50 protein-coding genes (2 of these 50 running past the window's edge) are annotated in these 57,671 nt (G+C 65.2%); 28 read left to right on the forward strand and 22 right to left on the reverse strand.

What is annotated here, in order from left to right:
• On the reverse strand, positions 1–416 hold the 5' portion of the coding sequence (locus BLR29_RS22860) for a 2Fe-2S iron-sulfur cluster-binding protein (protein ID WP_092139878.1). It extends 223 nt beyond the left edge of the window; the window shows 416 of its 639 coding nt (coding positions 1–416); it begins with the start codon at positions 414–416; the stop codon falls past the left edge of the window.
• Between the two features lie 109 nt (positions 417–525).
• On the opposite strand from BLR29_RS22860, the gene BLR29_RS22865 reads away from it, so the two are divergent.
• The gene (locus BLR29_RS22865) at positions 526–1,428 is read left to right on the forward strand and encodes a DUF2950 domain-containing protein (RefSeq protein ID WP_092139880.1); all 903 of its coding nucleotides are present in this window, start codon (positions 526–528) and stop codon (positions 1,426–1,428) included.
• A complete protein-coding gene (locus BLR29_RS22870; RefSeq protein WP_092139882.1) occupies positions 1,425–2,573 on the forward strand; it encodes a DUF3300 domain-containing protein in 1,149 nt (382 codons plus the stop codon). The genes BLR29_RS22865 and BLR29_RS22870 overlap by 4 nt, the downstream gene beginning before the upstream one ends.
• A 130-nt stretch (positions 2,574–2,703) precedes the next feature.
• On the opposite strand, the gene BLR29_RS22875 is transcribed toward BLR29_RS22870, so the two are convergent.
• The 3 genes from BLR29_RS22875 to BLR29_RS22885 all read right to left on the reverse strand — a co-directional run bounded on the left by BLR29_RS22875 (position 2,704) and on the right by BLR29_RS22885 (position 6,442).
• Positions 2,704–3,723: a hypothetical protein gene (locus BLR29_RS22875; RefSeq protein WP_176861037.1), complete on the reverse strand. Its 1,020-nt coding sequence runs from the start codon at positions 3,721–3,723 to the stop codon at positions 2,704–2,706.
• A gap of 67 nt (positions 3,724–3,790) precedes the next feature.
• Complete coding sequence (locus BLR29_RS22880; RefSeq protein ID WP_092139886.1) at positions 3,791–4,378, reverse strand: hypothetical protein; 588 nt, start codon at positions 4,376–4,378, stop codon at positions 3,791–3,793.
• Positions 4,379–4,516: 138 nt separating this feature from the next.
• Complete coding sequence (locus tag BLR29_RS22885) at positions 4,517–6,442, reverse strand: putative Ig domain-containing protein (protein ID WP_092139888.1); 1,926 nt, start codon at positions 6,440–6,442, stop codon at positions 4,517–4,519.
• Between the two features lie 249 nt (positions 6,443–6,691).
• On the opposite strand from BLR29_RS22885, the gene BLR29_RS22890 reads away from it, so the two are divergent.
• Positions 6,692–7,024: an ElaB/YgaM/YqjD family protein gene (locus BLR29_RS22890; RefSeq protein ID WP_092139891.1), complete on the forward strand. Its 333-nt coding sequence runs from the start codon at positions 6,692–6,694 to the stop codon at positions 7,022–7,024.
• Positions 7,025–7,062: 38 nt separating this feature from the next.
• Here the strand turns inward: BLR29_RS22890 and BLR29_RS32540 are convergent, their stop codons facing one another.
• Positions 7,063–7,317, reverse strand: coding sequence for a hypothetical protein (locus BLR29_RS32540; protein WP_092139893.1), 255 nt, complete (start codon positions 7,315–7,317; stop codon positions 7,063–7,065).
• Between the two features lie 101 nt (positions 7,318–7,418).
• Between BLR29_RS32540 and BLR29_RS22900 the strand changes: the two genes are divergently transcribed.
• Entirely contained in the window at positions 7,419–7,685 is a 267-nt protein-coding gene (locus BLR29_RS22900; RefSeq protein WP_092139895.1) for a hypothetical protein, read from the forward strand.
• Between the two features lie 170 nt (positions 7,686–7,855).
• Here BLR29_RS22900 and BLR29_RS22905 read toward each other — a convergent pair whose 3' ends face one another.
• Complete coding sequence (locus BLR29_RS22905) at positions 7,856–9,043, reverse strand: zinc-binding metallopeptidase family protein (RefSeq protein WP_092139897.1); 1,188 nt, start codon at positions 9,041–9,043, stop codon at positions 7,856–7,858.
• A 260-nt stretch (positions 9,044–9,303) separates the two neighbouring features.
• On the opposite strand from BLR29_RS22905, the gene BLR29_RS22910 reads away from it, so the two are divergent.
• The 4 genes from BLR29_RS22910 to BLR29_RS22925 all read left to right on the forward strand — a co-directional run bounded on the left by BLR29_RS22910 (position 9,304) and on the right by BLR29_RS22925 (position 12,022).
• A complete protein-coding gene (locus BLR29_RS22910; protein WP_092139899.1) occupies positions 9,304–9,981 on the forward strand; it encodes a hypothetical protein in 678 nt (225 codons plus the stop codon).
• 1 nt (position 9,982) lies between these two features.
• The gene (locus tag BLR29_RS22915) at positions 9,983–10,627 is read left to right on the forward strand and encodes a hypothetical protein (RefSeq protein ID WP_092139901.1); all 645 of its coding nucleotides are present in this window, start codon (positions 9,983–9,985) and stop codon (positions 10,625–10,627) included.
• Between the two features lie 35 nt (positions 10,628–10,662).
• Positions 10,663–11,595, forward strand: a complete 933-nt coding sequence (locus tag BLR29_RS22920) for a transporter (protein WP_255371376.1) — start codon at positions 10,663–10,665, stop codon at positions 11,593–11,595.
• Between the two features lie 241 nt (positions 11,596–11,836).
• Positions 11,837–12,022 (forward strand): hypothetical protein, encoded by a 186-nt coding sequence (locus BLR29_RS22925; RefSeq protein WP_092139903.1) that lies wholly within the window; start codon positions 11,837–11,839, stop codon positions 12,020–12,022.
• Positions 12,023–12,087: 65 nt separating this feature from the next.
• Here BLR29_RS22925 and BLR29_RS22930 read toward each other — a convergent pair whose 3' ends face one another.
• Positions 12,088–12,675 carry an HD domain-containing protein gene (locus BLR29_RS22930; RefSeq protein WP_092139905.1) on the reverse strand — a complete coding sequence of 196 codons (588 nt, stop codon included), beginning with the start codon at positions 12,673–12,675 and terminating at the stop codon, positions 12,088–12,090.
• Positions 12,676–12,975: 300 nt separating this feature from the next.
• On the opposite strand from BLR29_RS22930, the gene BLR29_RS22940 reads away from it, so the two are divergent.
• The 4 genes from BLR29_RS22940 to BLR29_RS22955 are packed head-to-tail and all read left to right on the forward strand — an operon-like array spanning position 12,976 to position 17,724.
• Positions 12,976–13,716 (forward strand): DUF3348 domain-containing protein, encoded by a 741-nt coding sequence (locus tag BLR29_RS22940; RefSeq protein WP_092139909.1) that lies wholly within the window; start codon positions 12,976–12,978, stop codon positions 13,714–13,716.
• Between the two features lie 9 nt (positions 13,717–13,725).
• Entirely contained in the window at positions 13,726–16,350 is a 2,625-nt protein-coding gene (locus tag BLR29_RS22945; protein WP_092139911.1) for a DUF802 domain-containing protein, read from the forward strand.
• On the forward strand, positions 16,347–17,012 hold the full coding sequence (locus BLR29_RS22950; protein ID WP_092139913.1) for an OmpA family protein: 666 nt from the start codon (positions 16,347–16,349) through the stop codon (positions 17,010–17,012). Before BLR29_RS22945 ends, BLR29_RS22950 begins: the two co-directional genes overlap by 4 nt.
• Positions 17,005–17,724 (forward strand): DUF2894 domain-containing protein, encoded by a 720-nt coding sequence (locus tag BLR29_RS22955; protein WP_092139915.1) that lies wholly within the window; start codon positions 17,005–17,007, stop codon positions 17,722–17,724. Before BLR29_RS22950 ends, BLR29_RS22955 begins: the two co-directional genes overlap by 8 nt.
• A gap of 33 nt (positions 17,725–17,757) precedes the next feature.
• Here the strand turns inward: BLR29_RS22955 and BLR29_RS22960 are convergent, their stop codons facing one another.
• Positions 17,758–18,663 carry an adenylate/guanylate cyclase domain-containing protein gene (locus BLR29_RS22960; RefSeq protein WP_092139917.1) on the reverse strand — a complete coding sequence of 302 codons (906 nt, stop codon included), beginning with the start codon at positions 18,661–18,663 and terminating at the stop codon, positions 17,758–17,760.
• Positions 18,664–18,855: 192 nt separating this feature from the next.
• Here BLR29_RS22960 and BLR29_RS22965 point away from each other — a divergent pair, with 192 nt between their 5' ends.
• Both BLR29_RS22965 and BLR29_RS22970 read left to right on the forward strand, forming a co-directional pair.
• Positions 18,856–22,266, forward strand: a complete 3,411-nt coding sequence (locus tag BLR29_RS22965; protein WP_092139919.1) for an adenylate/guanylate cyclase domain-containing protein — start codon at positions 18,856–18,858, stop codon at positions 22,264–22,266.
• A 64-nt stretch (positions 22,267–22,330) separates the two neighbouring features.
• Positions 22,331–22,966 carry an HD domain-containing protein gene (locus BLR29_RS22970; protein ID WP_092139921.1) on the forward strand — a complete coding sequence of 212 codons (636 nt, stop codon included), beginning with the start codon at positions 22,331–22,333 and terminating at the stop codon, positions 22,964–22,966.
• Here BLR29_RS22970 and BLR29_RS22975 read toward each other — a convergent pair.
• Entirely contained in the window at positions 22,947–23,972 is a 1,026-nt protein-coding gene (locus BLR29_RS22975; RefSeq protein ID WP_092139923.1) for a patatin-like phospholipase family protein, read from the reverse strand. The genes BLR29_RS22970 and BLR29_RS22975 overlap by 20 nt on opposite strands.
• A gap of 187 nt (positions 23,973–24,159) precedes the next feature.
• On the reverse strand, positions 24,160–24,366 hold the full coding sequence (locus BLR29_RS22980; protein WP_092139925.1) for a DUF6494 family protein: 207 nt from the start codon (positions 24,364–24,366) through the stop codon (positions 24,160–24,162).
• Positions 24,367–24,591: 225 nt separating this feature from the next.
• Here BLR29_RS22980 and BLR29_RS22985 point away from each other — a divergent pair, with 225 nt between their 5' ends.
• A complete protein-coding gene (locus BLR29_RS22985; protein WP_092139927.1) occupies positions 24,592–25,698 on the forward strand; it encodes a CapA family protein in 1,107 nt (368 codons plus the stop codon).
• A gap of 107 nt (positions 25,699–25,805) precedes the next feature.
• Positions 25,806–26,822, forward strand: a complete 1,017-nt coding sequence (locus BLR29_RS22990; RefSeq protein WP_092139929.1) for a cysteine synthase A — start codon at positions 25,806–25,808, stop codon at positions 26,820–26,822.
• Positions 26,823–26,901: 79 nt separating this feature from the next.
• Here BLR29_RS22990 and BLR29_RS22995 read toward each other — a convergent pair whose 3' ends face one another.
• Complete coding sequence (locus BLR29_RS22995) at positions 26,902–27,540, reverse strand: hypothetical protein (RefSeq protein ID WP_255371377.1); 639 nt, start codon at positions 27,538–27,540, stop codon at positions 26,902–26,904.
• 266 nt (positions 27,541–27,806) lie between these two features.
• On the reverse strand, positions 27,807–28,238 hold the full coding sequence (locus BLR29_RS23000) for a phasin family protein (RefSeq protein WP_092139931.1): 432 nt from the start codon (positions 28,236–28,238) through the stop codon (positions 27,807–27,809).
• Positions 28,239–28,558: 320 nt separating this feature from the next.
• On the opposite strand from BLR29_RS23000, the gene BLR29_RS23005 reads away from it, so the two are divergent.
• The 8 genes from BLR29_RS23005 to BLR29_RS23040 all read left to right on the forward strand — a co-directional run bounded on the left by BLR29_RS23005 (position 28,559) and on the right by BLR29_RS23040 (position 40,640).
• Positions 28,559–31,819 (forward strand): ATP-binding protein, encoded by a 3,261-nt coding sequence (locus BLR29_RS23005; RefSeq protein ID WP_092139933.1) that lies wholly within the window; start codon positions 28,559–28,561, stop codon positions 31,817–31,819.
• 121 nt (positions 31,820–31,940) lie between these two features.
• Positions 31,941–33,326 (forward strand): FAD-binding oxidoreductase, encoded by a 1,386-nt coding sequence (locus BLR29_RS23010; protein WP_092139935.1) that lies wholly within the window; start codon positions 31,941–31,943, stop codon positions 33,324–33,326.
• 104 nt (positions 33,327–33,430) lie between these two features.
• The gene (locus BLR29_RS23015; protein ID WP_092139937.1) at positions 33,431–33,667 is read left to right on the forward strand and encodes a hypothetical protein; all 237 of its coding nucleotides are present in this window, start codon (positions 33,431–33,433) and stop codon (positions 33,665–33,667) included.
• A 41-nt stretch (positions 33,668–33,708) separates the two neighbouring features.
• Complete coding sequence (locus tag BLR29_RS23020) at positions 33,709–34,932, forward strand: polysaccharide pyruvyl transferase family protein (RefSeq protein WP_255371378.1); 1,224 nt, start codon at positions 33,709–33,711, stop codon at positions 34,930–34,932.
• Between the two features lie 246 nt (positions 34,933–35,178).
• The gene (locus BLR29_RS23025; RefSeq protein ID WP_092139941.1) at positions 35,179–36,192 is read left to right on the forward strand and encodes a LysR family transcriptional regulator; all 1,014 of its coding nucleotides are present in this window, start codon (positions 35,179–35,181) and stop codon (positions 36,190–36,192) included.
• 167 nt (positions 36,193–36,359) lie between these two features.
• On the forward strand, positions 36,360–37,916 hold the full coding sequence (locus BLR29_RS23030) for an efflux transporter outer membrane subunit (RefSeq protein WP_092140060.1): 1,557 nt from the start codon (positions 36,360–36,362) through the stop codon (positions 37,914–37,916).
• Positions 37,913–39,091, forward strand: a complete 1,179-nt coding sequence (locus BLR29_RS23035) for an HlyD/EmrA/EmrK family protein (protein WP_092139943.1) — start codon at positions 37,913–37,915, stop codon at positions 39,089–39,091. The genes BLR29_RS23030 and BLR29_RS23035 overlap by 4 nt, the downstream gene beginning before the upstream one ends.
• 25 nt (positions 39,092–39,116) lie before the next feature.
• Positions 39,117–40,640 (forward strand): MFS transporter, encoded by a 1,524-nt coding sequence (locus BLR29_RS23040; protein WP_092139945.1) that lies wholly within the window; start codon positions 39,117–39,119, stop codon positions 40,638–40,640.
• A gap of 35 nt (positions 40,641–40,675) precedes the next feature.
• On the opposite strand, the gene BLR29_RS23045 is transcribed toward BLR29_RS23040, so the two are convergent.
• Complete coding sequence (locus tag BLR29_RS23045) at positions 40,676–42,199, reverse strand: CoA-acylating methylmalonate-semialdehyde dehydrogenase (protein WP_092139947.1); 1,524 nt, start codon at positions 42,197–42,199, stop codon at positions 40,676–40,678.
• Between the two features lie 401 nt (positions 42,200–42,600).
• Here BLR29_RS23045 and BLR29_RS23050 point away from each other — a divergent pair, with 401 nt between their 5' ends.
• The 3 genes from BLR29_RS23050 to lpdA all read left to right on the forward strand — a co-directional run bounded on the left by BLR29_RS23050 (position 42,601) and on the right by lpdA (position 45,931).
• Positions 42,601–42,990, forward strand: coding sequence for a hypothetical protein (locus BLR29_RS23050; RefSeq protein ID WP_092139949.1), 390 nt, complete (start codon positions 42,601–42,603; stop codon positions 42,988–42,990).
• A 109-nt stretch (positions 42,991–43,099) separates the two neighbouring features.
• Positions 43,100–43,942 (forward strand): cytochrome c, encoded by an 843-nt coding sequence (locus tag BLR29_RS23055; protein WP_092139950.1) that lies wholly within the window; start codon positions 43,100–43,102, stop codon positions 43,940–43,942.
• A gap of 150 nt (positions 43,943–44,092) precedes the next feature.
• Positions 44,093–45,931: a dihydrolipoyl dehydrogenase gene (gene lpdA, locus BLR29_RS23060; RefSeq protein WP_092139952.1), complete on the forward strand. Its 1,839-nt coding sequence runs from the start codon at positions 44,093–44,095 to the stop codon at positions 45,929–45,931.
• Positions 45,932–45,998: 67 nt separating this feature from the next.
• Here the strand turns inward: lpdA and BLR29_RS23065 are convergent, their stop codons facing one another.
• Positions 45,999–46,982: a GlxA family transcriptional regulator gene (locus BLR29_RS23065; RefSeq protein WP_092139954.1), complete on the reverse strand. Its 984-nt coding sequence runs from the start codon at positions 46,980–46,982 to the stop codon at positions 45,999–46,001.
• A 131-nt stretch (positions 46,983–47,113) separates the two neighbouring features.
• Between BLR29_RS23065 and BLR29_RS23070 the strand changes: the two genes are divergently transcribed.
• Positions 47,114–47,755: an HD domain-containing protein gene (locus BLR29_RS23070; protein ID WP_092139957.1), complete on the forward strand. Its 642-nt coding sequence runs from the start codon at positions 47,114–47,116 to the stop codon at positions 47,753–47,755.
• Here the strand turns inward: BLR29_RS23070 and BLR29_RS23075 are convergent, their stop codons facing one another.
• The 8 genes from BLR29_RS23075 to BLR29_RS23110 all read right to left on the reverse strand — a co-directional run.
• A complete protein-coding gene (locus BLR29_RS23075; protein ID WP_255371379.1) occupies positions 47,756–48,193 on the reverse strand; it encodes a response regulator in 438 nt (145 codons plus the stop codon).
• Positions 48,194–48,381: 188 nt separating this feature from the next.
• On the reverse strand, positions 48,382–49,611 hold the full coding sequence (locus tag BLR29_RS23080) for a CAP domain-containing protein (protein WP_255371380.1): 1,230 nt from the start codon (positions 49,609–49,611) through the stop codon (positions 48,382–48,384).
• Between the two features lie 474 nt (positions 49,612–50,085).
• A complete protein-coding gene (locus BLR29_RS23085; protein WP_092139962.1) occupies positions 50,086–50,622 on the reverse strand; it encodes a hypothetical protein in 537 nt (178 codons plus the stop codon).
• Between the two features lie 3 nt (positions 50,623–50,625).
• A complete protein-coding gene (locus tag BLR29_RS23090) occupies positions 50,626–53,358 on the reverse strand; it encodes a DUF6531 domain-containing protein (protein WP_092139964.1) in 2,733 nt (910 codons plus the stop codon).
• 513 nt (positions 53,359–53,871) lie between these two features.
• Positions 53,872–54,888, reverse strand: a complete 1,017-nt coding sequence (locus BLR29_RS23095) for a D-2-hydroxyacid dehydrogenase (RefSeq protein ID WP_092139967.1) — start codon at positions 54,886–54,888, stop codon at positions 53,872–53,874.
• A 9-nt stretch (positions 54,889–54,897) separates the two neighbouring features.
• Entirely contained in the window at positions 54,898–55,851 is a 954-nt protein-coding gene (locus BLR29_RS23100) for a Bug family tripartite tricarboxylate transporter substrate binding protein (RefSeq protein WP_092140064.1), read from the reverse strand.
• A gap of 109 nt (positions 55,852–55,960) precedes the next feature.
• Positions 55,961–56,857 (reverse strand): amidohydrolase family protein, encoded by an 897-nt coding sequence (locus BLR29_RS23105; protein ID WP_092139970.1) that lies wholly within the window; start codon positions 56,855–56,857, stop codon positions 55,961–55,963.
• Between the two features lie 19 nt (positions 56,858–56,876).
• On the reverse strand, positions 56,877–57,671 hold the 3' portion of the coding sequence (locus BLR29_RS23110; protein ID WP_255371381.1) for a Bug family tripartite tricarboxylate transporter substrate binding protein. Its footprint extends 189 nt past the window's final position; only the last 795 of its 984 coding nucleotides appear in the window; the start codon falls outside the window, past its right edge — the gene reads right to left on this strand; it ends in the stop codon at positions 56,877–56,879.

Raw genomic sequence — 57,671 nt, forward strand, 5'->3', positions numbered from 1 at the left:
TTGCCCTCCACCGCGAGCTTCACGCCCTCCTGGACATCGAGCCCCTTTGGGCAGGCGCGATCGCATCCGCTGCAATGACGGCAATGGGCCGCCTCCGGGAAAATGTCCGAGATCGTCTGCAACGCGTCCCAGCTGTCGCCGATCTCCTCGATGCGATAGACGTGCCGCTCCGACGCCGTGAAGTAATCCAGAAAGGCGACCTGCATGCCGTCTTCCACCAGCGTTTCGCATGCGAGCGCGGTCTTCACATCCTGTTCGCCGCTGCGCCGCACCATGACGCGGCACGACCCGCATACGCCCTGGCCCATGCAGCCGACGCCTTCGACAAGCGTTTCCCCCGCGTGCAGGAACGCCTGCAGGATGGAACAGTTTTCCGGTGCTTCGAGCTGCCGTCCTTCGATGCTCAAACGTACCATTTCACACCCTGTCGTGTCGGCGGCGCCAACAGCACACTGCACTGGCGCACTGTCCCAAAAGGTCATATAAACCATAGCACAGGGAAGGTCATTGCTCAGGGGCGGGAACATGACAGGACTGCAGAGATTCTTGCGAGGGGCGGCCGCCGCCGCACTGGGCTGCCTCTGCCTGCTTGGTCCCGGTGCGACGCACGCCTTCGCGCGCCAGGTGTTCGACTCGCCGGATGCCGCGATGGCGGCCTTTGGCCAGGCGGTCCTCAATGACGACGAGACGGCCATGCGAGCCATGCTTGGCCCCAATTTCCGCGACATCATCCCCCCGGTCGGCGCCGACGTGCGGAACAGGTTCAACCAGGCCTGGGCGCAATCGCGTCGCGTGGAGCGATCGGGCACGCAAGCGCTCATCGTCGTCGGCGACGACGGATGGACCCTGCCCGTGCCGCTGCTCAAATCGGCCAATGGCTGGCAGTTCGACACCGCGGCCGCCGCCCGGGAAATGCGCGTGCGCCGTATCGGGCGGAACGAACTCGCGGTAATCCAGACCATGCAGGCCATCTGCGACGCACAGACCGAATACGCCCAGACGACCCACGATGCCGAAAAGCGGCTCGTCTATGCCGGCAGGCTGTCCAGCTCCCCGGGCAAGCGCGACGGGCTTTACTGGCCGACAGGACCCAATGAGCCACCCAGCCCGCTCGGGCCGGCTTTCCAGGATGCCGGCACGCGCAATGCAAGCAAGGAGGGCTACTACGGCTACCACTACAAGCTGCTCACTTCGCAAGGGACGCATGCAGATGGCGGCACGTTGAGCTATGTCATCGATGGCAAGCTGTTCGGCGGCTTCGCGGTCATGGCCTGGCCGGTACGCTACGGTGACACCGGCGTGATGAGCTTCATCGTCAGCCACAAGGGCCAGGTCTATGAGCGCGACCTCGGGACCAACAGCACCGCCAGGGCAGCGGCAACCACTTCGTATGATCCGGCTCCCGGCTGGCGCAAGGTGTCGCCATGAACCCGCGCGCCCTGACCACCGCTTGCTGTGCCCTGCTTGTGCTGGGCGGCTGCGAAAGCGCCGGTCCGCCGGCCGTGGGTACGGCCACGCCGGCGATGTCCGGGGAGGGTGCGGTGCAGGCCCAGAAGGAACCCGCGCCGTACAAGGCGGAAGAAATCGAGGCGCTGGTCGCGCCGATCGCGCTCTATCCCGATCCGCTGCTCTCACAGGTCTTGATGGCTTCCACCTACCCGCTGGAAGTCGCGCTTGCCGCGCGCTGGAGCAAGGCGCATCCAAACCTCAAGGGCAACGACGCAGTCAAGGCGGTGCAGAACGAGTCGTGGGACGTCAGCGTGAAATCGATGGTGGCGTTTCCGCAGATCCTTGAGCCAATGGGCGACAAGCTGGACTGGACCCAGAAACTGGGGGATGCATTCCTGGCGCAGCAAAAGGAGGTGTTCAATGCCGTGCAACGCCTGCGTGTGCGCGCCCAGCAAGCCGGCCACCTCAAGTCGGGCCCGCAGCAGACCGTGACCGTGGAAAACGCAACCTCCAGCGAAGCCGCGCAGCAGACCATCGTGCGCATCGAGCCGGCGAATCCCGAGGTGATCTATGTACCGGTGTACGACCCGGCGATCGTCTACGGCGGTTGGGGCTATGCAGGCTACCCGTACTACTACTGGCCGCCCTACGGGCCCTACTACCCCGGCGATGCCTTCCTGGGAGGCATCGCATGGGGCATCGGACTGGCCGGGGCCATCGCCATATTCGGCAACTGCGACTGGAACAATGGCGGGGTACATGTGGAACACCACAAGGCCCGGAACATCGACCGCAACTTCGATGCCAGCAAGTTCGAGGGAGGCCGCTGGCAGCACGATGCCCGGCACCGCCAGGGCGTTGCCTATCGCGACAATGCCACGCGCGAGAAATTCGGCAGGAGCACGGCCGATGCGGCGGGGCGCAACAACTTCCGCGGGCGCGACGCGACCGGGGGCCGGGACAATGGGTTCCAGGGTGTCGGCAGCGGAGGGAGCGCGGTACAGCGTGACGCCAATCGGGGGAACACGAGCCTGCAGTCAGGCTCGGGCCGATCCGGCGGCTTCGGCGGTGGCGCGCGCGGCGGCGGCTTTGGCGGCGGGCGAGGTGGCGGTGGGCGACGTTAGGGAATCAACGTCTGTTGGGCGTGGTGCAGGCCGGGTTCCTCTCCCGATATATCGACCAAACCTGCGGCAACGGGCCCCAACTGCGTAGTGGTCACCGGCCGGGCCACGCCTGCCCGGCAACGCCTCGCTTTCACAGCAGGCGCTCTGCCTCCTCGAGCAGGACGGTGGGCGACAACATGTCGCCGCGCGCGAAGCGCACCAGCGCGATGGATCGTACCAGCGGCGGATCGCCCGGGACGTGGGCCGTGAGCAGATCGATCTCGTGTGCCGGCCCCGCGTTGTCCGCGTCGACAAGCACATTCATGGCACTCAGCCGCAAGCGTCGCTGCTCGATCGAAAAACAGGCGCCTGCATCCGCGAGGACCTCCGCCAGGCATTCCAGCTGACGGTCGAGCGCCCCTTCTTCCGGCCCGAGTTGCGCAAGCTCCCGCTCGTTCGCGGCAATCTGCTCGCTCAGGCCCGCTTGCTCGTCGGGAGTCGCATCGCCATCGCCGCCGAGCATCGAACGCATGCCGGTGCCTTGCTGCCGGAGCAGGCGCAGACGCGACACCAGCAGCGTCTGTTCGCGCGTGAGTACGTCGCGGCGTGATTTGCCGGCAGCGAAACGGGCGAGGCCCTCCATGCCGAACTGGTCGAACATCCGCCGCACGATCTCTTCGCGCAGCTCTGCCTCGGTGCGCGCGATGATCCTCGCCTTGTGATCGCCGAAACTGATCGTGGTTTGCGGCACTTCCGTGCGCATGACCTCCCCTTCCAGCGCGACGCCGAGCGTGCGCCGCTCGATCATCTCCATCCCCAACACCGCAACGGCCTGCTCCGCATCGGGCGACTGGTTGAAGAACTCCCGCAGTTCGGGTGAGCGGCTGAAGGCTAGCTGCACGTCCTGCGGCGTGCCGAAGAAGGCTTGGATATAGGGGTCATCGCCCCATGCCTGGATGCTGGCGTCACGAGGCGCGGGAAGACCCCCGACAAGCTCGCGCACATAATCCTGCGCATGCTCCAGCGCAGGCCGGAGCCGCTGCTGATAGCGTGACACCAGCCGCAGGCGCGGATAGAGCCGGGTCACGCGCTCGGCCAGTTCGGCAATCTCTCGCTTGCGGTGCCCAGGGGCCGACGCCTTGCGCCGGCGCACCCAACCCAGAAAACCCATCTGCATGCTCCTGCCCGGCCTCTGCCTGCCCGGTTCGCTGCCTGGTCAAACTCCTGGCGCACCCCACTCAGCGGGCGGTCTTGGGCGTGACAGAAACGGCAAGCGCTTCAGTGTAGACGGCCTGCACCTGGTCACCACGGCGAACGGCCTTCAGCTGCTGCGGATCCTCGACATGCACGTCCACCGTCTTGCCTCTTGGCCCCTTGAGCGTCACCAGGCCGGTCTTGGCGTTGACCGCCACGACATCGGCCGTGACTGTCACCTCGCGCCCGACCATGCCGCCGGGCTTCGCGCCAGGAGCGGCCCTGTCCGAGATCTCGCGTTCGGTGCTGGAGCGCATGCCGCTCTGTCTGGCGAGGTTCACTGACAAGGCCTGCGTGTACTCGACGGTGACCGTGTCGCCCGCGCGAAGCTGTTCGAAGTTGCGCACGTCCTCCCCGACCTGCACATCGGAGACCTTGCCCTGCTTGTTCCTGAGCGAAATGGTGCGCGTGGCGGCATCGATGGCCGTCACCGTGCCAGTGGCCTTGACCGTTCTGGTTGTCTTGGTAGCCCCCACGCCCGACACCGTGTCCACCTTGGTCTCGGGCTGTGCCATCACGGGAAGGATTGCCGCGCCAAGCACGGCCGCCACGATCAGCTTGCTGAGATTCATGACGAACTCCTTGAGCCCGATCTGGCCCCATACCGTCGTTCGGTGGCGCCAGCACGACGCTGGCGCTTCTGCCGAAGAGGTCTATCAACCATAGCAGATGGACAGTTGATCGCCTGCCCTCGCGTGTCTCACTCCAAGCTAGTGAAACAATTCCGTGTAGGACAAGACCCCGCGTCCAGTTCCACCCGCTACGAGGACCCTGCCGTCTGCCAGCAACGTCGCCGTGTGTTGCTCGCGCATTTGCTCAAGACTGCCGACCTGGGACCAGCTTCCAGTCGCGGGGTCGTACAGCTCGCTGACGAACAAATCCCTGCCGTCGATGCCGCCGGCCACCAGCACACGCCCGCTGGTCAAGCGCGTGGCGGTATGAAAGTCACGTGCCTGGCGCAGGCTGCCTGTCATTGACCACGTGCCCGTCGCCGGATCGTAGAGTTCAGCGGTTGCGAGCGCTTTTTTGCCATCGCTTCCCCCGACTACGAGCACCCTGCCGTCGGCGAGCTGCGCGGCGGCATAGGCGTTGCGGGCCTGACTCATGCTGCCGGTTGGAGACCAGGTTCCCGTGACGGGGTCATAGAGTTCGGCCGAGGACAGTGCGTCGCCGCCGATACCTTCGCCGCCGGCTACCAGAACCCTGCCATCCGGCAGAAGGTTGGCAGTGTGCTGCTCGCGCGCCTGGCCGAGGCTGCCGGTCGGCGACCAGGTGCCCGTAGCCGGATCGTAGAGTTCGGCGGAAGACAGTGCGCCTTTACTGCTGCCCTGGCCCTCGCCGCCTGCCACCAGTACGCGGCCATCGCGCAACAGCGTGGCGGTGTGACTGTCACGCTGCTGGCCGAGGCTGCCGGTCTGCGACCAGTTGCCCCCGACAGGGTCAAACAGTTCCGCCGAGGAAAGCGGGTTGCGCCCAGCATCGCCGAAGCCCCCCGCCACCAGAATCCGGCCGTCAGGCAGAAGATTGGCCGAGTGCGCTTGCCTGCTTAGCCCAAGACTGCCGGTCTGTGTCCAACTGTTCGTGGACGGGTCATATAACTCGGCGGAGGACAGCGCCCGCTTCCTGTTCCCTGCCGCCACCAGGACTCGCCCGTCGGGCAATAGCGTGGCCGTATGCCGGAAGCGCCCTTGATTCATGGCATCGGCGGGCAGCCACTCACCGACCTGGGCTGCAGCCACCGTCATAGTGAACTGCGTGGTGACGCTGCCGGCACTATTGCTGGCGGTAACAAGAAACGTCGTCTGGGCCAGTTCAACAGTCGGCGTGCCGCTGATTTCCCCGGTCTGCGTGTTGAGGCTCAATCCCGCCGGCAACGCAGGGGATATCGAAAACTGGGTCGCTTCGCCACCGGAGTACACGGGCTCGTTGTACACGATCGACACGCCGACAATGTACTCGGGTAGCGGATCCACATAGACGAAGCCGGTTGGCGGCACCGCCAGCGCAGCCACTTCGATCGTCAACTGGGCCTCGACGCTGTCCACGCTGTTGGCGCCCGTCACCGTATAGACCGCCGGTGCCGTGACTGCCGTGGGGATGCCAGAAATAATGCCGGTCTGCGGGTCAATGGCGAGGCCCGCCGGCAGCGCCGGCGACACGCTGTACTGCGTGATCTCGCCCCCTGTGCTGATCGGCGTGTTGGGCGTGATCGGCGCATTGGTCGGGTAAATGACCGACCGGTCCAGATAGTCCAGGCCATCTGGCGCGACGGGAACGTCCTTGACCTCGATTTCGACCCGGGTGGAGGCACTGCCTGCGGCGTTGCCGCCGGTGATCGTGTAGACCGTGGCATGACTGACTCCGGTTGGCGTGCCGCTGATCGTGCAGTTCTGCGGATCGAGGCTCAGACCTGGGGGCAGTGGCGGAGACACCGTGCATTGCGAGATGGCGCCACCGCTGTTGCTCGTCGTTTCCGGCACGATTGGGACGCCTGCTGCGTAGATCGGTGATTCGTCACGCTCGACCAGACCGGCCGGAGGCGCCAGCGTAGTATCGCCGCCGTCGCTATTGCCGCATCCCGTCACCGCAATCGCCAAAGGCATGAGCAGAATCGCCAGCCAGCGCAGATTCGCCATTTCGGACTCCCGCCGGTTCCTTGATGTGATTAGCATAGGTCGCTGCACTGCGACGGAGTGGCGGAAATCAGTGAGCCTGGGAGCGCTGGCACGGTCGCGGACAGCCGGGCGTCGCATCTATTCCGCTGTCCTTTTGCCATCTTCCGGACCGCTTTTTTCATGGCGGGCTGTCAACGCGAGCCTATATTGGACGCAGTGCCAGTCGTGCTGCGCGACGCACTGCGATGATTTCGCAAACAGGAGGGCAAAATGAACGACATCCAACCCAATTTCTCCATGCACAAGGACACATTGGCCCGCGACGTCGATGCGCTGGTGGCGGACGTGCAGGCGCTTCTTCGAGATGTCAAAGCCGAAACCGGTGTCGGGGCAGGCCTCGAGCGCCACGCGCTCAAAGCCCGGCAGCGCGCGCTGCAGGACCGTCTTGCTGCGCTGCGCGAAGACAGTCATGCCAGAGTTTCCGAGTGGGCGAAAACAACCGATCGCTACGTCCATGAGCATCCGTGGCAAAGCATGGGTACCGTGGCCGCCATCGCGGCAACCACAGGCGCTATCGTCGCGCTGGCCACCAGCCACCGTTAGGTCAGGCATTCGTCACTACGGCGTCAGCATGGCAATGGCTACGTGATAGTTGTGCATGGGCCACGTGGCATCTGCTGCGCCGTCAGTGATCGGCAGGCAAAGCACTGACCGAATCTGCAATGCAGAAACTGCGCCAGCAGAGTGCGATTGATCAGGCGCGCAATGGCAGCGATCTGCATGCCTGCCTGCATTGCGATCAGCAGGATGTTATTCAGGAGTCCAGCCACGGATGGGCTGGCAGAAGAGGAATTGGCGACGTTGTCGGTACAAATCGACGCCGAGGCATCGCGCATCCGTGTCGTCGCAAGAACCGCCGAACTGTAGGACCTTGGTCCAATTGAAGGCCAGCATTGATCGGACTAACGTGTCTTGGAGCCAACTGAGGAGCAAGAACATGAAGCACGTAGCCATCCTCGCCGCTGCCATATTTGCGGTGTCCGCTTTGCCCGCCATCGGGCAAACAGCGAGCGGAACGAAGTCCCAACCACCTAGCGACGAGATTGTCCACATGCGCCAGGAGATCGCCGCTGCGCGAAAGACATACGACACCAAGGTTGGTGAGGCAAAGAAGGTCTACGACGAGGCGAAGGCGGCCGCAGCGAAAGAACGCGATGCAGCGATCTCTGCCGCACGCGCGAACGCGCACCAGAAGAAGTCGTAACCGATCCTCATCCTGCGTCGCGCGCCTGAATTCAGAAGGCGCTCGACAAAATGGAAAGGCGGGCGAGATAGCCCAGTCACCCCAACCTATCTCGCCCGCGTACTAACACGTCGTTGCGGCTTGCGCTCTGCCCGCACGTCCCTATTCCGAATCCCATTCCTGTGTCGGCCTCAGGCCAGCACCTTTCCCTCATCAGCCGTCTTTTCGATCGCACCCTGGTTTTGCGCGTCGAAGATGATCATGTGCACGAGTTGCAGTTTGGCCACCACAGGCCTGGACATGATGAACGGATAGAAGTCCGGTTGCCCCATGCTGCGCGCCAGCTCGTTGAGGACCATGATCACCTCGATCCACGAGTTAAGCAGCGTCAGGAAGCTCGACGCCCCGGGATCATCCGGCGCGTACAGGTCTTCGCTCGCAAACGGGGTCACCCTGCCATCGATATCCTCGGCTTCCAGCCCGAAGCCAAGCGCCGTGCCCATGGTGTCGACCACGTGCAGATAATGCGCCCAAGTCTCGGCCCAGTCTTCCCAGGGATGCATCGTGGCGTAAGAGGAAATGTACGAATTGGCCCAGCCTGCTGGTGGCCCCGATTCGTAGTTGCGCTTCAGCGCCTCGGCATAGCTGGCGCGTTCATCTCCGAAGAGTTGCCGGAAGGGCTCCAGCCACTTCGTGTCGCGCACTAGCAGATCCCAGTAGTAGTGGCCGATCTCGTGCCGGAAGTGCCCGAGCAGCGTGCGATAGGGCTCGCGCAGGTCGTGCTTGATCTTCTCGCGCTTGACGTCGTCGGCTTCCTCGACATTCATGGTGATAAGGCCGTTCGCATGGCCGGTCATCACAGCCGGTGCTCCCGGCGGCGAGCGCAGGAAATCGAACATCACGCCTCGTTCGGGGTCCGCCTCTACCTTCGACCTCACCGGAAGCCCGAGCGCGAGCAATTGCGCCACAAGGCGCCGCTTGGCCACTTCGATTGCAGCCCAATAGTGCGCGTTGTCAACGTCATTGAGATCCGGGATCGTGCGGTTGAGGCGGCAGGCAATACAAAGCGAAGCGGGATCACTCGCATCCAGCATCCAGTTGCACAGCGCCGGCGTCTCGCGATTGCCGCAGTATTTATAGAAGCGCTCGTCCCCATCGACGCGCAGCGTGCCGGGCTCGGGGCCAGGGTCGAGCGCGACCAGCGACAGGGATTCCGGCAGATAACCCAACTGAGACTCGCAATTCAGGCACTGGGTGTTGCGGAAGAAGATGGCTGAGTCGCAACGGCAGTGGTAGGCGCGGGAGAGCTTCTCGTCTCTCTTGCGAAGTTTCCAATCCGTGATCAGTCGATTGGTGAGCGATTCGAACAATTCCAGCATGTGGCGCCCCCAGTGCAGATGCGATGGGTTTTCCAGGCAGACCTTGCAGCCCAGTATAGAAAACCCTCGGCGGCGGGTTTCACCACCGGCTCCGAAGCCTGAGCACTATCGTCTTCCCGACATCCGCCACGCCGATTTTCTGCAGAAAGCGCTACCCACTGAACCGGGGTTGACTATGATTCACCTAGATCAGTAGCTGAAGCATCTTTTGGACCCGCTGTTCTTGATATGCAACCTCCTGTTCCTGGAGAGGAATCTGCATGCCAGCTCTCAATCCGTCGCACCGCGATCGCGCTCAAGAACGGAAGCCGGTCCTTGACGTCGTGGACCGCGTCTCCGAGATGTGTTTCGGCCTTTACATGGCGCTGACGTTCGTTGGCGCGGTCTCTGCCACCACCGCGGGGCCGGATGCGCCACAGACCATGTTCCGCGCGGCCATCGGCTGCAACCTCGCATGGGGACTTGTCGACGCGATCATGTTCCTGGTGCGCACGCTCGCGGGACGCGGGATGCTCCAGAAGCTTGCGTTGACAATCAAGCAGGAGGACCGAACCTCAGGCGTTGCGGCAATCCGCGACGCGTTGCCGCCCGCCATGAATCCGCATATTGCCGACGATGACCTCGAGCCGATCCGTTTGCGCCTTGTTTCCGGAGCGGATGTCCCAGAGCGGCCGACCCTGCGACTTGCCGACTTTCTTGGCGCGATCCGCATCTTCTGCATCGTCGTGTTGTCGACGTTTCCCGTTGCGCTGCCTTTCGTCCTGCTACACGACGTGGCCACGGCCCTCGTCGTCTCCAGGGTTCTGACGCTCGCCATGCTGTTCGGTGGTGGCATGGCGTTGGGGCACTACGCGGGGATCAGCCCGTGGCGAGCGGGCCTCGGCATGATGGCGCTCGGCGTGGCCGTGACCATCGCCGTCATTGCGCTGGGCGGATGACATGCGGGTGCGCCTGCTGACAGTTGCGATATGGCTGGCGTCGAACTGCGTGTACGCCCAGGAAATCGCCACCACCCCGGAGCGCACGACAGCGGATGCGCCGCCGCCCGCGTGGAGCTTCCTGGCGACTGGCTTCTGGAACATGCCGCGTCAGGAAGGCAGCTATGGGTCTGGCATCTTTGCGGCCGATCATGGCCAACTCCACCTGGAAGCACGCGTCAACTACGAGGCGATACATGCCCAGTCGGGCTTTGTCGGCTGGTCGTTTTCCGGCGGCGAAACCTTCCAGTACAAGGTCACGCCGATCGTTGGCTTTGTTGCCGGCAGCGCGCACGGGCCGATTGCCGGCATGGAGGCCAGCCTTGCCGTGGGCAAGTTCGACTACTACATCGAAGCCGAATACCTGCCGGGAACGGGCACGACAACGCCCTATACCTATGCCTGGAACGAACTGGCCTATCGTCCTGTTCCATGGCTCAGGTTCGGTTTCGTTGCCCAACGTACGCGGATCTACGGCGGCGAGCGTGAGTTTCAGCGCGGTGGGTTGCTGCAACTCACCTTTGGCAAGGTCACAGGCAGCGTCTATTGGTTCAATCCAAAGTCGCAAGAGCAGGTAGTGATCGCTGCGCTGACCGTCGCGTTCTAGCGGGATCGAGGCGGAATCGCCAGGAGGAGACATAGATGCCAGGGTGGGACAGGCCCGCCGTGCTCGCCCTGTGGCTCCGACGGCTTTTGCCCTGCCTGGGCGCGCTCGTCAACGGCTGCATGGCCCAGGAGCTTGAGCCGCGCGCCTATTCGGCGGCGCCGATTGGCACGCATTTCCTGCTGGCAACGTACGCAAGGCTCGGTGGCGATGTACTGACCGACCCTTCCCTGCCAATTACGGACGTCAACGCGAAGATCGACATTTTTGCGTTGGGCTATCTGCAGGTGTTCGACCTGCTTGGCCGCACGGCTTCCGTTGGCGTCGTGCTGCCCTACTCGCGCGCCAACGTCACGGGGAACGTGTTCGACGCGCCGAACAGCGTCTATCGTGCCGGCGTCGGCGACGCCTATCTGCGTCTTGCGGTGAATCTGCTGGGCGGCGCCGCAAAGACACCCGCCGAGTTCGCGAGGCATCCGCCAGTCTCCACGCTGGGGGCAAGCCTCACGGTGGTCGCGCCGAGCGGGCAATACCACGCGGACAGACTCATCAACATCGGCGCAAACCGTTGGGCCTTCAAGCCGGAACTTGGCGTTTCGGTGCCGTTTGGTAACAACTGGTTCGCCGAAAGTTCGTTTGGCGTGTGGTTTTTTACCGCCAACGACGAATTCCTGGGCAGCAGGCAACGTCAGCAGAGCCCGATAGCGGTGGTGCAACTGCATGGTGGATACCAGTTCCGGCCCGGCCTGTGGCTCGCCGCCGACGCAGGCTTCTACAGCGGAGGCAATACCACGGTGGACGGCGTCCGCAACGACGATCGCCGCACCAATACGCGGTATGGGCTGACGTTATCGGTACCCCTCGTGGCGAACTGGTCCGGCAAGATCGGGGTATCCAAAGGCTGGATCACGCGCGCCGGCGGCGACTACAAGGCGATCACGCTAACGGTGCAGTATCGCTGGAATGACTGACCGCCAATCCTGGTCGCTTCGCGCACATGGCGTTCTGCCAATATCGGCACTGGCAAGTTCCGTGATCGCGCAGTCCCTTTTGGCTGTGTCTGGGCAAGGTGAAGTGCGCCTGTGCGAGTCAACCGCGGTTGGCGCTTTCCCCTAGTGTCCCGGAATGCAAAGAATCTGTCCCACCAGGTCAAATCATTTGGCAACAAGCTCCCATACTGGAAAGCACGTTTACCCGTGTCGAGGCGTTGCCATGATTGCTGTTGGTGTGTGGATTGTTTGCTCCTTTCTGGTCGGCCTGATGGCTCATACGCTGGGGCGCTTCGGTACCGGCTGGGTGATCTTCTCGATGATGTTTTCCCCATCCCTCGGCCTGCTTCTGGTGGCCATTCTCGACAAGAAAACGCCGAGACTGCGCACGGCCTCCGCGCTGCACTGAATCGGCGGGAAATGCCGGGCGGCCTTGGCCGCCGAGCTGACACCCACTCTTCGAAGACCAGCCTTCTAGGCCGGTGGATCGCTGAAGTGTTGTTGCACGAGCCTGGCGGCCGCCTGCCAGAGGGCTGGTGCGCCACGCTGTATGGTCGGCCCGTAACGTGCAAAGACCTGCTCCTCATTGACCGCATGCGCGGTCCAGGTACCACCGTCCGTTGCGACGTTATGGAGTAGTGGCTGGAAGCGGTCCAACGCTTTGGCGAACTTCGCGTCGTCGCTCTCCGCCGCCTCGAATTCAGACCAAAGATCGCGAAACTCGGTGGCCTGCGCATCCGGCAGCAAGGAAAAGATCCGCTCCGCCGCCAGTTGCTCCCGCTCCGCCTGGCCGGCATGCATCGACGGATCATGGAACGGCGTATCGCCGGCATCGATCTCCACGATATCGTGGAGAAGAAGCATCTTCACCACACGGACTACATCGATCGGCGCTGCCGCATGCTCTGACAGTACGAGCGCATACATGGCGAGATGCCAGGAATGTTCGGCACTATTTTCTCGACGCGACCGATCGATAAGCGGCGACATTCGTACGACGCTCTTTAGCCGATCAATCTCTCGAAGGAAGGTGAGCTGGCGCTCCAGGTGGGAAAGGTTCACGGTGAAAACAATAAATTCGGGATCACCGGAAGAAGTCTAGCAGCGCACCATGCGCCAAGTACCAAGTCCCCATGGGCGTCGATTTCCTGCATGGTTCGCGCCTCGCTCGCAGCGAGCGCCGAGGTAACTTCGCCGGGGTGATCGCCGGCAATGAACCCGACCAGCACTCCGCTTACCCCCGGGTCTCTATCGACAATGCCTTGCCGGACCTTGAGCCAGCAAGATTGCATTGCCAGTACTAACGCCAGTTCCGTCACGGCCGCGACCGTGTAAACTCCACTTTTTTTTCATCCTGGCGACATGACGCAAGTGCCACAGCGCACGGGTTTCAGCGGCCCGAAACTGCTACGCCTGCTGGCCAGCCTGACCGACGCCGGGGCCTCCGGCGCCGCGCCACCGCTTTCCGCCGTGATGAGCCGGTGGCTTGGCTGGACCGACGCCATCGCGCTATCGGCCGCGCTCAACGGCAGTCCGCCGGAAGTGCCGTCCGGGGCACCGGCGCGTGCGGGTAGCAGCGGGAATGTTGGCGGGGGGATTGGCGCGAGTATTGGCGCGGGTATTGGCGCGAGTATTGGTGATTCGGCCGGCACCCACGTGCGCGCCATGCTGACCGCCGCGATCACCGGGCAAGGCACGTCATCCGACAGCCGCCGCCGCATGCCGGCGCGCCCGGCCACGCCCGATGCGGCCGAGACCGACTTCGCCGTCCATCGCCAGCGCTACATCGCGCTGCAGCAGCAGATGGAGCGCGAGATCGCCGGCCTGCGCGGGCGGCTGCGGACGGCACTGGCGTCGCGCACGCCGCAGGCGGCCCGGCTGGCCATGCTGGATACCGTCATGGAGCAGGTGCTCGGCACGCGCGAACAGGCCGTGCTTGCCGCGGTGCCGGGGATGCTGGAGCCGCATTTCACACGGCTGCGCGATGCAGAGGGCGCGTGGCTCAACGTATTTCGCAGGGACATGCAGAGCGTGCTGCTGGCCGAACTGGAGATCCGGTTCCAGCCGGTGGACGCCCTGCTCGCCGCCCTGCGCGAAAGCTGACCGATCGACATGAACAAACACCTCACACCACTCGTTGTATTCCTCGCGGGCCTCGCCGTCGTCGGCTGGGTCGGCGCCGGCTACGCGGGCACGAATGCGCTGGCGCTGGCCGTCACGCTGCTCATCGGCGGCTTCTACGTGGGCGGCGCGTTCGAACTGCACCGCTATCGGGAGGCCACCCCCACGCTGACCGCCGCGGTTGCCGACCTTACCGCGCCGCCGACAAGCCTCGGCGCGTGGCTCGACCGTCTGCACCCCAGCCTGCGCACCGCCGTGCGCCTGCGCGTGGAAGGCGAGCGCGTGGCGCTGCCCGGCCCGGCGATGACGCCGTACCTGGTCGGCCTGCTGGTGCTGCTGGGCATGCTCGGCACCTTCCTCGGCATGGTGGGCACACTGCGCACCACCGGCGTGGCGCTGGAAAGTGCCGCCGACCTGCAAGCCATCCGCGCGTCGCTGGCCGCGCCGGTCAAGGGCCTTGGCTTCGCGTTCGGCACGTCGGTGGCGGGCGTGGCCACCTCGGCCATGCTTGGGCTGCTCTCGACGCTCGCCCGCCGCGAGCGCGTGCAGGCGGCGCAGTTGCTGGACGAGCGCATCGCCACCACGCTGCGCCCGCATTCCCGCCATCACCAACACGACACGGTGTTCGCGTTGCTGCAACGGCAGACCGAACTGATGCCCACGCTGGTGGATCGACTGGAAACCATGGCCGCGGCGATGGCCCGCCAGAGCGAAGCGCTCGGCGAGCGCCTGTCGGCCAGCCAGGACGCCTTTCACGCGCGCACCGACGTCGCCTACGCGCGGCTGGCCGATACCGTCGGACAGTCGCTGAAGGCGGGCATCGCCGACAGCGCCCGCGCCGCCAGCGCGGCGATCCAGCCCGCCGTGGACACCACGATGGCCGGCCTCGCCCACGAAGCGGCCAGCATGCGCGAGACCGTCACGCAGACCGTGCAGCAGCATCTGGACGGCCTCTCCACCCGCTTTGACGCCACCACCGCCGCCGTGGCCGACACCTGGCGCCATGCGCTCGCCGAACACCAGCAGGCGAACGCCGCCCTCACGTCGGACCTGCGCGCATCGCTCGACGGTTTCGGCGAAACCTTCGCGCAACGCTCGGTGGCGCTGGTCGACGGCATCGGCACCCGTCTCGACACGGCGGCCACCGGCGCGGCCCGGACGTGGGACGCCGCGCTGTCGCGCCTCGAACACACGGGCGAATCGCTCGCCAGCGCCAACCGCCAGGCGATGACCGACGCCTCGGCCGCCTTCGCGCAGCACGCCGCTGCCCATGCGGAGCACGCCACCACCTTCGCCGGCACGGTCAGCCAATCGCACGCCGACCTGCAATCGCAACTGGCCGCGCAGGAGACGGCCCGCCAGACGGCACTCGCCGCGCGCGATGAGACGCGCCTCGCTGCCTGGCGTGACACGCTGGCAGCCATGGCCGCCACGATGCGCGACGAATGGCAACAGGCAAGCGCGCAAGCCGCTGCGCACCAGCAGGATGTCCGCGACGCACTGTCGCAAAGCGCGCGCGATATCGCCACGCACGCGCAAGCCCACGCCACCGGCACGCTTGCCGAGATCGACCGCCTGCTGCAGGCCGCGACCACGCTGCAAGCGGAACTCGCCTCGCGCGACGAACAGCGCCTGACTGCCTGGCGCGACACGCTGGCCAACCTGGCCGCCACGATGCGCGACGAATGGCAGCAGGCGAGCGCGCAGTCGGCCGCCCACCAGCAGGATGTCCGCGACGCCCTGTCGCAAAGCGCGCGCGATATCGCCACGCACGCGCAAGCCCACGCCACCGGCACGCTTGCCGAGATCGACCGCCTGCTGCAGGCCGCGACCACGCTGCAAGCGGAACTCGCTTCGCGCGACGAGCAACGCCTCGCCGCCTGGCGCGACACGCTGGCCAAGATGGCCGCCACGATGCGCGACGAATGGCAACAGGCGAGCACGCAGTCCGCCGACCACCAGCGGGAGATCCGCGACGCCCTCTCCCGGACCGCCCGCGACATCGCCACGCACACGCAGGAGCAGGCCAGCGGCACCATCGCCGAGGTCGCCCGCCTCGCCCAGATCGCGACCGAGGCGCCCAAGGCCGCCGCCGACGTCATCGCCGAGCTGCGCCAGAAGCTCACCGACGGCATGGCGCGCGACAACGCGATGCTGGAGGAGCGCGGCCGCCTACTGGAGACCCTTGGCACCCTGCTTGATGCCGTGAACCACGCCTCCACCGAGCAGCGCACGGCGGTGGACGGGCTCGTCACGACCACGGCGGACCTGCTGGAGCGCGTCGGCACGCGCTTCACCGAGCAAGTGGCGCAGGAGACGGGCAAGCTGGACGGCATCGCGGCGCAAGTCACGGGCGGCGCCGTCGAGGTGGCAAGCCTGGGCGAAGCATTCGGCATGGCAGTGCAGATGTTCAGCGCGTCGAACGACAAGCTGGCGGAGCACCTCGCCCGCATCGAGGCCGCGCTCGACAAGTCGATGGCGCGCAGCGACGAGCAGTTGGCCTACTACGTGGCGCAGGCCCGCGAGGTGGTCGACCTGAGCATGCTGTCGCAGAAGCAGATCCTGGAGAACCTGCAGCAGTTTTCCGCGCAGCAAGCTGGCGCCGAGGCGGCATGACGGACGATTTCGACGCCGGCGTGGAGCCGACCGTCCCGGCCTGGGCGGTGTTCGGCGACCTGATGTCGGTCATGCTGGGGGCCTTCGTGCTGGTGCTGCTGGGCGTGATCGGCGTGCAGATGGAACTGTCGGCCCGGCTGGAGAACGAGGTCAAGCAGCGGCAGGAGGAACTGAAGCGGCGCCAGACGCTGGAGCAGGCGCTGGCCGGGCCGCTGGCGGCCGGCCGGGTCACGCTCAAGGACGGGCGCATCGGCATCAGCGGCAACGTGCTGTTCGCCCTGAACTCCGACCAGTTGCAGCCGGAGGGCCGCGCACTGCTCAAGAGCCTTGCCGCGCCGCTATCAGCGTATCTCGGGGCGCGCGACGAGATCCTGATGGTGAGCGGCTTCACCGACGACCAGCAGGTCAAGGAGGGCAACCGGCGGTTTGCCGACAACCTGGAACTGTCGGCCCAGCGCGCGCTGACCGTGACCCGCACGCTGATCGACTCGGGCGTACCCCCTTCTTCGGTCTTCTCGGCAGCGTTCGGCTCGCAGCAGCCGGTGGCGCCGAATGCGACGGAGGAAAGCCGGGCGAAGAACCGGCGCGTGGAAATCGCGCCAGTGCCGAGAGTGTCGGCCGGGGCCGGGTCCGCAGTCGGGGCCACCAAACCCAATGCATAGCGACGGCCCGCGCGATCCCCGCGCCTTGCTCGACGGCTGGCGTGACAGCGGCGCCGACCGCGCGGACCCGGTCCGCTTTCGCTTCATCGAAGCGCTGGCGCGGCGCGCCTCCGGCTATCAAGGCGAGGCGGGACGGCTGCTGGAGAAGCGGGTGGCCGGACTGGTCGCGGAGTATGGCGAAGTGCTGGCACGCGCCTCGGGCGAGGTGGAACTATCCGGGGAGGTGCCCGAGACACCGCCCCGGATACCGCCGCAATGGCCCGGCGCCCTCGCCGACCTTGCCGCACTCAGGGAACGCCTCGGCCGGCGCGCGCACCCGTCCGCCGTCCCCTCGACCCGAGCACCCACCGTGCCTGCCGCGCTCGCCGCCCCCACCCCGCACCGTGCCCACCACGCCGAACCAGAACTCGCCGACTACTTCCGCGACACCTGGGCGCGCGTCAGCGTCGACCGGCAGTTGCGCCAATCGCAGGCCGGCGTGCCGGAAAACGCCGGGCCGCTGAACACGAACCATCTGGTGCATCGCTCACTGTCGCTGATGCGCGAGGTGTCGCCCGGCTACCTGGAGCAGTTCCTGTCGTATGTCGATGCGCTGTCGTGGCTGGAGGGCATGCACGCCATTTCGCTGGTGCCCGACCGCGAAGCACCCCGCGCACAGCCGCCGCGCAAGGCGCGCGCCAAACCCGGCAAGACGGGAGGCGGCACCCTGTGAAAAGCCGGCGTTCGGGGCACTGCCTGCCTGCGGTCACCTGTCCGCTTGCAGGAAGAACTCGACGCACTCGTCACTGGCGCCCACGGCTTCGCCGAATGTGAGCCAGCCGTGGCTCCTGAGCGTGATTTCGTCGCGACGCAGGATAAACGCCTCTTCACCGTCGATGCGGACATGGGTGCCGTTCGAGCTTCTGTCGATCAGCACATACCGCCCCGCACGCGGTTCCACCACCGCCTGGAAGCGCGATGCCCGCCGGTCTGATACGACGATGGTCATGCTGCCGTCGCGCCCCACGGTCACCGGCGCCGACTCCGCGCTCATTTCCAGTAGCGTGTCGCGATAGCGGAGCGTAAGGAACGACGCAACGAGTTGCGAGTTCACTTCGGCGACCAGCGTCAGGTCGGTGCCCTCCTGCCATATCGCTTCAAACAGTTCCACAGGCTGATCCCGTCCGCGTACCTTGATCGGGTAGAGACAGCGCGTCCTCTGCCGCAGACTGGCGGACAGGCGCTCCACCGTATCCTTGCTGGTGATGATCTGCCCCCGCGACGCCAGTGCCGTGAGGCGGGCAGCGAGGTTCACGGTATCGCCGAACACATCGCCGGATGTGTCCAACAGGACCGGGCCGTGGTGGATGCCGATATGGACCGACATGGGCACGCCCGATACCGGCGCCAGTTCCGACACGGCAAGCTGCATGTCGAGCGCGGCCAGCATCGCCGTTTCGGCCGACGGAAACAGCACCATGATCTCGTCGCCGATGGTCTTGACGATCCGGCCATGCGAAGCGGCGGCACAGGACGTCATCGCACGGATACATCGCCCGATGGCCGCCAGGGCCGCCTCATTGCCTGCCATCTCGTACAGGCGCGTGCTGCCGCTGACATCCGCGAACATCACCGCCCCACCCGACGCGTCGTTTAGCGATTCCCGGTCCATATGCCTCGCAATCCACGCGGCCACGCTGCGCCCTGGCCGATCGGATCGTCGCCCCAATCCATGCGCTCTCTCAGGGAATTCTGGCACCGCCACCCACGTTGCTCAACCAGAAAGCGTTCTGTCTTCCCTGTCTTGCTAGCCGCCCCGATCACGCGTCTAATGATCCGATGCGGGAAGCGGGTGGGAGGCGACATGCGTTGCGCCGAATGTGACTTCGAGAACCTCGCTGGCGCCAATTTTTGCGAGGCATGCGGAGCCAGACTTGGTCGAAAGTGCCCGCGCTGTGGCGAGGAAGCCAGCCCCACCGCAAAGTTCTGCCGGGGTTGTGGCGCCCCGCTGACCGATGGCGGTTCGGAGCCGGCCATGCCCGCCAGTTCCGCGGATCTGGCCCCCGTCCACTACACGCCGCCCCATCTGGCGGAGCGCATCCTGGCCGAGCAGGCCGCCATGGAGGCCAGGGGTGGAACCGGCGGCGAACGCAAAACCATCACCGCCCTCTTTGCCGACATGGCTGGCTCCACGGCGCTGATCCAGGACCTCGATCCCGAAGAGGCGCGCCGCCTGATCGATCCCGTGGTGACGCTGATGATGGAAGCCGTGCACCACTACGAAGGCTATGTGGCCAAGTTCCTCGGTGACGGCATCCTGGCGTTGTTCGGTGCGCCGATCGCCCACGAGGACCACGCCCTGCGGGCCCTGTACGCGGCACTGCGCATGCAGGAGGCGATGCGCCGCCACAGCGATCGGGTGCGGCTCGACCAGGGCGTTCCGCTGCAGATTCGCGTCGGGATTCACACGGGCGAGGTGGTGGTGCGCTCGATCCGCAAGGACAACCTGCATACCGACTATGACCCCGTGGGGCATACGATTCACATTGCGTCGCGGATGGAAGGTGTCGCCACGCCGGCTTCGATCCTGGTCAGTCCCACCACGTACAAGCTCGCGGAGGGGTATTTCGAGTTCAAGGCGCTGGGAACCACGCAGGTCAAGGGTGTGCGCGATCCGCTTGGGGTCTATGAAGTGCAGGGTCTCGGGGCCTTGCGCACGCGGCTGCAGGTTGCGGCACACCGTGGCCTGGCGCGGTTCGTGGGTCGTCAGGACGAGATGCAGCAACTGCACGACGCCCTGGCGCTGGCCAAGTCGGGGCGTGGGCAGATCGTCGGCGTGCGCGGCGAGGCCGGGGTTGGCAAATCGCGTCTGTTCCACGAGTTCAAGGCCCGGTCGCAGCGAGGCTGCCATGTGCTGGAGACCTTCTCGGTCTCGCACGGCAAGGCGTTCGCCTATCTTCCCCTGATCGAGCTCCTGAAGAACTACTTCCAGATCACCGCGCAGGATGGCGAGCGGAACTGCCGCGAGAAGGTAACCGGCAGGCTGCTCACGCTGGAGCGCTCGCTGGAAGAGCATCTGCCCTACCTGCTCTATCTGCTCGGCGTGAGCGATCCGGGTTCCGCGCTGCCCACCATGGACGCGGCGATCCGACGCCAGCGCACCTTCGAAGCCATTGCGCGCCTGCTGGTCAGGGAAAGCGTCGACGAGCCGCTCCAGCTGCTGTTCGAAGACTTGCAGTGGCTGGACACCGAAACCGAGGCCTTCCTCAATCTCCTCATCGACCACGTGCCGGACGCGAGGATTGTCCTTCTGGTCAATTACCGCCCCGAGTACTCGCATGACTGGAACGCCAGGCCCTGCTACACCCAGTTGCATCTGGAGCCGCTGGGCCCGGCGGAAGCCCAGGGCTTGCTCACCGCGTTGCTCGGGGATGACCGCAGTCTTGAGCCGCTGAAGCGGCTTGTCCTCGACAAGACCGAAGGCAACCCGTTCTTCATGGAGGAAGTGGTCCAGACCCTGGTCGAGGAAGGCGCCCTGCTCGGCCAGCCCGGTTGTTATCACATGGAGCAGACGCCCGCGCTGCTGCACATTCCAACCACGGTGCAGGGCGTGCTCGCGGCCCGTATCGACCGGCTCCCCCTCGCGCAGAAGGAGCTGCTGCAAACGCTGGCCATCATCGGCAAGGAATTTCCGCTGAGTCTTATCCGGCTTGTCAGTGGGTTCGACGAAGCCAGGCTGCGCCCGCTCCTGGCCGACTTGCAGACTGCGGATTTCATTTTCGAGCGCCCCGCCTTCCCGGAAGTGGAGTACGCGTTCAAGCATGCCCTCACGCAGGAAGTTGCCGGCAATTCGCTGCTGACCGACCGGCGCAGCGCGCTGCACGAGAGCACGGCCCAGGCCATCGAGACCCTGTTTCCCGGGCGATTGAAAGACTACTGCGGCGAACTCGCCCACCACTACAGTCTTAGCGGCAATATCCCGAAGGCTGTCGAATACCTGCATTGTGCCGGCCAGCAGGCGCTGCAACGCTCCGCCCAGCTTGAGGCCATCCGCCATCTCGGCACGGCCCTCGACTTGCTCAAGCGCCTGCCCGAGACGCCGGAGCGAGCCCGTCAGGAACTCACGCTGCTGCTGACGCTCGGTCCCATCCTGATGGCAACGCGCGGCCAGGCCTCCCCGGAGGTCGAGGCCACCTACCGGCGTGCGCTCTCGCTCTCCGAACAGGGCGAGCAGAACTCGTACTTCTTCTCGGCGCAACTCGGACTGTGGGCGTTCTATCAACTGCAGGCGCAATACAAGGTGTCAGCGCCGCTGGCCAAACGACTGGTGGGCATGGCGATGCGTTCGCAGAAGCCCAAGGAGCTTGCGGAAGGCCATCGCGTCGTCGGCGCCACCACGTTCCGCCTGGGCCAGTTCGAAGTGGCGCGCTCCCACATGGAACAGGTGCTTGCATTGCAGCGCCCGGACACGCCGTTATATGACTTCCTGATGGGATATGGACGAGACCCTGCCGTCCACGCGATGAGCACACTGGGCTGGATCCTGTGGTATCTGGGCCTGCCGGATCTGGCGCGCACGCGCTCCCACGAGGCGCTCGTCATGGCGCGGCAGCGCCCCGACTCGGTCAATCTCGCGCTCTGCCTGGTCTTTGCCGCTGAAGTCCATCGGTGCCGCCGTGAGCCACAGCAAACCCGCGAGTACGCCGAAGCAGCCATCGCGGTCTCGTGCGAACAGGGATTTCCGATCTATCTGGCATGGGGAACCGTGCTGCAGGGATGGGAGATGGCCGAACAGGGGGACCCCCTGAACGGAATTGCCCGGATTCATCAGGGCTTGTCGGCCTATTCCGCAACCGGCGCGTCGCTGGGCCGGCCGAATCTGCTGGCCATGCTCGCCGAAGCCCGCGGAAGAGCGCGGCAAATCGAGGCAGGTCTGGATTCGCTGGCCGAGGCCCTGGCTTTTGCGGAAGACAAGGGAGAGCGACTCGATGAATCCACGTTGCACCGCCTGAAGGGGGACCTGATGCTCCAGTTGTCCGGCAAGGAGGACGATGCCGAAGCCTGTTTTCAGAAGGCCATCGCGGTGGCGCGCCATCAAGGCGCCCGGTCACTGGAGCTGCAAGCTGCGCTGAGCCTGGCTCAACTGTGGCGGCAACAGGGCAAGCCGGACGCTGCGCGCGAGATCCTGGTGCCGATCCACGGCACCTTCACCGAGGGCTTCGACCTGGCCGACTGGAAGCAGGCCAAAGCCGAACTCGATTTACTGCAGTCATAGCAACATGCCACAGTCCCCCGGCCCGGCGTTGGCGAACCCGACAGCGAACCCGACAGCGAACGCGATGCGCGCCCGCTTCCTGGCGCTGTGGTCGCGTTGCGGCGGTCATCGCGCCGAGGAGATCTACGCCGCCCTCGCCAGCCACTACGGCGAGCCAGCGCGGCACTATCACACGTTGCAGCATGTCCGCCGCTGCTTGCGCGATCTGGACTGGGCGCGCGACGTCATCCCCGACGCCGACGTCGTGGAGCTCGCGCTGTGGTGTCACGACGTCATCTACGTCCCCGGTGCCAGCGACAACGAACGATGCAGCGCCGAGTGGTTCCGGCATTGGGCCAACGGGATCGCGGCCATGGAACGCGTCGCCGGGTTGATCCTGGACACGTCGCATACCCGCCCGCCAGCCGATGCCACCGGTTGCTTTGCCGTCGACATCGACCTTGCGGTGCTGGGATATCCGCGCACATGGTTCTGCCGTGACGCCGTGCACCTGCGTGCGGAGCGCCCAGACCTCGACGCGATGACCTACGACAGCGCCGAACGCGCTTTCCTCGGCACCCTTCTGGCGCGCCCGCGCATCTATCTCACCGAACCGTTCCACACCCGCTACGAAGCCCGCGCACGCCGCAACCTGGCGTGGCGGCTCGCACTGCCGTCCCCACCGGACGCGTCAACACCACTCAAAGAAACTCCCCCTTGATATCGACACTCGATCTCTGGCCGACATCCTCATAGGTCCGCACGAGCCACGCTTCGGCCTGCGTCCTGCCCAGATCGCGCAGATGGCAAAGGAACGACCAGTCGGCGTTGTACTTGCTCGATACATCCAGCGCGGCCATGGTCTCGTCGGAGCGGATCGAGTGAATCAGCATTTCCTTCATGTCTTCCCGATCCACCTTGCCCTGCTGAATCAGCGAGGTCACGAAGGCAATCGCGCGCATCTCGCGCATCAGGGACGAATTGAAGCTGACCTCATTGAGGCGATTAAGAATGTCCGCCGCGGTCGTCGGCACACCCCGGCGTACGATCGGATTGATATGCACGATCACGACGTCACGCGTACTGCATTCATAGATCAGCGGGAAGATGGCGGGATTGCCCACATAGCCGCCGTCCCAGTAGTACTGACCGTCGATCGTCACCGCCTGGAAGAGCGTCGGCAGACATGCTGAAGCGAGCACCGCCTCGACGCACAGGTCCGCGCCGGAGAAGATGCGAATCCTGCCGGTCTCGACATTCGTCGCGCACAGAAACAGGCGGATCGGGCACTGCTTGCGCAATGCCTCGAAATCGACCAGCCCCTCCAGCACGTCCCGCAGCGGATTCATGTTGTAGGGATTGAACTGGTAGGGCGACAGCACGCGCAGGGCCATATCGGCCATCGCGTACAAGGGCGAATGATTCAGGCCGAAGCTATGCGTCCCCTTCAGCCAGGGGACCCAACGAAAAGGGCTGTATCGCTCCGCCGACTGCGCGATGGCAAGCCAGAACTCGTGCAACGCCTGACGTGCGGCATTCTGGCCGCCTTGCCGCAGGCCATTGGCCAGCACGACGGCATTCATGGCCCCCGCGCTCGTGGCACTGACGCCCTCGATGGCAAGCCTGCCGTCTTCCAGCAGACGGTCGATGACACCCCAGGTGAAGGCGCCATGCATGCCGCCTCCCTGCAATGCCAGGGCCACAGGCTTTGCTTGCTTGCCGTTCATCGCTACGCTCCCGCTGTCGCGCTGCGTTTTGCATCGTGTACCGCACTTACGGAATCCGTCCCGATCATGCGATGGACACGCAAACTGCGCGTTATGGAAGGAGTGTAGTGAAGAAGTGACACGCGAGCGAAGTGTGCAGCGCGTCATTCACCGCCAGACGCGCGCGCACTCGCCGTCTCGCGCGGCCTCACTCAAGCCGGATCTCTCCGTCGAACTGGACATTGAGTTGCAAGGCGTCCAGCTTCAGGGTGACGGCAACCGGAAAGCTCTCCGTGCCGGAGATGGTGCCGGCCGCCATCGCCTTCGCCACCGCCTGCTCGATTTCCCGCTGCGAATTCACGCCGACGACCTTGAGGAACTTGCGGATGCTGATATTGAAGGTCTCTTCATTCATCGCGCTCTCCTGGAGCTACAACTAGGGGGCAAGGGGGGCAAGGGCCGGGCTGCACGTATCATGGCGCGCCAGTATGCGAATGCCTTGCAGGTCATTCTAGCGCTCACCTCCAGGGCATGTACGACGGCCCCTGGCGGCGCTACGCTACAGGCATCCAGCAACGTTTTCGCTGCGTCGCTGCGCGTTGTCGATGTGCTATGTCGCTATGTTCCGCGGATTGATGCCATGCAACATGTGCGCCTTTTCCTTTGCGGCGATGTCATGACCGGCCGAGGCATCGACCAGATCCTGCCGCATCCGTGCGCCCCGCAGCTCCATGAACGCTACTGCCGCTCGGCCCATGACTATGTCAGCCTGGCCGAACAGGCGAACGGACCATTGCCACCGCATGCCGATGCCACCTACCCGTGGGGCGACGCGCTCGCGGTGCTCGATAGCCGCCAGCCGCACGCCCGCATCATCAATCTCGAGACCGCCGTCACGACGAGTGACGACCACTGCGCCGGGAAGGAAGTCCTCTACCGCATGCATCCCGACAACGTCGGATGCATCGCAAGCGCACGGATCGATTGCTGCGTGCTGGCAAACAACCACGTGCTGGACTGGGGTCGCGCAGGGCTTCGGGAAACGCTCGCCACGCTTCATCGCGCCGGCATTCGGACCAGCGGCGCCGGTGCGGACGAAACCGACGCCGCCGCGCCGGCAACGCTCGGGCTGGCCGACAACCGCACGCTGCGGATCTACGCCTACGCGGCCGAAAGCAGTGGCGTGCCGCTATCGTGGGCCGCCACGCCACATCAAGGCGGTCTCAACTTCCTGCCCGATATCTCGATGAAGCACGCTGACGAAATCGGGCAGCGCATGGCGGCGGAACGATGCGCCGGCGATATCGTCGTGATCTCGCTGCACTGGGGATCAAACTGGGGCTTCGAGGTTGGCGACGACGAGCGCGCGTTCGCCCATCGGCTGATCGATTCAGGCGGGGCCGATCTGGTGTACGGCCATTCCTCCCATCACGTCAGAGGGATGGAGGTCCATCGCGGCCGGCTCGTTCTCTATGGTTGCGGCGATTTCCTGAATGACTATGAAGGAATTCGCGGCCACGAGCGCTTTCGCCCGGACCTGGCGCTGATGTACTTTCCGGTCGTCGATGCCGATACCGGTGTGTTGCTGGAAATGTCAGCGGTGCCGATGCAGATCCACCATCTGCGCCTGCGTCACGCGCCGGCCGAGGGCGCGTCGTGGCTTCGCACCACCCTGGCCCACGAGAACGGCAAGTTCGGTGGTCAGGTAATCCAGGACGACACCGGCGCCCTGCTTCTGCAATGGTGACGGCACCGCGCCAATGTGCAGCTTTCTGCGCGCCGCTTGTTATTCCTTCGTCATCGAACTATCACTCTGGGTGACACCCCGCTCAGCCGGGGCACCGGGAGTGGCTTATGGACGTCAGGGAAGGTTTCATCGGCACGGTTGGCCGCACGCCACTTATCCGGCTGGCCGGACTCAGTGCCGAGACTGGTTGCGAGATCCTCGGCAAGGCCGAGTTCCTCAACCCCGGCGGCTCTGTCAAGGACAGGACCGCGCTTTACATCGTCCGCGATGCCGAACGACGCCACCTGCTCAACCCGGGCGGCACGGTGGTGGAAGGCACCGCTGGCAACACCGGCATTGGCCTGGCCCATATCTGTGCGGCGCGCGATTATCGCTGCATCGTGGTGATTCCCGACACGCAGTCGCCAGAAAAAATGGAGCGCCTGCGGTTGCTCGGTGCCGAAGTGCGTCCGGTGCCGGCGGCCCCCTATGCAGATCCAAACAACTATCAGAAGGTGGCCGGGCGTCTTGCCCAGGAGATCCCCAACGCCATCTGGGCCAACCAGTTCGACAACCTGGCCAACCGCCAGGCACACTATGAAACCACCGGCCCGGAAATCTGGCACGACACGGCGGGCAAGATCGATGCCTTTGTTTGCGCCACCGGCACCGGCGGCACGCTGGCCGGGGTGTCTCGCTACCTGAAGGAACGGGAACGCAATCCGCCCGTGCGCATCGTGCTGGCGGACCCGATGGGCAGCGGGCTGTACCACTTCGTCAAGCATCGAGTGGTCAAGGCCGAGGGCAATTCCATCACCGAAGGCATCGGCTCCAGCCGCGTCACCGCCAATCTGGCCGACACGTTGATCGACGATGCCGTCCAGATTGACGACCAGACTTGCGTCGACATGGTCTACAGGCTGTTGCGCGAGGAAGGCCTTTGGCTCGGCGGCTCATCGGGCATCAACGTCGCGGCCGCCGCCTGGCTCGCCCGCGAGATGGGCCCGGGCCACACCATCGTCACCCTGCTCTGCGACCGCGGAGACCTGTATGCCGCGCGACTGTTCAACGCGGAGTGGCTGGCGGGAAAAGGGTTGACGCCGAAGTTGCCAACTGCCCGTCACCACGGCGGTACGCCGGTGTGATGTCTTTCCGCTGGAACTTGATCGAGGCGCGCCACACCGAAACGGATAGCGCGCCGCCCCGCCCGGCAGCGGTCGGGGATTACTCGGCCGTCGCGTCCGCAGGCTCGGCGGCCGGCTCGGAAGCTGGTGATTCGGACGCTGGCGGTTCGGACGCCGTAGCCTCCTTCGGTGGGCCCTCATCCTTCACCACGTAGGACGGATCCTTGATCCACCGGGCCATATCCTTGGAAATGAAGATCGCGCTGCGATCCAGGATCGAGCAGGTCCCCTTGAAAGCCCCCCAGAAGCCACCCACAGACCAGCGGTTCACCTTGGTCTGCCGAGTAATCTTGCCGTCCTCCAGCAACTCGGCGACCACCGTAATGGCCTTCGGGCCCGTCCAGGCACCACCGCCGATGCCGAGCACATGAGTGATTTTCAGCCGCAGAACTTGCGCCCCATTGGGATTGGCGTCCGCCTCAATCGTTGCCGCACCACCCTTATTGCGCTTTCGCAGGACTTCTCCGACGCGATTCGCCAGGATGTCTTCGATGTGGCATTCGGTCTTGACCTGCTCGACCACTCCCGCGCCGGCCGCATAGGTAACAGGGGTTTCCAGCACGACTTGCGACGCAGCAAGCGCGGATGCGCTCGACAGGCAGAGGCCAATAAAGAGAAAAGACTTCACGATGATGATGTAAGCAAGAAACTGCGCGCAACGGCTGCCGCTATCTTGCAAGACAGTGAGGGGAGGCGCGCAGGATAGATCACGACAGAAGGGGCTCACACCCCTCTTTTGTCGTATTCAGATCCTGGACTGGACGTCGAATTGTCGGGCTCGAAATGGCGGATGCCCCGCCAGCCCGCGCTGGATAAGGAAAGCGTGAACTGCTGCGATTCCGCAACACTACGATCGTTGCGATTGTCGCAGCCGCTCAATCAGCCCGCCTGGAACATGGGAGGTTTCAGGCGAGCCCGGTGTCCACGGTCGACACCGTTCATCGACTACGTTGACTTGCCCGTTCCCTTCATCAGGTTCTTCGCCTCTTCGATGTTCTGCTCCGCGCGCTTGGTGATGACGGCCAGCGCCTCGGCCTGCGATTTCTGCGCCATCTCCGCCAGTTCGCGCATATTGTTGAACGCCGTCTGCAGGCCTTGCTGCACGAACTCGCCCTGCTTGGCCATGGCCTCGGCCGGATTGCCGCCCGAGGTCATCTGCTGCGCAGCGGACTGGATCTCCTGCATGACCTTGCTCAGGATCTCCGTCTGCTTCTGCACGAGTGCCTGCATGCCTTCGTAGGCGACCTTGTTGGCCTCCGTGATGGCCTCGATATCCTTGCGCCGCGCTTCAATCACCGAGGCCATGTCTACGCCGGGGAGCTTGTACTGTTCTAGCAACTTGGTGAAATCGGTGAACGGATTGGGCGATGTAGCCATGACGCATCTCCTTGCTGGGGGTAAGGGAAGCCGAGAAATGGGGCCGCGCCGGACGACGGATGGTGTTGCCCGATTGCCGCGCGGTAGCCTGAGTGTAGCGCCTGCCGCACGGCACTTGGGAACTGCGTGTGCACTGAGATGCTCAGCGCACTTTCCGGCCCTGAAACCATCGAACGGATTCTCTTTCGCCCCCCCCGCGACGCGCTTCGGCGGCACGCGCAGTTCGCACTAGACTGAAGATCACAGAACTGCCCTCCGGATTATCCGAACCATGCTCAAACTCGAAGGCGTGGCCAGCTTCGTTGCCGTCGATAAGCAGCATGGCGCCTGAAGCTCGCTACTCTGTCCGCCTGCTCGGCGACTTCCATCTCGACGGCGCCGACGCGCCGATGCCTGACGCGAATTCTCCGCGCCTGCAGGCGCTGCTGGCCTATCTGATTCTGCATCGGGACGCGCCGCAGACGCGCCAGCAACTCGCCTTCTTGTTCTGGCCCGATTCCTCCCAGGCGCAGGCGCGCAATGCATTGCGTCAGCTCCTGTTTCATCTGCGCAAGGCGTGGCCGCACGCCGCCAGCTTCGTCCACGCCGATGCGCAAATGGTGCGATGGCTGCCCGATTCCGCGTTCGATGTCGATGTCGCGCAGTTTCAGGCGGCCCTGGCCACCGCGGCGCGGGCCGCAAGCCACAACGACACGGCCACCGAGGAAGAGCTCCTGACGCATGCCGCGGAGTTGTATCGAGGCGACCTGCTGGCGAGTTGCTTCGATGAATGGATCGCCCCGCAGCGCGATCAGTTGCGCGAAGCGTGCATCGCGGCGCTCGTGCGGGCGAGCCAGTTGAGCGAGGACAGACGCGACTACGCCAAGGCGTTGAAACACGCGCAGCAGTTGCAGCGGCTCGATCCATTGCGCGAACCGACCTATATGGCGCTGATGCGCCTGCATGCACTGAATCACGATCACGCATCCGCGTTGCGCGCCTATCGCAGCTGCGTTGAAACCTTCACGCGCGAGCTGGGCGTCGCGCCCGGTGAAGCCTTGCGCGAGGCCTACGCGCGCCTTGCCGCTCAAGCCGCGCCCACGCAGCGTCGACGCACTCGGGACCCCATGCTGTCGATGATCGGACGCCACGAAGAATGGCGACGGCTTCTCGAAGTGTGGCAACGCAGCCAGCTTGGCGACAAGCAGTTCGCCCTGATCTCGGGAGAAGCCGGCATCGGCAAATCGCGTCTGGCGGAGGAATTGCTCGTGCACCTTGCCGGACAAGGCTTCACCACGACGCACTCGCGCGCGTACGCGGCCGAGGGCCAGGTCGCGTTTGCGCCGGTCACCGGCTGGCTGCGCAGCCCTGCCTTGTACGAAGCGATGAGTGGACTCGACAGACTGTGGCTGACCGAAGTGGCGCGCCTGTTGCCGGAACTGCTGACGCAGCAACCGGGCCTGCCGCCGCCCTCCCCGCTCACCGAATACTGGCAGCGCCAGCGGTTCTTCGAAGCGCTGGCGCGCGCCGTGCTTGCGAAAGACGGGCCGTTGCTGCTGTTGCTCGATGATTTGCAATGGTGCGACGCAGAGACCCTCGAATGGCTGCGCTTTCTGATGCGCTTCGACGTCAACGTGAAGCTCCTCGTGGTGGCGACGGCGCGGCATGAAGACATCACGCCATTGCACGCGGTCACCCGGCTGCTCGACGCCTTGCGGCGCGACGACCAGCTCACCGAGATGCTGCTGGGCGCACTGGATGCCGCCGAAACCGCGAAGATCGGGGCCCAGATCATCCATCGGCCGCTGGGCGATGCGGAGGCAACCCGGCTGTTCGAGGAAAGCGAAGGCAATCCCCTGTTCACGGTCGAGATGATGCGCGCCCGGTCGGACACCGCAACGTCGGGCGGCACGCCGCAGGGCACGGTCCCCAAGTTGCCGCCCAAGGTGTACACGGTGATCTCGAACCGGCTGGCGCAACTGTCGCCTGCCGCGCGCGATATCGTCGGCGTCGCGGCGATCATCGGGCGAGCATTCACCGCCGGTGTGCTGGCCCAGGCGAGCGACGTGCGCGAGGACGCCCTGACCGGGGCGCTGGACGAACTCTGGCAACGAGGCATCGTGCGCCAGCCAGACAGCGGGGGCGTCGCCTTTGACTTCAGCCACGACAAGATCCGGGACGTGGCGTATGCCGAGGTCAGCCCGCTGCAACGCCGCCGCCTGCATCAACGCGTGGCGCGCGCCCTCGAACAGGCGTCGGGCGACGATGTCGACGCGGCAAGCGCGCAGATTGCCGCGCACTACGAGCAGGCGGGCCTGCCGACCGAGTCTGCCGCTTTCTATCGGCGCGCGGCCGGTGTTGCGCAGAGTGTGTACGCCTATGACGAAGCCATCGCGCTGTTGCAGCGCGGGCTGGCACAAGCCGATCAGATCGTCGATCCACAGGAGCGCGCGCGGCAGTCGCTGGCATTGCAACTCGACCTTGCCCCGCCAATCCGGATTTCCCGTGGCTGGGCGGCGCCCGAGCTCGATACGCCGCTGCGGCGCGCCGTGGAGCTCAGCAAGCAGGCGGGCGACTTCGGTCAGCAGGCGCGCGCGCAGGTCAGCCTTGCCTTCTTTCTGGTCGTCAGCGCGGAGCTTGCCCAGGCGCGGAGCCTGAGCGAGGAAGTCATCGCGGGATTGGGCACTGCGGGGCCGGGTACCTACACGTCGATGGCATGGACCAACATCATGGGCAGCCTGGTCCAGCAGGGCGACTGGGTGGCGGCAGAGCCAGCGTATCAACGCGCGCTCGGCGCCTACGACGAAAGCCAGCACGCCGAGCATGTATCGCTGATGGGCGGCAACTTCGGCGTACTGGCCGCCGCGTGGTCGGCCCATGCCTTCTGGTTCACCGGGCTCGCCGATCAGGCCTTGCGGCGCGGGCGCGACGCGCTCGAGGTGGCAAACCGGCTGGCGCACCCGTTCTCCCAGGCGCTGGCGCTCTCTTACCTTGCAACGCAGCACGCCCTGCGACGGGAGCACGGTCTCACGATTCACTACGCCCGGCAGGCGCGTGAGATCGCCGATCAGTACCACGTCGGCTACTACCTCGCCTGGGCTGACGTGCTGCTCACCTGGGCCAACGCGAAGCAGTCGCCCAGCGCCGGCGCCGTGGCGGCAATGCAGGCGGCGATCGACGGCTTTCATGCCACCGGGGCGCGCCTGCGGCTGCCGCTGTATCTCGGCATGCTGGCGGAATGTCTGGGTGACGTCGGCGAGACCGAGTCCGCGCTTGCGGCGCTGGATCAGGCGCTCGACCATGCGGAGCACACCGGCGAGCACTGGCTGGACGCGGAGCTCTATCGCCTGCGCGGCGAGCTGCTGTTGCACCGCAGCGCCAATCTGGCCGAAGCCGAATCGTCGCTGGTCAAGGCCATCGAGATCGCCACCGCCCAAGGGGCTCGGCCTTTCGAGTTGCGCGCCGCGCTGTCTCTGGCGTCGTTGCGCGAGCCACGGGATGGCATCGGCGCGCGTCGGGTGGTCGAGTCGCCGCTCGCCCGATTCACCGAAGGCTTCGACCAGCCCGACGTCGTCCGCGCGCGCGCGTTACTCACACGTTAGTCATGGTTGAGCCGCCCGGCGCCGACGGCGTCGGAGATTGACGCAAATAACGGTGCGCCTAACGCTTTCCAAACGCCGAGGTTGATAAAACTCCTGCATACCAACCGGACAGGAGGCAACCATGGAAGGTGCTCTGAGTGAAACCGTCGCTACCGCGCTCAAGGCGCATTTTCGCGGGCAACTGATTCAGCCTGGCGATGCGGCCTATGACCAGGCTCGCGCGGTGTACAACGGCATGATCGACAAGCGCCCGGCACTGATCGCGCGCTGCACGGATGTCGCGGACGTCATTGCGGCGGTGAACGCCGCGCGAGACAGCGGAATGCTGCTGGCGGTACGTGGCGGTGCGCACAATGGCGCCGGGCTCGGCACCTGTGATGGCGGACTGGTGGTCGATCTGTCGCCGATGAAAGGCGTGTTTGTCGATCCGAAGCGCAACACCATTCGCGTCGGTGGCGGCTGCACCTGGGGCGATGTGGACCATGCCGCCAGCGCCTACGGGATGGCAACGCCCAGCGGGTTCATCTCGACCACGGGTGTGGGCGGGCTGACGCTTGGCGGGGGCATTGGCTACCTGAGCCGCGCCTGCGGCCTGACGATCGATAACCTGCTCGGCGCCGAGGTCGTCCTGGCCGACGGGCGACTGGTCAATGCCAGCAGCGACGAGAACGCGGACCTGTTCTGGGCGTTGCGCGGCGGTGGCGGCAACTTCGGCGTGGTCACCTCGTTCGAGTTCAAGGCCCATGCCGTCGGCACGGTCTACGGCGGCCCGATGCTGTGGCCGATGGATCAGGCGCGCGAGTTGATGAAGTGGTGGCGCGATTTCATCCTGACCGCGCCGGAGGACATCAACGGCTGGTTCGGCTTTGTGACGGTGCCGCCCGGGCCGCCGTTCCCCGAGTCCGTCCACCTGCAGAAGATGTGCGCCGTGGTGTGGTGTTACACGGGTCCGCTCGATCAGGCCGAAGCGCGCTTCAAGCCGATTCGCGATGCCATGCCGCCAGCGGTGGACTTTGCCGGCCCCATTCCATGGCCGGTCTTGCAGAGCCTGTTCGACGCGCTGTATCCGCCCGGCCTGCAGTGGTACTGGAAAGCCGACTTCGTGACCGACCTGAGCGACAAGGCCATCGACCTGCACATCAAGTACGGGCACCAGTTGCCGTCCATGCATTCGACCATGCACCTGTATCCCATCAACGGCGCGGCGCATCGCGCGGGCCCCAATGACACCGCGTTCAGCTACCGCGATGCGAACTTCGCCAGCGTGATCGTCGGCGTCGATCCGGACCCGACCAACAACGACCGCATTGTGCAATGGGCCAAGGACTACTGGCTGGCGTTGCATCCGCATTCGGCTGGCGGCGGCTACATCAACATGATGATGGACGAAGGCAATGACAACGTGAAGGCCGCCTATCGCGACAACTACGCGCAACTGGCGGAAATCAAGCGCAAGTACGACCCGGCGAATCTGTTCCGCGTGAATCAGAACATCCGGCCCGCCTGAGCGTGGACCGAAGGTTGCACCTGCCGACGTCACCGTGGGACTCGCCGCCCTGATTCCCGGCGATGCCCACTCCCCTTGCCTGCTGGAATCGCGAGGAGATGTTCATGAGCAAGCTGGTTTGCGCGGGGCTCGCTGCCCTGGTGCTGCTCGCTGCCTGCGCTGACGCAGAAAGCGGCGTGGACTGTGCCGGCGGCATATCGATGGGTGGCTTAGGTGCAACGGGTGCGACGGGTGCAATGGGTGCAATGGGTGCAATGGGTGCAATGGAAGCGCTGGGGGAATTGGCTGGCGCAGCCTTCCCGACGAACGGCGGGCAGTTTTCGCTTTATCTATTGCGATAGTTGCGTTAGGCCAGGCCCTGCGGGAGGCCTATAAAGAAGGCGTGTCGACCACCGATTACGCCTCGATGCATCCCGACTGTCCCGCCATCCTGTTCGGCGCCTTCGACCGCCATAATTTCGGCGACCTCCTGCTGGCGCAAGTCATGGGGCGCCTGCTGGCCGACCGTCGCCTGTTGTACGCCGGCCTTGCCGACCGCGACCTGAGGGGTCATGGTGGCCATCGCGTGCACGCGATCACGCGTCTGGCCGCCGCTGTGGGCGACGCCGCTGTCGACATCATCCACGTGGGCGGCGAGATCCTGACCTGTCATGCGTGGGAAGCGGCCGTCATGCTCCTTGGCACAGAGCCAGCCCGGTCAATCATCGCCCAGCTCGATTCCCGCGCGCCAGAGCGCACGGCGTGGGCGCGCGACCTGCTTGGGCTGCCGGACCTCGCGCCTTACCTGCTGCCGGCCGGATTGTTCCCAAATACAAGGCGCGTGATCTATCACGCCGCAGGCGGCATCGAATTCGATCGCCTTGACCGGGCCATGCAAGACGAAGTGGTCGCCAAGCTCGGATCCGCAGCCCATGTCAGCGTCAGGGACCGGCAGACCCGCGCGATGCTGGCCGCGCATGGGGTGCGCAGTCATCTGGAGCCCGACCCGGCCGTCATGGTCCGTGAGTTGTTCGGCACGCGCATTGACAGCCGATGCCACCGCGGCGAACTGGCGGCCCTGCTGGCGGCCTTTCCGCGCGGTTACCTCGCGATGCAGTTCGCCGCCGAATTTGGCGATGACCAGACGCTCGCGCTGCTTGCCGGGCAACTCCAACGCATCGCGCGGTCCACGGGTCTCGGCGTCGTGCTGTTCCGTGCCGGCGCGGCGCCGTGGCATGACGACCTGTCCTGCTATCGGAGGCTTGCGGCGCGGCTGGACGATATGTCCGTCGCACTCCTTGAGTCACTCAACCTGTGGGATATCTGCGCGCTGATTTCGCGTAGCCGCTGTTATGCAGGCAGCAGCCTGCACGGCGGCATCGTCGCCAATGCCTTCGGCCTGCCGTGGCTTGGCCTGCTGCGTCCCGGACAAGACCCTGATACCAGCAAGCAGGCTGCCTTCTGGTCCACCTGGGGCACGGCTGGTGCCCCTGCAGCAGTACAGGTCGAGGCGATGGCCGACGGGGTGAATCAGGCCATGGCAAGCGACCCCGTTCAGCGCACGCGACTGGCCAGCGAACTCGTCAGTGCGTGCCGCGCGAGCTTGCAGTCGGCACATGGTGACTGAGCCGGCACCTGCCGACGCAGAGGAACGCTGAACCCCACCGCTGCATTCCCACACGCAATGGCAGCGGTGCCAAAAGCACAACACACCATTGCATTTGCCCGTGTGGGACGGATGGTGCATCTGAAGCCATGAATGTGACGTCCGTCCCCATTTACGACGGATGCATGCGTCGTTAGTATCTGACCAGTCAGTTATTTGATGAGCGTGCGCAGAGAACCTGGACGCGCATCGAACATCCCACGCAACATGAACGATTCGGAAGTATTGGAGCGCAGCCCTCACCAGAGCCTGCCAAATCGCGCTGACGCGTTGTCAGCAAGCTTTGCCACGAGCTACGCGGGCATCATGGCGTTTATGGCCGTGGCCAGCGCGGGGAGCTTCGCCAAGGCGAGCGAACGCCTGGGCATCGGGCGTTCCGCTGTCAGTCGCAGTGTCCAGAAACTGGAGGCGCAACTCAGCACGCAACTGTTCCTTCGCACCACGCGCACCACGACACTTACACGCGAAGGCCGGCGCTTCTTCGAGAACTGTCATCGGGGAGTGACGCACATGGTGGATGCCATGGACGACCTGTTCGAGCAGCGCATGGGCCCGCCGCGTGGTCTGGTCCGCATCAGCGCTTCGGTCGGATTCGGAAGAAAGGTCGTGGCGCCGTTGGTGGACAAGTTCGCGAAGGCCTACCCTGACATCACCATCGACCTTCTACTCGACGACCGGCTCACCGACTTTGCCTCGGACCGCGTCGATGTCGCGTTCCGTAGTGGGCATCTCGAAGATTCCAGCCTCATCGCCAAGCAGCTGATACCGATGCAAATGGCACTGGTGGCCGCGCCTTCCTACGTGGAAACACACGGGCTTCCGGATTCGCCGGACGATCTGCCTGACCACACGTGCATCAACTTCCGTCTCTGGAATGGTCGCTTGCTCGAATGGGATTTCAAGGTCGATGGGCTGTCGCGGAAATACCTGCCCGCAGCCCGTCTCACCTTCAACAATTTCGATCTGGTATTGCAGGCGGCTTTGCAGGGACGGGGTCTGGCGCTGCTGCCGGGCTACCAGGTCCGCCAGCACATCGCGTCGAAGAACCTCGTCGTGGCACTGCCCTGCCACACGCACTGCGATCGGGGGCACTACGTTTGCTATCCGAGCCGGCAACACTTGCCAACGCGCACTCGCGTCTTCATCGACTTCATGACCACGGAAATCCGCGCACTCGATCTGGATTGCCTTGGCCAATCCAACGTCGATTCGGCGCTGTGACGCTTCAAGCTGACCACGCGATTGGTGTCACGGCGACAACACACTGCGCACTGTGACGGCACTACCGGCCTCCCACGCCGAAGCCTAGGATTCTCCCCAAGCCGTCCATTCGGAAAATGTTCGATGCAGGTTCGGTGAAACCATTCCCGCCACCACCCGCAGCGATCATGACGCAACCCCTCAGCGACTTTCGGCAGTCTCCGGAAGCATCCTCCTGCACCGTTCCGGCGTTGCGGCACCTTGGTGCACCGGGCGTGCCGAGCGCACTGAGCGCACTGAGCGTGTTCGGTGCAGCGATGTTCCTGGCGGGCTGCGCCAGCATGACGGGGCTGGAGACGCAGGCCACGGTCGATGATGCGAACCACCTTGCTGCCACCGCATCGCTCGGCGCCACGCCCGTGTCGCCGGCAGCATGGCCGAAGCGTGCATGGTGGCAGGACTTTGGCGACCCGCAGCTCGATGCGCTGGTCGAGGCGGCGCTGGCCGGGCAGCCGACGCTGCGCGTCGCCGCGGCGCGCGTGCGCCAGGCCTATGCATTGGCGGGCGGTGCCAAATCCGCGCTGTTTCCGCAAGTCAACCTGGACGCCACAAGCACGCGCCAGCGCTTCAGCGAGAACAGCCTGGCGCCGCCACCGCTCGCAGGCAGCTGGAAGTGGTCCAGCGACGTGCAGCTTGGCCTCGGCTACGAGCTGGACTTCTGGGGCAAGAACAAGGCGACGTTCGACGCCGCGCTCGACCGCGCCCGCGCAGCGGAAGTCGATTACCACGCGGCGCGACTGATGCTGACGACGTCCGTGGTGCAGACCTACCTGAGGCTCGACGCCGCCTATGCGCAACGCGCGCTGACCGAACAGACGTATCGCCAGCGCCAGAACACGCTGGACCTGACGCGCCGGCGCGTCGATGCGCAACTCGATTCGCGGCTCGACATGAAGCAGGCCGAAGCGGCACTGCCGGCCACCCGCGAGCGGCTGGCCGCGATCAACGAGATCATTGCGCTGACCCAGAACCAGCTGGCCGCGCTGGCAGGCAACGGCCCGGATGCCGGCGCCGATATCCACCGCCCGCAGCTTGGCGATGGCTACGCGGCAGCGGTGCCGGCCTCCCTGCCGGCAGAGCTGATCGGGCGCCGGCCGGACGTGGTCGCGCAGCGCTGGCGGGTCGAGGCGGCCAGTCACGAGATCAAGGCAGCCAAGGCGCAGTTCTACCCCAACATCAGCCTGACCGCATTTGCCGGCCTGCAGAGCCTGAGCCTGTCCGACCTGCTGACGGCGGGCAGCCGCACCTTCGGCATCGGCCCGGCGATCTCGCTCCCCATCTTCGACGGTGGCCGCTTGCGTTCCAACCTCGGCGTCACGCAGGCGGAATACGATGCCGCCGCCGAACAGTACAACGCCACGCTGATTACCGCGCTGCACGACGTCGTCAACCAGCTGGTGTCCCTGCGCTGGCTGGCCGAGCGCGCCGGCGAGCAACACCAGGCGCTGCAGCTGACCCAGGAAGCCTACGACCTGGCCGTGTCGCGTTATCGCAGCGGCGTCGGCAACTACCTGCAGGTGTTGTCGGCCGAAGGCCAGGTGCTGCAGCAGAAGCAACTGCTGATCGATATCCAAACCCAGGAGCGCACGCTGCACCTGGAACTGATCCGCGCCCTCGGCGGCGGATACGAAGTGGCTGCCACGCCCGCCGACGGCACGGGCGCGGCGACAAGGAGCGCGTCATGAACCCCGCCAGCCAACCCAAGTCAGCCATCGACGTACCGGCGGAACCGGTCGGCGTCCAGTCGGCACGGCGCTGGCGCATCGCCGCCGCGGCCGCCGTCGTCATCGCTCTCGCCGCCGCAGCCGGCTACTGGCTGCAATACAGCCGCCATTGGGTATCGACGGAAGACGCCTATGTCGAAGGCAATGTGGTGCAGGTGACGCCGCAGGTAGGCGGCGTGGTCACCGCGATCCTCGCCGACAACACCGACCTGGTCGAATCCGGCAAGACACTGGTCGAACTCAACGGCGTCGATGCGCAGCTCGCCCTTGCCACGGCGCAGGCCCAGCTTGCCCGCACGGTGCGCCAGGTGCGCGGCCAGTTCGCCACCGCGGGCCAGGACCGGGCCAACGTCGAACTGCGCTCGCTCGATCTGGCGCGGGCCCGGGAAGACATGGCGCGCCGCTCGGCGCTGGTCGCAAGTGGTGCGATCTCGGGCGAGGAACTGGTCCACGCCACGCACGCCGTGCAAGCCGCCCGTGCGTCGCTGTCCATGGCCACCGAGCAGCTCAAGCGCAACCAGGCGCTGGTCGAGCGCACCTCCGTGGACTCCCACCCCGATGTGCAAGCGGCTGCCGCACAGGTGCGCAATGCCAGCATCGCGCTGTCGCGCACGCGCATTCCGGCGCCAGTGGGTGGCGTGGTCACCAAGCGATCCGTGCAAGTCGGGCAGCGCGTCAGCGCCGGCGTGCCGATGATGTCGGTGGTGCCACTGGATCACCTGTGGGTCACGGCCAATCTGAAGGAGTCGCAGCTGCGCGATATCCGCCTGGGCCAGCCGGTGACGCTGACCACCGACCTGTACGGCGACGGCGTGGTGTACCACGGCCGCATCATCGGGCAGGACGCCGGCACCGGTAGTGCCTTTGCGCTGCTGCCGGCGCAGAACGCCACCGGCAACTGGATCAAGGTGGTCCAGCGCGTGCCGGTGCGCATCGCGCTGACTCCGGCCGAAGTGGCAGCCCACCCGCTGCAGATCGGCTTGTCGATGAAGGTCTCCGTCGATACGCGCTCCCGCGACGGCAAGCGGCTGGTCGCCCTCGACGCGTCTGGCCAGAACTACCGCACCACGGTGTTCGCCGATGAAATGGCACGCGCGGACGAATTCGTGCGCCACATCGTCGAACAGAACCTGTAAGCGGCAACGCAACGGAGGAGAGAGCATGAGCCCTGCCAAACCCCCGCGCCTGCTGCTGTTGACGATTGGCGCGCTGACGGCGATCGACTTCCTGCAGAACGGCATGGTGGCCTTTGCCGCCGCCCCCATCATGGGCGAGATCGGCGCGAGCCCCGAGGAGTACAGCGCCATCGCGGCGGCCTACGCCAGCGTGGCCGTGGTCGTGATCGCGCTGCAGCGCTGGATGGTGGAGCGCGTGGGATGGCGCCGCTATGTGCAGGCCGCGCTCTGCGTGGCTGCGTTCGGTGCGGTCTTGTGTGCGAATGCCGACAGCTATCCGGGCCTTCTGGTCGGCCGCATGGTCATGGCGCTGGGCTGCGCAGGCATGGTGACCTCATCGCGGCTGGCGGTGAACCTGATTCCGCCCAGCCCTGCGCGCTTCACCGGCATCAAGGCACTGGTCACGGGTGTGTGCGGCAGCATGGCGCTTGCGCCCTGGCTGGCCTCGGCCATTGTCACCGGGGACCGCTGGCCGCTGATCTTCTGGCTGGTGGCCACCGCTGCCGTGGCGCTGCTTCCCGCCACCAGCATCCTGCCCGATGACACGACGGCGCCGGCGCAACGCTCGGACGCGCATCCGCTGCGGCTTGCCGCATTGGCGGCAGGCAGTTTCCTGGTCTTGTTCGTGCTGCAGCGGTCCTACTATGATTTCTACGCCAACCGCCTCTGGCTCGTGGTTGGCGCGATAGCTGGCGCCAGCGCCCTGCTGGCCTTCATCTGGACGGAATCCAGGAGCGACCGGCCGCTGCTGCGACTGCGCAGCCTGGTCGAGCCGCGCTACCTGAGCGGCCTGACGCTCTTTACGTTCTGCTATGTCGCGCTCGGCTCGAACGGGTACCTGCTGCCCATTGTTCTCCAGCGCTCGCTGGGGCACTCATGGTCCACCACCGGGCAGTTCTACGCGCTAGGTCTGGCCGCCGCCGTGGCGACCTGGTGGGTGATGTCGCGCCTGCTGCCGCGCTGGCCGGGCCCGCGCAAATACTTCGTCGCGGGCTTCCTGGCGCTGGCGGCCTCTTCCTGGCTGATGAGCCGGCTCCCGCCCGCCCCCGACCTGTGGCGCCATGTGCTGCCCGCACTCGCGCTCTATGGGGTCTTCATCATGACGCTGGTTCCTGTCACGGCCATGCAGACCTTCAACGGCGTCACGCAGGACGAGTCGGTGTTTTCGAACGCGCAGCAGACCAAGAACATGCTGGGGCAGATGGGTCAGGCGCTGGGCGTGACGATTGCCACCGTCGGGCAGCAGTGGCTGACGGCGATTCACTACAGCACGCTGCATGGCGCCGTCAATCCTGGCAGTCCGCAGTTTCACGAGGCTCACGCGCGCTACACGGCCGCGCTCTCCGCCTCGATGGACCCGATTCGCGCCGCGGAACTCGCCACGGCGCAGATCGCGCAGGTGATGGTGCAGCAGTCCGCGCTGCTGGCCAACCTCGACCACTTCCGCGCGCTGGCGGCGGTGGCGCTGGTGGCCATCGCGGTGAGCCTGGTCCAGAAGGTGATTCGATAAGCGCCCACCCGCAGGGCAAGCGGGCGCTTTCCCGCCTATTTGGCCACGGGCATCGCGAACTCCGCGCCTTTGGCGATGCTGTCGGGCCAGCGCTGCATGACGCTCTTGTAGCGCGTGTAGAAGCGCACGGCTTCCTCGCCGTATGCGTGGTGATCCCCGAACAGCGATCGCTTCCAGCCGCCGAACGAATGCCATGCCGGCGGCACCGGACTCGGGATATTGATGCCCACCATGCCGATCTGAATCTGCCGGGCAAATGCGCGCGCCGTGGCGCCGTCGGATGTGAAAAGCGAGACGCAGTTGCCCAGTTCGTGCGCGTTGACGAGTGCAATCGCACTCGCGAGATCCGGCACGCGGACCACCGACAGGACCGGCCCGAAGATCTCCTCCCGATAGATGCTCATATCGGGCTTCACGTCGTCGAAGAGCGATCCGCCGAGGAAGAAGCCCTCTTCGTGGCCGGGCACGGTATGGCCGCGACCGTCGACGACGAGCCTGGCACCTGCCGCGACGCCCGCATCGATATAGCCCAGTACCTTGGTGCGATGCGCGGCGCTGATAAGCGGCCCCATGTCCAGATCGGGTTCCATGCCGCCGCCGATCCTGAGCGAGCGCACGCGCGGCGCGAGACGCTCGACCAGCTCATCGCCAACACGCCCTACCGCCACCACGACGGAGGTCGCCATGCAGCGCTCGCCGGCCGAGCCATACGCCGACGCGATCAGCGCATCAACCGCTTGATCCAGATTGGCGTCCGGCATGACGACCAGATGGTTCTTCGCGCTGCCCAACGCCTGCACGCGCTTGCCGCGCTTTGCGCTCTCGGTGTAGATGTACTCGGCGACCGGCGTCGAGGCGACCGCGGAGATCGCGGCCACATCGGGATGCTCGATCAGCGCATCGACAACGGCCTTGCTGCCATGCACGACGTTGAAGACGCCTTTGGGAAAGCCCGCCTCGATGAACAACTCGGCAAGCCGGATCGATGCCGACGGCGTGCGCTCCGATGGCTTGAGGATGAACGTGTTGCCGGTGGCGGCCGCCATCACGAACATCCAGCACGGCACCACCACAGGGAAATTGAACGGCGTAACGCCCGCGGCCACGCCGACCGGCTGACGCAGATTCCAGTTGTCGATGCCGCCGCTGATCTGATCGGTGAATTCGGTCTTGAGCAGGTTCGGAATGCCGCACGCGAATTCGACGATTTCGATACCGCGCATCACCTCGCCCCTGGCATCCTCGAACAGCTTGCCGTGGTCGCGCGTAATGAGCTCGGCGAGCTCGTCCTGATGCGCCTCAAGCAGTTCCTTGAACCTGAACATCAAACGCGCGCGCTTCAGCGGCGCGGTTTCGCTCCAGGCCGGAAACGCGGCTTTCGCAGCGGCGACGGCGGCGTTGACTTCCGCTACGCTCGCGACCGGCACGCGGGCTGTCACCCGGCCCTGCGCGGGATCGAATACCTCGGCGAACCGCCCGCTCGTGCCTGCGGCGCGTTGACCATCGATGAAATGACCCAGCTCGCGCACGCGTGCGGCGCTGTGATTTGCTTCGCTCATACGTCCTTCCTACACGTTAGATGGGCGATTCACGCTTGAACAACCGGCGCGCCCCTCGCCCGCACTGCGCCACACGCGGTCCGTGCGGCCATGCAGTGCCATCCTGCCCACGTCAGCTTGTGCAACACACACTGATTCCTGCCACCAGGTCCGTGTGACCATCGGGATCAGGCGTCTGCTGACGACTCGTTGAAGCAGTGTATGTTTTGCGGGCTTTCGCCGAGGCCCTGACTGTGGCGGCCTGGGGCCATTTGATGCTTATTTCTGGCCATCGCGCCGGAATCTGCAGGATCTCGCATCTCTGACCTCGCGCGGGCATGGACTGGTCAGCTTTGACCGAACGCCCGGCGCATGGCAGCATCGCGTAACCTTGAACTTCCAGACCACAAACAGGAGCCTCAATGATCGGGAATCGGCTTTTGCTGATCGCGGCCGTCGCCACACCGCTGCTGGCGGGCTGCGCCAGCGGCACGAGTACGGAATACCTCGAATCGCAGGACGGCAAGCAGCTTCACTCGGATGCCAGCGTGGGCGATCTGGTGCTGTGCCTGAAGCAGAAACTCGGGGACGATGCCAATGTGCTGGCCTATCCCGAACCCGGCAAGGTCGATGTGCGCGTCGGCTACGGCCATCGCGCCGATGCGGGGTACTCCTACCTGATCAGCCTGCGCGCCGCCGCGCGGGGTACCGATGTCGAGATCCGCAGCGCAGGCGATTGGCGCCCGATGCTGAGCCAGGGCCGTGTCACCGGATACGTGAAGGATTGCAAGCCGGGGACAGCGGTGCGGTGAAGTTGGGGCATGCGGGCGGCCGCCCCCCCACGGCTTCGCGCCCCCGCCATCGCATACACTGAGTTCAAGCCGCACATCCCCCACGTCCCCCGGTTCTGGAGAGAGACCCATGAAGGTCTGGATTGCAAAGGCAGTTGGTGCGCTTGGTTGCGCCATGGCGTTCCTGGCAAGTTCGGCGAGCGCCGAGCCCGTGACGCTGGTCATTTCGGCCGATACGCAACAGCGTAGCTGGACGGTCGATGCACTGCTCAAGGACCGTCGCCTCACTAACGTGACGGTGGAAGACGAGAACCTGAAACGCCGCCTGACGTTCAGGGCGATCCCGGTGGCCGCGCTACTGCGCGGCATGCCGGTGGCGGCCGATGCAACCGCGACCACTGCGGCCAGCGACGGCTATGTCTCCCACCTGCCGATGCGCCTGTTGCTGGCCGATAGCGCCGACGCGCCGCGCGCCTGGCTGGCGGTCGAAAACCCCGCCAGGCCGTGGCCCAGGCTGAAGGGCCAGAGCATCGGGCCGTTTCGACTGATCTGGACGCTACCGTCGGGCCACGCCGCTTCCGTGGTCAACGAGAGTCTGTGGACCTACAACATCGTGCGCATCAACATCACCGCATCGCCTGCGGAGCGCTTTGCGGCCATCCGGCCCGCCGCCGACCAGCCCGCCGACGGCCCCGTCATGCGCGGCTTCACCACCTTCCAGCGCGTTTGCTTCTCTTGCCACTCGATGAACAAGGTTGGCGATGCTCACCTTGGCCCGGACCTGAACGTGCCATACAGCCCGGTGGAGTATCTGGGCGACGACAAGCTGGTCAAGCTGATCCGTGACCCGCAGTCGTTGCGCTGGTGGCCTGACGCACGCATGTCGGCCATCGACGAAAAGACGCTCTCCGAAGCGGATCTGAAGGACCTGCTGCTGTATCTGCATCACATGGCCGGACGCAAGGGACCCTGACGCTCGCCCCTGCCGAGGGCGACAGCAAACGGCGCCGCAAATGGCCCCAGATACCTAGGGTAAATACCTAGCACCGGCCACCGTGGCGGCATCCGTGAAATCCTAGACTGGTAGTTTTCGCTACACGACAACCAGAAAAAGGAAGCCAAGATGGCCGCGATCGAAGTGAAGGTGCCTCAGTTGTCGGAATCGGTCTCCGAGGCCACGCTGATCCAGTGGAAGAAGAAGGCGGGAGACGCCGTTGTGCGCGACGAGATACTCGTCGAGCTGGAAACCGACAAGGTGACCCTCGAGGTGCCAGCACCCGAGAGCGGCGTGCTGGCGACAATCGTCCAGCCGGACGGCGCCACGGTGCATGCCGACGAGGTCATCGCGACGATCGACACCGAAGGCAAAGCCACGGCCGCCGCTGCCGCCCCTGCCGCAGTACCCGCCGCCGCTCCGGCCGCGGCCCCGGCGTCTTTCTCCGCGCCGCCGCCCGCTGCAGCTACCGCTCCCGCCCCGGCATCCAGGGCAGCGCCGGTTGGCGCAGGCGCCGACGCATCGGCCGCCGCCGATTTCGACGTGATCGTGATCGGCTCGGGGCCAGGCGGCTACATCGCGGCGATCCGCGCCGCCCAGCTTGGCAAGACCGTGGCCTGCATCGAGGAATGGCTGGACCCCGCAGGCAAGCCACGGCTCGGCGGTACGTGCCTGAACGTTGGCTGCATCCCTTCCAAGGCGTTGCTCGCCTCGTCCGAGAATTTCGAACAGGCGCGGCACGGGCTGGCCGAGCACGGCGTCCAGGTCAAGGGCGTGACGCTCGACCTGGCGGTGATGATCCAGCGCAAGGCTGCCATCGTCGACAAGTTCACGGGCGGCGTGGAGTTCCTGTTCCGCAAGAACAAGGTGACCTGGATCAAGGGCCACGGCAAGTTCCAGGGACGTGCGGCCAACGGCGTCGTTACGGTCGAGGCGAGCGAGGGAGGCAAAGGCGGCGGCGTGAAGTCATACACGGCCCGCAACGTGATCATCGCCACGGGTTCGAAGGCGCGCCATCTGCCCAATGTGCCGGTCGACAACAAGATCGTGTCCGACAACGAGGGCGCCCTCTCCTTCGATTCCGTGCCGAAGCGGCTGGCCGTGATCGGCGCCGGCGTCATCGGGCTGGAACTCGGCTCCGTCTGGCGCCGGCTGGGCGCCGAAGTGACGATCCTCGAAGCCCTGCCGACCTTCCTCGGCACGCTGGACGAGGCGGTGGCGAAGGAAGCCGGCAAGCTGTTCAAGAAGCAGGGCCTGACGATTCACCTCGGCGTGACGATTGGCGACATCAAGAGCACCGCCAAGGGCGTCAGCATCCAGTACAAGGACAAGGATGGCGCCGCGCAGAAGCTCGATGCCGACCGGCTGATCGTCTCCATCGGCCGCGTGCCCAACACCGACAACCTCGGGCTCGACGCCGTCGGCCTGGCGGCCGATCCGCGTGGCTTCATTCCCGTGGACGAGCACTGCAAGACGTCCGTGCCGGGCATCTACGCGATCGGCGACGTCGTGCGCGGCCCGATGCTCGCCCACAAGGCGGAGGACGAAGGCGTGATGGTGGCCGAGGTCATCGACGGCCAGAAGCCGCATATCGACTACAACTGCATCCCGTGGGTGATCTACACCGAGCCCGAGATCGCGTGGGTCGGCAAGTCGGAAGCGCAACTCAAGGCCGAGGGCCGCGAGGTCCGCAGCGGCCAGTTCCCGATGATGGCCAACGGGCGGGCGATGGGACTGGGACGTCCCGATGGCTTTATCAAGATGATCGCCGACGCGAAGACCGACGAGATCCTGGGCGTCCACATCATCTCGGCCAATGCGTCGGATCTGATCGCGGAAGGCGTGGTGGCAATGGAGTTCAAGGCCGCGTCCGAAGACCTCGGCATGATCAGCCATCCGCATCCGTCGTTGTCCGAAGTCATGCGCGAGGCCGCACTGGCCGTGCAGAAGCGCGCGCTGAACATGTAGCGTTGCCGGGTCGGCGGCGCCTGCCGTCGACCACGCTGATGGGCCGGACGGGCTGCGTCAGTCCGCGTCAGTCCGCGCCCATCGCATGCCGCTTGCGATAGTCGGCAGGCGTCACTCCCACCACGCGCAGGAAGGCGCGGCGCAGCGTATCGACGCTGGAGAACCCGCATTCGGCGGCCACCTGCTTAGGCGCCAGGTCGCCCGCCTCCAGCAGTTGCCGCGCCACGCCAACGCGTGCGGCTTCCACCCAGCTGGCCGGCGTCACGCCCACTTCGTCGTGAAACAGCCGCGTCAGGTGCCGCGCGCTGATGCCCATCCTCGCCGCCAGGGCCGGCACATCGTGCGGCTCGGCCGGATGCGCGGCCACCCATCGCTGGAGCTCCTGCAACGCCGACCGATTGGCCGCCGCTGGCGCGGCGCGGCTGAACTGCGCCTGCCCGCCGGGGCGCTTGAAGAACATGACAAGCTGGCTGGCCACCTTGAGCGCCACCTCGCGCCCGAGATCCTCCTCGACCAGCGACAGCGCCAGATCCAGTCCCGCCGTGACGCCCGCCGACGTCCGCACCTTGCCATCGCGCACGTGAATCGCGTCGGCATCCACGCGGATCTCCGGATAGCGGGCCGCCAGCGTATCGGCGGCGGCCCAGTGCGTCGTCACACGCCGTCCGTCCAGCAACCCCGCCTCGGCCAGCAAGAACGCACCGCTGCAAACCGAACCGTAGCGGCGCGCCCTGGGCGCAACCAGCCGCATCCAGTCCAGCAGCAACGACTCCGACGGCGCATCGCCGGCATGCGGCGCACCGGCCACGAGCATCGTATGCAGGCGGGGCAATCGTGCCGCCCGGGGATCGTCCTCGATCACGATGTCCGGCAATAGCCGCACGCCGGAAGAGGCGCGAATGGCGCCCGCCCGCAGGCTCACCACCAGCATCCGGTAGGCCTCCGTGCCGGCCTGGAGATTGGCTTCGGCAAAGACATCGAGCGGCCCGGAGACGTCCAGCAACTGGACACCTTCGATGGCTAGCAAGGCGATGGTTCGGGGGGCAGGCATGGCGAAATCCGGAAGGTCGGCAATGGTGTCTGAATCGTAATCGATTGTCTCAAATCATCGTATTACGATCATTGCAGCCATGCTACCCGCACTCCTACACTCGGACAACCCCTACCCGAACAGGAGCAGACATGCACTTCACCCTTGGCGAAATCGCCGTGCCCGATAGCCAGCTTGCCCGCGACATCACCCAACTTGTGCGCGACACGGAGTCGCCACTGCTGTTTCACCACTCCAGCCGCGTCTACTACTTTGCCGCGCTGGCCGGCAAGCGACGCGGCCTGAAGGTCGACCCGGAACTGCTCTACGCGGGCACGATGTTCCATGACATGGGACTGACGCCCGCCCATGGCAGCGCCGACAAGCGCTTCGAAGTGGATGGTGCGAATGTTGCCGCCGATTTCCTGCGCAGCCGCGGAATCGCTCAACAAGACATCGACAAGGTATGGACCGCAATCGCGCTGCACACGACGCCGGGCATCCCGGAGTTCATGGACCCGGTGGTGGCACTGGTGACGGCCGGTGTGGAAATGGACGTACTGGGTATCCAGTACCACGCGTTCGCGGATGAGGACCGGGAGCGGATCGTGCACGCCCACCCGCGCACGGAGCATTTCAAGGAGGACATCATCCAGGCCTTCCATGACGGCATCCGTCACAAGCCCGACACCACCTTCGGCAACGTCAAGGCGGATGTGCTGGCCGACAAGGACCCGCACTTCCACCGGGGCAATTTCTGCAGCGCGATTCGTTGCTCGGCCTGGAAAGGCTGATCACGGGAGGCGGAGGATCAAGGGCTGGTCACAGGTGGAGAGGTAGCGCCGCACCACTGCCCGCAGCGCCTCGAAGCTCACCGGCTTCGACAACACCATGTCGGCGCCGGCCATCAGGCAGGCCAGCCGCTCCTCCGGGCCGGCGGTCGCCGTGATGACGACGATAGGCAGGCGCTTGATATCCTCGCGGGCCTCCCTGGCCCGGACAGCGCGCGCCAGTTCCAGGCCATCCATGCCGGGCAGGCCGACATCCGTCAGCAGCAAGGCCGCTGGTTCGCGCTGGAGGGATTGCCAGGCTGCGACGCCGGTCTGGCAGGTATCGACATGGCAGCCGCCGATGCCCGCAAGCTGGTCTTCCAGGACCAGCATGCTGACCGGATGGTCTTCGGCAACGACGATGCGTGGCAGCGCGAGAGTGGCAGTAGGATGATCGGGCAAGGCAGGCGGTGGCGAGCAACGATGCCCCGATCATGCACGAGAGCGCTGCCGGCGGGTTGCGGAAATTTCCGCAAATACCAGCAGGTTCTTCCGAAAGATGGGGCTGCCCTTTCAGATCGACGCGCCGGGCCAGCGATGCGCCAGTGACGCCCTCGCGATCCCGGCGGTCGCCTGCCCGGCGCGATCGCTTAGCGGGTGGTGAAGGACCAGCTCAGGTTGACCGGCTGGGTTCCCAGCTTGCCGGCCACGGTCACCGAGTAGCGCTGCTTGCTGACCAGCGGCGACTGCGGCGTGCAGATGGCCAGCCCGCGTGCGTAGCTGGACATTCCGGCAGAACGGCTATCGACCTTGAGGCAGGAGACATTGCGGCCCTGCGCGTCGGTCAGCGTGAAGGTATCGGCGGTGAACTGCAGGCTGGTATTGATGGCTTGCAGCAGGACCGGATAGCCTATCGTCTTGCCCTCGTAGCCGGGCGCCGGGTTGGGGCTTTCATTGTTGACCCAGGTCGGCGGCACGTCGGTCTGGCCATCGAAGGGATAGGCCACCATCAGGTTGTCCGCACCAGCCTTGCTGGCGTCGGCCAGGTCGATGGTCTGGAAGTAGGTCGCGGCGGTGCCGCTGCCGTTGGGGCCGACGCTCTCGGCATAGCCACTGCCAGCCGACTGGTAGCCGCCCAGCAGCGCAGCGCGGTGGAAAGGAGCATTGAGCAGATCCACCACCAGGGCATCCTTGGGCGAAAGCGACAGTTGCGCATTGGCGACCGAGGTCCACCTGTTGGCGCCGGCCACCACTTCGGCAGTGGCATTGGTCGGGTAGACCGCCTGGATGCGCGCGTCAGGCGTGGCACCGGTATAGCCAGGCTTGCCCGACTGTTCGGAGTGGGTCAGCAGGTTGTTGGCCAGCATATAACTGGTGTGGTTCTGCGCCGCCGTGCCGAGCGCAGTGCGTGCCACCAACGGCGGCAGTCCAACCTGTTCGCGCCGGAAGTTGACGTAGCAAAGGCCCGCGGTGCGCGGCTCGCCGAGCACGGTGTAGTTGCCGACGCCGGCACCGCGGGCGGGCAACAGGCTGACCACCGTGGTGTTGGCCGGTGCCGGCACGCTGCCGCTGACGGTGTAGCACGCGCCCCCAGTGGCGGGCGTGGTCGGCGTGGTCGGCGTGGTCGGCGTTGTAGGCGTTGTAGGCGTCGTCGGAGTTGTAGGCGTCGTCGGGTTCCTGGAGCCGCCTCGCCTGCTGGTATATGGCTGAGTCGCCGAGCTGCCACCCGAGGCGACTGCCTTGGTGGCACTACCGTCGCCGTCGCCGTCACCGCCGCAGCCGGCCAGCACGACAGCGGCGCAGGCAGCAATCAGGTGGAGCGTCGGATAGAGGTATGAAGGGCGCGCCGTGCGCGCTTGAATGGCGGAGTTCGCAAGCAAGGATTTCCCGGGCATCAGTCTGCAGGTAAGTTGACGAAGATGGAGGGGAACTGCCCAGGCATCCGCCCGCACAGGCAGACGCCGGATGGGTGCGGGCGCGACGGCTTGCAATGGCAGAAATGGCGCCCGGGCTGAACCGGTCGGGCACGATCTTATGAGGCAGCGCCTTGCAGCGTCCAGCTTGCTAACAATGGCTTACGTGTGACCCGCCGGCGGAGCACTTGGCGGTGTGGGGGCTGATGCTTCGATGGCAGAGTTCGGCCAGACTCCGCCATTCCCTGTTTCGTCGCAAATGTCTCCCGTGGGGTGAGAAACGGACGCTCCCCCTGGACTGTCCGTTTCAGATTCACGCTGCTGCTGGTGCGTTACCGTGTGACGCTGAGCAACAGCCTTGCGAATAAGCTTCTGCTTCAATGACAGCAAACCGAGCCGACAGCAACCGATTGGTTTCTGTCAAGTGCCCTGGACAACCGGCTAACTGCTAAGCATCGGGTTGAGTCGCATCGCTGTGATGAAGGCCAACATGTTGGCCAAGAGAATATCCGTGGCCAAGAGCGAAGCCATCGCGGCGTCGAGGCTATCCGAGTTCACTAGTTGGTTCTGAACAATACGGACTGCGCCAGCCCAACTCTTCACCCAGTTGGCAGCCTCACCTTCCATGACCAGGACTTTCCCAATCCCCCTGGTTAAAACTGAGACAACCTCCACTGGCAGACTTTCGAACATTGCAGCAATACTGCAGTCGGCAGGCCACGATGAATGAATCAAATAAGTTGTATCCCTGTCATCGTGGCTCTCTGCTGAGCCGAGTATGACGAGCAAGTCGACCTCAATCGGATCAAGGAGACTAGACAACGGCTCCAACGCGCGTGTCCATTGCTCAATTTCCTGGACAACTTCGTTTACGTAGGAAACGCGATTGCGAAGTGCAGTCAGGTGCGCCTCAGAGAGCTGAAGAGGGGGCGCTAACAGGTACTCAGTCAGCACCGTTGGTAGGTTGTCCAGAGCCATGTGTCAGTAACGAATCGGCACATCCACATTTGCCGCCCGTTCCCACTCGGGGAGTTCGGGTGGAAGAGTCTTGCAGTATAACTTTACGCGCCCAATAGCCTCCTTCAGTCCACTTTGGAGCTGAATAACAGCATCGTAATGTCCTCTCGTAGGCGTTGGCGAATTCAGGTATTGCGGCAGCCTCTTATTTACCAGTTTGTGGTAGCGCGATTGCGCATTCTGGCGCGCAACGGTACATCGTGGATCCTCATTGCAGGTCAGTGGCTTGACGATTCGGGTCGCGAGTTCGCGCAGGGAGCTTGCCCCGTCATCAATCGTACTGGCCATCGCGTTCCATCCCTCATTCATCAACTGGAGGATGGCGTTAGGGTTCCCTCGACTCCCAAACAGATCGCTCTCCGGCGAGCTTAGATAGGTGGGGGCCTGGCTACTGGACCCTCCGGGGGGGACTGGCCGCGGCGAGGGCGGTGCTCGCTGAGCGTGAGCTGGTGCAATCCACGCTAAGATCCACGTCACGAGGCGCTTCCACGATGCAGCGAACCAACTAGTCTCTGTGAGGTCTGTGGATCTGCTCGTTTGATCAACAGTTACAGAGAATGGCCCGGATATGCCTGACATGCCAGTCGGGACGGGGTCATCCACAATCTCGATCAGGCGGTGCGCGGAATCATAGGTGTAGTCTCTGTAAAGCGTGCCGTCCGGTCCGCGGACTGCCGTGAGAAATCCAATACGATCGTACTCGTATTTGAGCAAGAATCCGTTGACCTCGTAGGAGGTTGGTCTGCCATTGGCATCGTACTGATACCGGATGTGGTCGCCGTCCAGCGTCACTGCCTCTAGCATGCGGCCTGCCGCATCGTACTGAATGGCTTGGGCTGTCCGACCTGCCGCGTCGTTGATCGTCAGGAGATTGCCGCCGCCGTCATACGTGTACGTCCACTGCCCCACTTTCGTGCCGTCGACCCGCTCCGTTGTAGTGGATTTCAAGCCGTTAGGGCCATAGGTCCATTCCGTGCTGGAGACGGGCCCAGCGGGGGTCACGTTGATTCCTTGGCTTCCATTCGGATCCGTCGTGTCATACCGGACGTAGCCGATCAATCGGCCGCTTGCGTCGTAGCTGAAATACTCAAAGTAACCTGGCTCGGCAACCTTTAGCGGCAATTTCCAAGTCGGATGCCACTCGGTGGTCGTGGTCTTTGCGTCGGCCGTGCCGTAGCCCTCGATGCGCTGGGTTTCGCGGCCGAGCGCGTCATAGCTGTAGCGCGTCTCCTGGTCCGCAAAATCCCGCTTACTCGCGACATTCCCCGCCGTATCGTAGGTCACCGACTTGGCGATATCCCCGCACGCCGGACAGGGCGCAGAAGCGCCGGTCGCGCGCAGCACCTTGCCCTGCAGTTCCGAAGTGAAGGTCCGACTGGCGCCGTCCGCGGTAGTGACCGACGTTTGGCCATTGCCGAGGAAGTTCAGTTGGAACTTGTCGACGCCGCCGGCATGCTCGGTGCTAATGGCCCGGCCGAGCGAATCGTAGCCGTAGGTCGCGAAGCGAACACCCTTTTCGTCGGTAATGCCTGTCAGCGCCCACGGGTATTGGGCGTTTTCGTAATGGTACTTGCGCAGCGCGCCATCGGCGTAGGTGACGGTGCTGAGCATGCCGTAGAAGTCATAGCCATATTGCAGTACGGTGCCATCGGGCAATGCCGCACTAGAAATCCGACCTCGCGAGTCATACGTAAAGCGGATCGTTTGTCCGAAATTGTTGCGCACCTCGACCAGGAGGTTCGCATAAGGCGCCACAGTCGTCGGTGTGCTGCTGTCACTGTATTTCAGCGACGTGGTCCAGCCATTGCGCTCCCGGACCAGGATCAGCTTGCCGCTGGCATCGTAGTCTTCGGTACGGTCGTTGCTACGGTCCGTGAGGCGCCAGCCCGGTGACGTGCCTCCAGCGTCAGATACGGCGACTAGCTGGTCGCCCTTGCCATCCGTCGCGGTCCAGATGCCGCTGCTGAGCGCGAAGGTCGTCGAGGTAGCGTCTCTGCGCAGCGCGGCCAGGCTCGATGTCGCACTGTAGTACCTGGAAAGATCCAGCCGGCGTTGCCACTCGTGCATCCAGAGCGTGCCGAAGCCGTCGCTGGGTGCGACGAGGTAGCTTGATCGATAGGTACGCACGAGGGACAACGGCTGCGGACCCGCACCAACATAGTCGGTGTCCTGTTGTTGCTTGATGCCGGAGCCGACAAGACACGGATTGCCAACACGACAGGTCTTCTCGACGAGCTGGTTAAGGGGAATCGACGATGATGGGTAATTGGCGACATTTCCCTGTATGGATATGCGCGGCGGCGGTGGCGTATATATTCCTACATTGTAAATATCATTTATCGGATCATTTAAGTTGTGGCAGCCTTGAATAGTACTAGCCCACCAATAATTGGAAGGAACTCCCGGTGGCGGAGCGCCAAGGTATCCGCCCGCATAGTAAGCCACGACTGGCCAATCAGTGTCTGGATAATAATATGCTGCCTTGATTATCTTCCCCGCCGGGACATCAGCGCAGGTCAAGTTTTGATTTGAAGAGCTTTGCGCCCCGGCTGGCGCAAGGTAAAGCGACAGTAAGCCCAGAAAAATACCGAGCAGGATGCTGATTACTTTCCTCTGAAGAAAGACAGGTGACTGGCTAGAGAGAGGAAACAATTGTTGCGCTTTGGCGGCGCCCTTCCCCGAAATAGATAAACGCATGCTTCGACCCTTCCCGCTATGCGCTGGCTGCCAAGGCGCCGCGCTGTGGTTTGGACCGAGTCTAAACGGAGCGGCGATATCCGATGTATCGCGTAGTGCACATTAGATATAAACCAAATTGAACTCCGGCACGCACTTTGGGTGTCAAGGGCCGATTGAGGCGACGCCACCCTGCGCTGGTCTCACGCGCCTCTGGCCAGCCCCACCGCCCTGCGGAACCCCACCGATAGCATCGAACCTATCAAACCACACGCCCTTGTCGGCATCTCGAAATAGCCCGCCCTGCGACATCTGCGTGAGCACTAGTCAGTATCCGAGCGGCCGCATTGCGTCAGACTGCTGTCGTCGCTGGCACGGCGCTCGAGCGCCGCAACCGGCTCGTTCTCCGACCCTCAGTCACCCCGCCCATCCGCGATAAACGCCAAAAAGCCCGCTCGAAGCGGGCCACCGTAGGTACCTTGTGCCGGTCAGCAGTGCGCGGAGATGTGTCGCCCCGCCCCGCCGCTGGCCACCCTATGCGACCGCGTTGCGCAGCGCCTCGCCCCGTACCCAGCGGCTCAGGTTGTCCAGGAAGATGTCGACCACGCGCGCGGCGTTGCCGTCTGAGAATCCGGCGCTGTGCGGCGTGGCGATGACGTTGGGCAGCGCCCAGACTGGCGAGTCCGCAGGCAGCGGCTCGTGGGCGAACACGTCGAGGTAGGCGCCTGCCAGCCTGCCGTCACGCAGTGCGTCGACCAGTGCGGGCTCGTCGACCACTTCTCCGCGCGCCACGTTCACCAGCCGCGCCCCTGCGGGCAGGCTGGCCAGCGCGGCGGCATTCACCAGTCCGCGCGTCTGGTCGGTCAGCGGGCAGGCCAGGATCAGCCAGTCGGTGCGCGGCAACGCCGTCGCCAGCGACTCGAACGTGATGGTCTCGTAGCCATCGCCGGCGGGCGTCGCGCGCTGGCGCACCACCACCACCGACATCCCGAACAGCGTCAGCACCGCGCCCAGCTGCTGTCCGATCGGACCCCAGCCGACGATGGTGGCCGTCTGGCCGTGCAGGTCGCGTGGCAGCCCGGTGCCGATCAACGGCGCCCAGCGATGTTCCCGCTGGGCATCGAGCATCTGCGGAAAATGCCGCGCGAGCGCCAGGAGCCCTGCCAGTGCGGTCTGGGCCACGACCCCGGCGTTGGCGCCCGACGATGTGGTCACCGTCACGCCGCGCTGCCGCAGCTGACCGAATACCGCGCGATCAGCGCCTGCGGAATGGGTATGGGCCCACTGCAGCGACGGCGCTTCGAGCATCGCAGTATAGAAACGCCGGGTGGCCGGCAGGATTTCGTGCTTGGTGGAAAGCCCGGTGACATCGCGCGAGACGAACGCGATATCCGCATCGACACCATGCGGATCGTCCGTGGCAGGCGGCAACACCGGCTCCCACGCGCGCGCGCCCAGCGCTGCGCCAATCGCCTCGCGGTTATGGCGCAGCGACGCCTCGGACAGCAGGACGCGCAGCGGCGCGTCGGATACGGATTCAGGCTTTCCCATGTTCCTCGCTCAATCGACGGTGGCGCCGGAGGCCTTCACCACACTCTTCCATTTGACGTATTCCTTGCGCGTGAACTGGCCGAACTGCTCGGCCGATCCGCCCACGGGGTCCGCCCCCTCGCGGATCATCTGGGCCTGCAGGGACGGCAAGGCATCGTTTACCGCCTGGTTGACCCGGGCGATGACCGTCGGCGGCGTGCCCTTCGGCGCGAAGATGCCGAACCACGATCCGGCCTCGAAGCCCGGGAAGCCCTTCTCCGCCACGGTCGGCAGGTCCGGCAGCGAGCGCGAGCGCCGGGCGCTGCTGACCGCCAGCGCGCGCAGCTTGCCGGACTGGATGTGCGAAATCACGGACGGAATCGTCGCGAACATGAACTGTATCCGACCGGACAGCAAATCATTGAGCGCATCCGCGCCCTTGTAGGGGATATGGGTGGCCTGCGTGCCGATCCGCTCCGTCAGCATGAAGCCGGACAGGTGCGACGAGGTGCCCACGCCGGTCGAGCTGTAGTTCAGCTTGCCGGGGTTGGCCTTGGCATAGGCGACGAATTCCTCGAACGACTTCACGGGCAGCGACGGATGCACCACCAGCACGTTGGGCACGTCGGCGATCTGCACGACCGGCATCAGGTCTGTCAGCGGGTCATAGTTCAGGCGCTTGTAGAGGGTCTGGTTGATCGAGATCGGGCCGACCGAATCGACCAGCAGCGTGTAGCCATCCGCCGGCGACCGCACGACGAACTCGGTGCCAATATTGCCACCGGCGCCCGGCCGGTTGTCGACCACGAACGATTGCTTGAAGCGCTGCGCCAGATGCTGGCTCACGCTGCGCGCCAGCATGTCGGTGGTGCCGCCGGCCGTAAACGCGACGACCACGCGCACCGGCTTGGCCGGATACTCTTCGGCGGCATGGGCCGTCGTGGTCAGGGCGATGCCGGCACCGGCAAGGGTCAGGCACATCATGCTTTGGGTCAGCCATCGACCGGGGGCAAATCGACGCATGGGAAGTCTCCTGTGAATGCAGCGGTCCGCCGGGCGGCCGCTGTCTTTTCGATGGGAAGGATTGGCGAAATCAAACGTTGCCGAAGTCGTAGAGTCGAGCCGGATTGGTCACCAGCACACGTTCTCGCGCGGCCGCATCCGGCAGCCAGCGCGCCAGCAGGTTGAACAGCACGCCGTCGTCGGGCATCTGCGCGGCTTCGAAGTAATTGATGTGAGGCCAGTCGGAGCCCCACACCACCTGCCCGGGATTGGCCGCCAGCAGCGCGGCGACAAATGGATCGACCTCGTGATATGGCGCACCTGCGGGCTGCAGCCGATCCGCGCCGGAGATCTTGGTCCACGCCACGCCCTCCGCCAGCAGCGCGCACAGCGCCTGGAAGCCGGCATCGGCCACGCCGCGTGCCGTGGCCATGCGGCCCATGTGGTCGATGACCAGCGGCAGCCCCACCGCCTTCAGTCGTGGCGCCAGCGTCACCAGATCCGGCGCGTGGATCCAGATCTGCGCGTGCCAGCCGCGCTCGGCCAGCCGGGGCGCCAGCGCCTCGAGCACCTCGATGCCCACGCCGTTGCGATACACCGCGTGGCCACCCATCTGGTAGAGGTTGATGCGCACGCCGCGCACCCCGGCCGCATGCCACGCATCGAGTTCGGCGTCGCTGGTATCGGCGGCGGGCACGACGATGCCGCGCAGGCGTGTGGGGTATTTGCGCAGCGCATCGGTCACCACGCTGTTGTCGGTGCCGCTGGCGCTGGCCGTCACCAGTACGCCGCGCGTCAGGCCGAGTTCGTCCAGATGGGCGATGAATGCGTCGGCGGGATGCTCGGCCGGCGTGTAGCTGCGGTCCAGCGCGAGCGGATAGCGTACAAACGGCCCGAATACGTGGGCGTGGCTGTCGCACGCGCCGGGCGGCGCGCGGAACGCCGGCGCTGCGATGGTTTTCAGCGGAGGGAGGCAGGGACGCGTCATGGCAAGGTTCGGGTAGCGGTTAGTCCGGCGCCTTCAGGCGGCCGGCGGCGGCAAGCGTCTGGGCGCGCGCGTCCTCGCGTTGCAGCGAGGCCAGCAATTCCTGCGGCGAGGAAGACTGCGCCACGCTACCCACGCTCAGCAGGCGGCTCTTGACGCTGCCTTCGGCCAGCACCTTGCGCAGCGCACCGTTGATCGCATCGACCACGGCGGCAGGCGTGCCCACTGGTGCCAGCAACCCGGTCGCCGTCGTGGCCTCGAAGTTGGCCAGGCCCGCCTCGCGCAACGTCGGCACCTTCGACAGCGCCGGGTCCCGTTCGCGCGACATCACCGCCAGCGCACGCAACGCGCCGGACTGGATATGCGGCGCGGAGCTGGTCAGCTGATCCACCACCAGGTCGATCTGGCCACCCATCAGGTCGATCAGCGCCGGGGCCGACCCCTTGTAAGGGACCTCGTTGAGCCGGATCTTCGCGGCGTCCTCGAGCTGCAACGCGGCCATATGGTTGGTCGTGCCGGGGCCGGCATGGCCCACCGTCACCTTGCCCGGGTTCGCGCGCGCATGGGCCAGCAGCGCGGCGATGTCCCGGAAGCGCGTGTCGTTGCCCTTCACCACGACCACGAGCGCCGTGGTGGAGACCAGCCCGACCGGACTGAAACTGGCGAGCTTGAAGCTGGTGCGCGTCATCTTGGGCAGCACGACGATGGCGTTCGGCGTGGTCACCAGCAGCGTGCTGCCATCCGGCTCCGCGCGCGATACCGCCGTGGCACCGATCACGCCGCCGGCACCGGGCCGGTTGTCGACGATCACGTTGCG

The sequence above is a fragment of the Cupriavidus sp. YR651 genome (assembly GCF_900101625.1).
In the GTDB taxonomy this organism is placed as follows: Bacteria; Pseudomonadota; Gammaproteobacteria; order Burkholderiales; family Burkholderiaceae; genus Cupriavidus.

Excerpts from the sequence above, each read along its gene's own strand:
- BLR29_RS22880 (WP_092139886.1), bottom strand. The coding sequence starts at position 4,378 with ATGAATCTCAGCAAGCTGATCGTGGCGGCCGTGCTTGGCGCGGCAATC.
- BLR29_RS23055 (WP_092139950.1), top strand. The coding sequence starts at position 43,100 with ATGAAGGTCTGGATTGCAAAGGCAGTTGGTGCGCTTGGTTGCGCCATG.
- BLR29_RS23015 (WP_092139937.1), top strand. The coding sequence starts at position 33,431 with ATGAGCAAGCTGGTTTGCGCGGGGCTCGCTGCCCTGGTGCTGCTCGCT.
- BLR29_RS23105 (WP_092139970.1), bottom strand. The coding sequence starts at position 56,857 with ATGACGCGTCCCTGCCTCCCTCCGCTGAAAACCATCGCAGCGCCGGCG.
- BLR29_RS22905 (WP_092139897.1), bottom strand. The coding sequence starts at position 9,043 with ATGCTGGAATTGTTCGAATCGCTCACCAATCGACTGATCACGGATTGG.
- BLR29_RS22900 (WP_092139895.1), top strand. The coding sequence starts at position 7,419 with ATGAAGCACGTAGCCATCCTCGCCGCTGCCATATTTGCGGTGTCCGCT.
- BLR29_RS23095 (WP_092139967.1), bottom strand. The coding sequence starts at position 54,888 with ATGGGAAAGCCTGAATCCGTATCCGACGCGCCGCTGCGCGTCCTGCTG.
- BLR29_RS23035 (WP_092139943.1), top strand. The coding sequence starts at position 37,913 with ATGAACCCCGCCAGCCAACCCAAGTCAGCCATCGACGTACCGGCGGAA.
- BLR29_RS23100 (WP_092140064.1), bottom strand. The coding sequence starts at position 55,851 with ATGATGTGCCTGACCCTTGCCGGTGCCGGCATCGCCCTGACCACGACG.
- BLR29_RS22980 (WP_092139925.1), bottom strand. The coding sequence starts at position 24,366 with ATGAATGAAGAGACCTTCAATATCAGCATCCGCAAGTTCCTCAAGGTC.
- BLR29_RS23065 (WP_092139954.1), bottom strand. The coding sequence starts at position 46,982 with ATGCCTGCCCCCCGAACCATCGCCTTGCTAGCCATCGAAGGTGTCCAG.
- BLR29_RS22865 (WP_092139880.1), top strand. The coding sequence starts at position 526 with ATGACAGGACTGCAGAGATTCTTGCGAGGGGCGGCCGCCGCCGCACTG.
- BLR29_RS22910 (WP_092139899.1), top strand. The coding sequence starts at position 9,304 with ATGCCAGCTCTCAATCCGTCGCACCGCGATCGCGCTCAAGAACGGAAG.
- lpdA (WP_092139952.1), top strand. The coding sequence starts at position 44,093 with ATGGCCGCGATCGAAGTGAAGGTGCCTCAGTTGTCGGAATCGGTCTCC.
- BLR29_RS22870 (WP_092139882.1), top strand. The coding sequence starts at position 1,425 with ATGAACCCGCGCGCCCTGACCACCGCTTGCTGTGCCCTGCTTGTGCTG.
- BLR29_RS23090 (WP_092139964.1), bottom strand. The coding sequence starts at position 53,358 with ATGCGTTTATCTATTTCGGGGAAGGGCGCCGCCAAAGCGCAACAATTG.
- BLR29_RS22950 (WP_092139913.1), top strand. The coding sequence starts at position 16,347 with ATGACGGACGATTTCGACGCCGGCGTGGAGCCGACCGTCCCGGCCTGG.
- BLR29_RS22940 (WP_092139909.1), top strand. The coding sequence starts at position 12,976 with ATGACGCAAGTGCCACAGCGCACGGGTTTCAGCGGCCCGAAACTGCTA.
- BLR29_RS23000 (WP_092139931.1), bottom strand. The coding sequence starts at position 28,238 with ATGGCTACATCGCCCAATCCGTTCACCGATTTCACCAAGTTGCTAGAA.
- BLR29_RS22945 (WP_092139911.1), top strand. The coding sequence starts at position 13,726 with ATGAACAAACACCTCACACCACTCGTTGTATTCCTCGCGGGCCTCGCC.
- BLR29_RS23025 (WP_092139941.1), top strand. The coding sequence starts at position 35,179 with ATGAACGATTCGGAAGTATTGGAGCGCAGCCCTCACCAGAGCCTGCCA.
- BLR29_RS22960 (WP_092139917.1), bottom strand. The coding sequence starts at position 18,663 with ATGGACCGGGAATCGCTAAACGACGCGTCGGGTGGGGCGGTGATGTTC.
- BLR29_RS32540 (WP_092139893.1), bottom strand. The coding sequence starts at position 7,317 with ATGCGCGATGCCTCGGCGTCGATTTGTACCGACAACGTCGCCAATTCC.
- BLR29_RS22920 (WP_255371376.1), top strand. The coding sequence starts at position 10,663 with ATGCCAGGGTGGGACAGGCCCGCCGTGCTCGCCCTGTGGCTCCGACGG.
- BLR29_RS22875 (WP_176861037.1), bottom strand. The coding sequence starts at position 3,723 with ATGGGTTTTCTGGGTTGGGTGCGCCGGCGCAAGGCGTCGGCCCCTGGG.
- BLR29_RS22925 (WP_092139903.1), top strand. The coding sequence starts at position 11,837 with ATGATTGCTGTTGGTGTGTGGATTGTTTGCTCCTTTCTGGTCGGCCTG.
- BLR29_RS22965 (WP_092139919.1), top strand. The coding sequence starts at position 18,856 with ATGCGTTGCGCCGAATGTGACTTCGAGAACCTCGCTGGCGCCAATTTT.
- BLR29_RS22890 (WP_092139891.1), top strand. The coding sequence starts at position 6,692 with ATGAACGACATCCAACCCAATTTCTCCATGCACAAGGACACATTGGCC.
- BLR29_RS23010 (WP_092139935.1), top strand. The coding sequence starts at position 31,941 with ATGGAAGGTGCTCTGAGTGAAACCGTCGCTACCGCGCTCAAGGCGCAT.
- BLR29_RS23040 (WP_092139945.1), top strand. The coding sequence starts at position 39,117 with ATGAGCCCTGCCAAACCCCCGCGCCTGCTGCTGTTGACGATTGGCGCG.
- BLR29_RS23070 (WP_092139957.1), top strand. The coding sequence starts at position 47,114 with ATGCACTTCACCCTTGGCGAAATCGCCGTGCCCGATAGCCAGCTTGCC.
- BLR29_RS23045 (WP_092139947.1), bottom strand. The coding sequence starts at position 42,199 with ATGAGCGAAGCAAATCACAGCGCCGCACGCGTGCGCGAGCTGGGTCAT.
- BLR29_RS23050 (WP_092139949.1), top strand. The coding sequence starts at position 42,601 with ATGATCGGGAATCGGCTTTTGCTGATCGCGGCCGTCGCCACACCGCTG.
- BLR29_RS22975 (WP_092139923.1), bottom strand. The coding sequence starts at position 23,972 with ATGAACGGCAAGCAAGCAAAGCCTGTGGCCCTGGCATTGCAGGGAGGC.
- BLR29_RS23030 (WP_092140060.1), top strand. The coding sequence starts at position 36,360 with ATGACGCAACCCCTCAGCGACTTTCGGCAGTCTCCGGAAGCATCCTCC.
- BLR29_RS22985 (WP_092139927.1), top strand. The coding sequence starts at position 24,592 with ATGCAACATGTGCGCCTTTTCCTTTGCGGCGATGTCATGACCGGCCGA.
- BLR29_RS22885 (WP_092139888.1), bottom strand. The coding sequence starts at position 6,442 with ATGGCGAATCTGCGCTGGCTGGCGATTCTGCTCATGCCTTTGGCGATT.
- BLR29_RS23085 (WP_092139962.1), bottom strand. The coding sequence starts at position 50,622 with ATGGCTCTGGACAACCTACCAACGGTGCTGACTGAGTACCTGTTAGCG.
- BLR29_RS22955 (WP_092139915.1), top strand. The coding sequence starts at position 17,005 with ATGCATAGCGACGGCCCGCGCGATCCCCGCGCCTTGCTCGACGGCTGG.
- BLR29_RS23005 (WP_092139933.1), top strand. The coding sequence starts at position 28,559 with ATGGCGCCTGAAGCTCGCTACTCTGTCCGCCTGCTCGGCGACTTCCAT.
- BLR29_RS22915 (WP_092139901.1), top strand. The coding sequence starts at position 9,983 with ATGCGGGTGCGCCTGCTGACAGTTGCGATATGGCTGGCGTCGAACTGC.
- BLR29_RS22970 (WP_092139921.1), top strand. The coding sequence starts at position 22,331 with ATGCGCGCCCGCTTCCTGGCGCTGTGGTCGCGTTGCGGCGGTCATCGC.
- BLR29_RS22990 (WP_092139929.1), top strand. The coding sequence starts at position 25,806 with ATGGACGTCAGGGAAGGTTTCATCGGCACGGTTGGCCGCACGCCACTT.